Source organism: Rhodospirillales bacterium (genome assembly GCA_018666775.1).
Taxonomy (GTDB): Bacteria; Pseudomonadota; Alphaproteobacteria; order SMXQ01; family SMXQ01; genus JABIXC01.
Window position 1 is genome coordinate 1 of the sequence record JABIXC010000015.1, and the last position, 55,385, is coordinate 55,385.

Annotated in this window: 54 protein-coding genes, 2 tRNA genes and 1 pseudogene; 28 read left to right on the top strand and 29 right to left on the bottom strand. The window is 53.6% G+C overall.

Translation table 11 applies throughout. The features are described from left to right. Positions 1 to 10 precede the first annotated feature (10 nt). From HOJ08_07325 to pip, 4 genes are all read right to left on the bottom strand, one after another. A complete protein-coding gene (locus HOJ08_07325) occupies positions 11 to 910 on the bottom strand; it encodes a site-specific integrase (GenBank protein MBT5673244.1) in 900 nt (299 codons plus the stop codon). Between the two features lie 103 nt (positions 911 to 1,013). Beyond that, positions 1,014 to 1,090: transfer RNA gene (locus tag HOJ08_07330), tRNA-Arg, on the bottom strand. A 50-nt stretch (positions 1,091 to 1,140) separates the two neighbouring features. Next, entirely contained in the window at positions 1,141 to 1,623 is a 483-nt protein-coding gene (locus HOJ08_07335; GenBank protein MBT5673245.1) for an acyloxyacyl hydrolase, read from the bottom strand. Positions 1,624 to 1,715: 92 nt separating this feature from the next. After that, positions 1,716 to 2,750 carry a prolyl aminopeptidase gene (pip, locus tag HOJ08_07340; GenBank protein MBT5673246.1) on the bottom strand — a complete coding sequence of 345 codons (1,035 nt, stop codon included), beginning with the start codon at positions 2,748 to 2,750 and terminating at the stop codon, positions 1,716 to 1,718. A gap of 138 nt (positions 2,751 to 2,888) precedes the next feature. On the opposite strand from pip, the gene HOJ08_07345 reads away from it, so the two are divergent. Both HOJ08_07345 and HOJ08_07350 read left to right on the top strand, forming a co-directional pair. Then, positions 2,889 to 3,698, top strand: coding sequence for a thermonuclease family protein (locus HOJ08_07345; GenBank protein ID MBT5673247.1), 810 nt, complete (start codon positions 2,889 to 2,891; stop codon positions 3,696 to 3,698). Beyond that, positions 3,695 to 5,221, top strand: coding sequence for a M48 family metalloprotease (locus HOJ08_07350; protein MBT5673248.1), 1,527 nt, complete (start codon positions 3,695 to 3,697; stop codon positions 5,219 to 5,221). Before HOJ08_07345 ends, HOJ08_07350 begins: the two co-directional genes overlap by 4 nt. A 119-nt stretch (positions 5,222 to 5,340) precedes the next feature. On the opposite strand, the gene HOJ08_07355 is transcribed toward HOJ08_07350, so the two are convergent. From HOJ08_07355 to acnA, 10 genes are all read right to left on the bottom strand, one after another. Further along, complete coding sequence (locus tag HOJ08_07355) at positions 5,341 to 6,297, bottom strand: histone H1-like repetitive region-containing protein (GenBank protein ID MBT5673249.1); 957 nt, start codon at positions 6,295 to 6,297, stop codon at positions 5,341 to 5,343. Between the two features lie 267 nt (positions 6,298 to 6,564). Next, positions 6,565 to 6,909, bottom strand: coding sequence for a ferredoxin family protein (locus HOJ08_07360; GenBank protein ID MBT5673250.1), 345 nt, complete (start codon positions 6,907 to 6,909; stop codon positions 6,565 to 6,567). A gap of 68 nt (positions 6,910 to 6,977) precedes the next feature. Beyond that, the gene (locus HOJ08_07365; GenBank protein MBT5673251.1) at positions 6,978 to 7,394 is read right to left on the bottom strand and encodes an RNA-binding S4 domain-containing protein; all 417 of its coding nucleotides are present in this window, start codon (positions 7,392 to 7,394) and stop codon (positions 6,978 to 6,980) included. Continuing rightward, positions 7,394 to 10,078 (bottom strand): disulfide oxidoreductase, encoded by a 2,685-nt coding sequence (locus HOJ08_07370; GenBank protein MBT5673252.1) that lies wholly within the window; start codon positions 10,076 to 10,078, stop codon positions 7,394 to 7,396. Before HOJ08_07370 ends, HOJ08_07365 begins: the two co-directional genes overlap by 1 nt. 29 nt (positions 10,079 to 10,107) lie before the next feature. Further along, the gene (locus tag HOJ08_07375) at positions 10,108 to 10,443 is read right to left on the bottom strand and encodes a ribosome-associated translation inhibitor RaiA (GenBank protein MBT5673253.1); all 336 of its coding nucleotides are present in this window, start codon (positions 10,441 to 10,443) and stop codon (positions 10,108 to 10,110) included. 85 nt (positions 10,444 to 10,528) lie between these two features. Further along, positions 10,529 to 10,915, bottom strand: a complete 387-nt coding sequence (locus HOJ08_07380; protein MBT5673254.1) for a response regulator — start codon at positions 10,913 to 10,915, stop codon at positions 10,529 to 10,531. 42 nt (positions 10,916 to 10,957) lie between these two features. After that, on the bottom strand, positions 10,958 to 11,713 hold the full coding sequence (locus HOJ08_07385) for a DUF1223 domain-containing protein (GenBank protein MBT5673255.1): 756 nt from the start codon (positions 11,711 to 11,713) through the stop codon (positions 10,958 to 10,960). Positions 11,714 to 11,809: 96 nt separating this feature from the next. Then, positions 11,810 to 13,753, bottom strand: a complete 1,944-nt coding sequence (locus HOJ08_07390; protein ID MBT5673256.1) for a hypothetical protein — start codon at positions 13,751 to 13,753, stop codon at positions 11,810 to 11,812. 84 nt (positions 13,754 to 13,837) lie between these two features. Then, on the bottom strand, positions 13,838 to 14,842 hold the full coding sequence (locus tag HOJ08_07395; GenBank protein ID MBT5673257.1) for a hypothetical protein: 1,005 nt from the start codon (positions 14,840 to 14,842) through the stop codon (positions 13,838 to 13,840). Positions 14,843 to 14,856: 14 nt separating this feature from the next. Then, entirely contained in the window at positions 14,857 to 17,535 is a 2,679-nt protein-coding gene (gene acnA / locus HOJ08_07400; GenBank protein ID MBT5673258.1) for an aconitate hydratase AcnA, read from the bottom strand. 386 nt (positions 17,536 to 17,921) lie between these two features. Between acnA and ccmA the strand changes: the two genes are divergently transcribed. The 9 genes from ccmA to ccmI are packed head-to-tail and all read left to right on the top strand — an operon-like array spanning position 17,922 to position 24,659. Further along, positions 17,922 to 18,641 carry a heme ABC exporter ATP-binding protein CcmA gene (gene ccmA / locus HOJ08_07405; GenBank protein ID MBT5673259.1) on the top strand — a complete coding sequence of 240 codons (720 nt, stop codon included), beginning with the start codon at positions 17,922 to 17,924 and terminating at the stop codon, positions 18,639 to 18,641. After that, positions 18,638 to 19,303 (top strand): heme exporter protein CcmB, encoded by a 666-nt coding sequence (gene ccmB, locus HOJ08_07410; protein MBT5673260.1) that lies wholly within the window; start codon positions 18,638 to 18,640, stop codon positions 19,301 to 19,303. Before ccmA ends, ccmB begins: the two co-directional genes overlap by 4 nt. 20 nt (positions 19,304 to 19,323) lie before the next feature. Beyond that, positions 19,324 to 20,058 carry a heme ABC transporter permease gene (locus HOJ08_07415; GenBank protein MBT5673261.1) on the top strand — a complete coding sequence of 245 codons (735 nt, stop codon included), beginning with the start codon at positions 19,324 to 19,326 and terminating at the stop codon, positions 20,056 to 20,058. Between the two features lie 7 nt (positions 20,059 to 20,065). Further along, the gene (ccmD, locus tag HOJ08_07420) at positions 20,066 to 20,263 is read left to right on the top strand and encodes a heme exporter protein CcmD (protein MBT5673262.1); all 198 of its coding nucleotides are present in this window, start codon (positions 20,066 to 20,068) and stop codon (positions 20,261 to 20,263) included. A gap of 44 nt (positions 20,264 to 20,307) precedes the next feature. After that, positions 20,308 to 20,793 carry a cytochrome c maturation protein CcmE gene (ccmE, locus tag HOJ08_07425; GenBank protein MBT5673263.1) on the top strand — a complete coding sequence of 162 codons (486 nt, stop codon included), beginning with the start codon at positions 20,308 to 20,310 and terminating at the stop codon, positions 20,791 to 20,793. Then, positions 20,793 to 22,769, top strand: coding sequence for a heme lyase CcmF/NrfE family subunit (locus tag HOJ08_07430; protein ID MBT5673264.1), 1,977 nt, complete (start codon positions 20,793 to 20,795; stop codon positions 22,767 to 22,769). The genes ccmE and HOJ08_07430 overlap by 1 nt, the downstream gene beginning before the upstream one ends. Next, a complete protein-coding gene (locus tag HOJ08_07435) occupies positions 22,769 to 23,296 on the top strand; it encodes a DsbE family thiol:disulfide interchange protein (GenBank protein MBT5673265.1) in 528 nt (175 codons plus the stop codon). Before HOJ08_07430 ends, HOJ08_07435 begins: the two co-directional genes overlap by 1 nt. Before the next feature lie 8 nt (positions 23,297 to 23,304). Beyond that, entirely contained in the window at positions 23,305 to 23,772 is a 468-nt protein-coding gene (locus HOJ08_07440) for a cytochrome c-type biogenesis protein CcmH (GenBank protein MBT5673266.1), read from the top strand. Beyond that, a complete protein-coding gene (gene ccmI / locus HOJ08_07445; GenBank protein MBT5673267.1) occupies positions 23,769 to 24,659 on the top strand; it encodes a c-type cytochrome biogenesis protein CcmI in 891 nt (296 codons plus the stop codon). The genes HOJ08_07440 and ccmI overlap by 4 nt, the downstream gene beginning before the upstream one ends. 47 nt (positions 24,660 to 24,706) lie before the next feature. Here the strand turns inward: ccmI and HOJ08_07450 are convergent, their stop codons facing one another. The 3 genes from HOJ08_07450 to HOJ08_07460 form a co-directional block, all read right to left on the bottom strand. Further along, positions 24,707 to 26,296 carry a hypothetical protein gene (locus HOJ08_07450; GenBank protein ID MBT5673268.1) on the bottom strand — a complete coding sequence of 530 codons (1,590 nt, stop codon included), beginning with the start codon at positions 26,294 to 26,296 and terminating at the stop codon, positions 24,707 to 24,709. Between the two features lie 85 nt (positions 26,297 to 26,381). Continuing rightward, a complete protein-coding gene (locus HOJ08_07455; protein ID MBT5673269.1) occupies positions 26,382 to 27,047 on the bottom strand; it encodes a hypothetical protein in 666 nt (221 codons plus the stop codon). Between the two features lie 536 nt (positions 27,048 to 27,583). After that, a tRNA-Ala gene (locus HOJ08_07460) sits at positions 27,584 to 27,659 on the bottom strand. A 235-nt stretch (positions 27,660 to 27,894) separates the two neighbouring features. Between HOJ08_07460 and HOJ08_07465 the strand changes: the two genes are divergently transcribed. The 5 genes from HOJ08_07465 to HOJ08_07485 all read left to right on the top strand — a co-directional run bounded on the left by HOJ08_07465 (position 27,895) and on the right by HOJ08_07485 (position 30,407). Continuing rightward, entirely contained in the window at positions 27,895 to 28,173 is a 279-nt protein-coding gene (locus tag HOJ08_07465) for a YggT family protein (protein ID MBT5673270.1), read from the top strand. Beyond that, positions 28,157 to 28,510 (top strand): DUF167 domain-containing protein, encoded by a 354-nt coding sequence (locus tag HOJ08_07470; protein MBT5673271.1) that lies wholly within the window; start codon positions 28,157 to 28,159, stop codon positions 28,508 to 28,510. The genes HOJ08_07465 and HOJ08_07470 overlap by 17 nt, the downstream gene beginning before the upstream one ends. Next, positions 28,507 to 29,406, top strand: coding sequence for a bifunctional methylenetetrahydrofolate dehydrogenase/methenyltetrahydrofolate cyclohydrolase FolD (gene folD, locus HOJ08_07475; protein ID MBT5673272.1), 900 nt, complete (start codon positions 28,507 to 28,509; stop codon positions 29,404 to 29,406). The genes HOJ08_07470 and folD overlap by 4 nt, the downstream gene beginning before the upstream one ends. Before the next feature lie 68 nt (positions 29,407 to 29,474). Further along, positions 29,475 to 29,684 carry a hypothetical protein gene (locus HOJ08_07480; protein MBT5673273.1) on the top strand — a complete coding sequence of 70 codons (210 nt, stop codon included), beginning with the start codon at positions 29,475 to 29,477 and terminating at the stop codon, positions 29,682 to 29,684. A 15-nt stretch (positions 29,685 to 29,699) separates the two neighbouring features. Further along, positions 29,700 to 30,407 (top strand): NnrU family protein, encoded by a 708-nt coding sequence (locus tag HOJ08_07485; GenBank protein ID MBT5673274.1) that lies wholly within the window; start codon positions 29,700 to 29,702, stop codon positions 30,405 to 30,407. Here HOJ08_07485 and HOJ08_07490 read toward each other — a convergent pair. From HOJ08_07490 to HOJ08_07505, 4 genes are all read right to left on the bottom strand, one after another. Then, positions 30,404 to 31,612, bottom strand: a complete 1,209-nt coding sequence (locus tag HOJ08_07490; protein MBT5673275.1) for an argininosuccinate synthase — start codon at positions 31,610 to 31,612, stop codon at positions 30,404 to 30,406. The two genes, HOJ08_07485 and HOJ08_07490, sit on opposite strands and share 4 nt — an antisense overlap. Before the next feature lie 109 nt (positions 31,613 to 31,721). Beyond that, entirely contained in the window at positions 31,722 to 32,849 is a 1,128-nt protein-coding gene (rlmN, locus tag HOJ08_07495) for a 23S rRNA (adenine(2503)-C(2))-methyltransferase RlmN (GenBank protein ID MBT5673276.1), read from the bottom strand. 36 nt (positions 32,850 to 32,885) lie between these two features. Beyond that, a complete protein-coding gene (locus HOJ08_07500; protein ID MBT5673277.1) occupies positions 32,886 to 33,410 on the bottom strand; it encodes a hypothetical protein in 525 nt (174 codons plus the stop codon). 22 nt (positions 33,411 to 33,432) lie between these two features. Continuing rightward, on the bottom strand, positions 33,433 to 33,975 hold the full coding sequence (locus HOJ08_07505) for an RNA methyltransferase (protein MBT5673278.1): 543 nt from the start codon (positions 33,973 to 33,975) through the stop codon (positions 33,433 to 33,435). 146 nt (positions 33,976 to 34,121) lie between these two features. Here HOJ08_07505 and HOJ08_07510 point away from each other — a divergent pair, with 146 nt between their 5' ends. The 3 genes from HOJ08_07510 to HOJ08_07520 all read left to right on the top strand — a co-directional run bounded on the left by HOJ08_07510 (position 34,122) and on the right by HOJ08_07520 (position 39,151). Further along, a complete protein-coding gene (locus HOJ08_07510; protein ID MBT5673279.1) occupies positions 34,122 to 35,048 on the top strand; it encodes a DMT family transporter in 927 nt (308 codons plus the stop codon). 221 nt (positions 35,049 to 35,269) lie between these two features. Next, a complete protein-coding gene (locus HOJ08_07515; protein ID MBT5673280.1) occupies positions 35,270 to 37,723 on the top strand; it encodes an AAA family ATPase in 2,454 nt (817 codons plus the stop codon). A 21-nt stretch (positions 37,724 to 37,744) separates the two neighbouring features. Beyond that, entirely contained in the window at positions 37,745 to 39,151 is a 1,407-nt protein-coding gene (locus HOJ08_07520; protein MBT5673281.1) for a Na+/proline symporter, read from the top strand. Here HOJ08_07520 and HOJ08_07525 read toward each other — a convergent pair. Then, a complete protein-coding gene (locus HOJ08_07525; protein ID MBT5673282.1) occupies positions 39,148 to 40,146 on the bottom strand; it encodes a hypothetical protein in 999 nt (332 codons plus the stop codon). The genes HOJ08_07520 and HOJ08_07525 overlap by 4 nt on opposite strands. 144 nt (positions 40,147 to 40,290) lie before the next feature. Between HOJ08_07525 and nadA the strand changes: the two genes are divergently transcribed. The 3 genes from nadA (at position 40,291) to HOJ08_07540 (ending at position 43,465) form a co-directional block, all read left to right on the top strand. Further along, the gene (nadA, locus tag HOJ08_07530) at positions 40,291 to 41,280 is read left to right on the top strand and encodes a quinolinate synthase NadA (GenBank protein MBT5673283.1); all 990 of its coding nucleotides are present in this window, start codon (positions 40,291 to 40,293) and stop codon (positions 41,278 to 41,280) included. 2 nt (positions 41,281 to 41,282) lie between these two features. After that, positions 41,283 to 42,914 carry an L-aspartate oxidase gene (locus tag HOJ08_07535; GenBank protein MBT5673284.1) on the top strand — a complete coding sequence of 544 codons (1,632 nt, stop codon included), beginning with the start codon at positions 41,283 to 41,285 and terminating at the stop codon, positions 42,912 to 42,914. Between the two features lie 65 nt (positions 42,915 to 42,979). Next, the gene (locus HOJ08_07540) at positions 42,980 to 43,465 is read left to right on the top strand and encodes a low molecular weight phosphotyrosine protein phosphatase (GenBank protein MBT5673285.1); all 486 of its coding nucleotides are present in this window, start codon (positions 42,980 to 42,982) and stop codon (positions 43,463 to 43,465) included. On the opposite strand, the gene HOJ08_07545 is transcribed toward HOJ08_07540, so the two are convergent. Next, a complete protein-coding gene (locus tag HOJ08_07545; protein ID MBT5673286.1) occupies positions 43,452 to 44,117 on the bottom strand; it encodes an arylesterase in 666 nt (221 codons plus the stop codon). The genes HOJ08_07540 and HOJ08_07545 overlap by 14 nt on opposite strands. Before the next feature lie 133 nt (positions 44,118 to 44,250). Here HOJ08_07545 and HOJ08_07550 point away from each other — a divergent pair, with 133 nt between their 5' ends. The 3 genes from HOJ08_07550 (at position 44,251) to HOJ08_07560 (ending at position 48,337) form a co-directional block, all read left to right on the top strand. Next, positions 44,251 to 44,928 (top strand): ABC transporter ATP-binding protein, encoded by a 678-nt coding sequence (locus HOJ08_07550; GenBank protein MBT5673287.1) that lies wholly within the window; start codon positions 44,251 to 44,253, stop codon positions 44,926 to 44,928. Further along, on the top strand, positions 44,925 to 47,519 hold the full coding sequence (locus HOJ08_07555; protein ID MBT5673288.1) for an ABC transporter permease: 2,595 nt from the start codon (positions 44,925 to 44,927) through the stop codon (positions 47,517 to 47,519). Before HOJ08_07550 ends, HOJ08_07555 begins: the two co-directional genes overlap by 4 nt. A 128-nt stretch (positions 47,520 to 47,647) precedes the next feature. Continuing rightward, a complete protein-coding gene (locus HOJ08_07560) occupies positions 47,648 to 48,337 on the top strand; it encodes a Bax inhibitor-1/YccA family protein (protein MBT5673289.1) in 690 nt (229 codons plus the stop codon). 32 nt (positions 48,338 to 48,369) lie between these two features. On the opposite strand, the gene HOJ08_07565 is transcribed toward HOJ08_07560, so the two are convergent. From HOJ08_07565 to HOJ08_07580, 4 genes are all read right to left on the bottom strand, one after another. Next, a complete protein-coding gene (locus tag HOJ08_07565) occupies positions 48,370 to 48,882 on the bottom strand; it encodes a copper chaperone PCu(A)C (protein MBT5673290.1) in 513 nt (170 codons plus the stop codon). A 25-nt stretch (positions 48,883 to 48,907) separates the two neighbouring features. Continuing rightward, the gene (locus tag HOJ08_07570) at positions 48,908 to 49,534 is read right to left on the bottom strand and encodes an SCO family protein (protein ID MBT5673291.1); all 627 of its coding nucleotides are present in this window, start codon (positions 49,532 to 49,534) and stop codon (positions 48,908 to 48,910) included. A gap of 61 nt (positions 49,535 to 49,595) precedes the next feature. After that, entirely contained in the window at positions 49,596 to 50,234 is a 639-nt protein-coding gene (locus HOJ08_07575) for a cation transporter (GenBank protein ID MBT5673292.1), read from the bottom strand. Beyond that, the gene (locus HOJ08_07580) at positions 50,231 to 50,551 is read right to left on the bottom strand and encodes a winged helix-turn-helix transcriptional regulator (protein MBT5673293.1); all 321 of its coding nucleotides are present in this window, start codon (positions 50,549 to 50,551) and stop codon (positions 50,231 to 50,233) included. The genes HOJ08_07575 and HOJ08_07580 overlap by 4 nt, the downstream gene beginning before the upstream one ends. 177 nt (positions 50,552 to 50,728) lie before the next feature. On the opposite strand from HOJ08_07580, the gene HOJ08_07585 reads away from it, so the two are divergent. Beyond that, positions 50,729 to 51,601 (top strand): alpha/beta hydrolase, encoded by an 873-nt coding sequence (locus HOJ08_07585; GenBank protein MBT5673294.1) that lies wholly within the window; start codon positions 50,729 to 50,731, stop codon positions 51,599 to 51,601. A 107-nt stretch (positions 51,602 to 51,708) separates the two neighbouring features. Further along, positions 51,709 to 52,491: a class II aldolase/adducin family protein gene (locus HOJ08_07590; protein MBT5673295.1), complete on the top strand. Its 783-nt coding sequence runs from the start codon at positions 51,709 to 51,711 to the stop codon at positions 52,489 to 52,491. Between the two features lie 29 nt (positions 52,492 to 52,520). Here HOJ08_07590 and HOJ08_07595 read toward each other — a convergent pair whose 3' ends face one another. Further along, complete coding sequence (locus HOJ08_07595) at positions 52,521 to 53,801, bottom strand: EAL domain-containing protein (GenBank protein ID MBT5673296.1); 1,281 nt, start codon at positions 53,799 to 53,801, stop codon at positions 52,521 to 52,523. A 162-nt stretch (positions 53,802 to 53,963) separates the two neighbouring features. Between HOJ08_07595 and HOJ08_07600 the strand changes: the two genes are divergently transcribed. Next, positions 53,964 to 54,911 (top strand): TIGR00730 family Rossman fold protein, encoded by a 948-nt coding sequence (locus HOJ08_07600; protein ID MBT5673297.1) that lies wholly within the window; start codon positions 53,964 to 53,966, stop codon positions 54,909 to 54,911. A gap of 170 nt (positions 54,912 to 55,081) precedes the next feature. On the opposite strand, the pseudogene HOJ08_07605 reads toward HOJ08_07600, so the two are convergent. Next, positions 55,082 to 55,385, bottom strand: a pseudogene (locus HOJ08_07605) (hypothetical protein).

Genomic DNA, 55,385 nt, shown 5'->3' on the forward strand with positions numbered 1-55,385 from the left:
AGGGAAAGGATCAAACGGAAAACCATGGAAACCCGGCGCTTGCAATACCGCAAATACGCCGCTTAATATGATCAACCAGATGGGCCAGACCCTCTCTTAGATCAGGCCGCCAGATGTTCCATTTTATATGACGACGGACAGCTGTTGTTGCGAACACCCTCTCTCCATTCGTACTTGGTAGCTCTTTAAGAATTTCAACGGCGCGGCGACTGAGGGGCACAGTGCGGGGCCACCCATTCTTTGTATGGCGTAAAAGTGCGAGGCTTTTGTCCACATTGATGTCTTCCCACCTGAGGCTTAGGAGCTCCCCCAGGCGCATACCTGTCTCTATGGCGAAAAGGATCATGGGTTTGAGATTTGGGTTTCTGGATTGTTGGGTTGCGGCCATAAGGAGGGTAAGTTCATGGGGCTCTAGGCGGCGGTCCCTTGCCTTGCCTGGTGGTGGCTTCTCTACGCTAGTAAGAGGGTTCTGATGCAATTGCAGGCCCCACTCCCTCATTGCCACATTCAAAACACGTTGAAAAAGAACCAGCTCTTTTCGGGCTGTCTGCGGCAACACATGCTTAATACGTCGGTCTCGGTAATCGCTAAATAAGCTCGGGGCCAAAGCCTTAACAGAATGAGATGCAATGGGGTCACGAAGGAGCATATTTATTTTGTAATGCTGTTCTGGGCCACTCTTCATATTGATTATGACGTTATCGCGGTACCTAGATAAGAGATCACCAAGGGTCGCATTACGATCAACTTGGCCCTTTGTACAGATGATCCCTTTGTCTAAATCAGTTTCAACCTGTCGCGCCCATTTGAGTGCATCAGACTTTTCAAAGAAGGTTTTACTCAATGCTGAGGACCCATGACGGCGAACTTGAGCCTGCCATTTACGCCCGCGTTTGCGAATTGAAGCCATAAACTGCCTCCCCGTTGTGACGGATTTGTGACAGCTTGATCTTTTGGGCTTTGGAAGGTGAGGGACCCGTTTCTCTAAGTCCTTGTGCAGCAAGGTTTAGAGATGGTGACCCCGAGAGGATTCGAACCTCTGACCCCCAGATTAGGAATCTGGTGCTCTATCCTACTGAGCTACGGGGCCCCATAAGCCCTATATAGCATGGTGAGGGAAACCGGCCAGAGCTCTTAATTCTAGCGGGTAAAGGGCACCGAATAGGTCAGCATCAACTGATTGGCCCCGGGATTGCGTTCATCAAGGCCCGCATTGGACAAATGGAACAGATCAAGGCCTAGGCGTGAACGGTTATCGAAACGATAGGCGAATTTAAGGGATGATCGAAATTCCACCACATGGCCCAAATCCTTGCCATCGCCCTGAAGATAAAGCCCCGGGGCAAAACTGGGGGTCAGGACATAGCGGCGGCCAAAAAACAAATCAACCGCAACCCCTGCATACGCATGAACGGAGCCATCGATGCTCGCCATGATCCCGGTCATGGGCTGCAACGCCCATAACCAGCGGCGGTCATCGGTATATTCAATTGAAATTACAGCGGAATTATCATTGGCCGAGATGTCGAACATGCCCGCACCAAACGTTAGAAATTCGGGATCGCCTGCACTTTTGCTTGCCGGTTCTCCGGCCCATGCGGTCGAGGCAAACAATGCCGCCATGAAAAAAGCAGCGATTACGTGTATTTTTGCTTTTGCACCCACTGTATTTGCCCCCGGTTTATGACTCATACTCCCATCTTAGGAAGCACGCGTCATCCCTGCAAGGCTTTGAACTGTTCTGTGGCTGCCATTAATGCGGCCCTGGTCCCCGGTTCTGAAGCCGCATGGCCGGCATCGGGAATAATGTGATATTCCGGTACACAAGTAGGCGATATGGCCGAGGCTTCAGCTGTCCAGGCCCGGACCAGTTCATCGGCGGTGTGAATTGGGCAGACCATGTCATAACGGCCCTGGATGATTACCGCAGGAATCCCCGCCAATTGCCCTATGTTTTCCAACAGGGCATTTTCTGGTGTGAACATATCATTGACGAAATAATGCGCCTCTATGCGGGAAATCCCGAAGGCCATGACATCCCCGCCAGATTTTATGCCCGTTTCAGCCTTGGGTTCAGATTTGGGTTTCTCGTCAGGGGCCGCCTCTGAAGGGGGGGTGTGGCGCAAGGATGAACACGCCCCTTCATAGGCGCTCCATGATCTGGCGGCCGGCATATGAACGGACGCATCAGGATCGACCAGACGGCGATGATAGGCCGCCAACAGATCTCCCCGTTCTTCAACTGGCAAAAATTCAGAAAACCTGCGCCAGGCTTCGGGAAAAATGCCGCCCATGCCGTAGAGAAACCAATCAATTTCAGATTTACGACAGAGAAAAATGCCCCGCAAAATAAAGCCCAGGCAATGCTTTGGATGGGCCTCGCCATACGCAAGGGCCAAGGTTGATCCCCAGGAACCGCCAAACAACACCCAGCGTTCCACCCCCAGATGGTCACGCAAGGCTTCCATATCGGCAACCAGATGCCCGGTGGTATTATCAATCAGGCCACCCAGAGGCGTCGAGCGCCCGGCACCGCGTTGGTCGAAAACGATGATCCGGTAATGTTTGGGACTGAAATAACGCCGATGATGGGAATGGCTGCCCGCCCCGGGGCCACCATGAACAAAAATAACGGGCTGACCATCAGGGTTGCCTGAAGTTTCCCAATACATTTGGTGCCCGCCACCAAGATCAAGCATGCCCGAGGCATAGGGTTCAAGTGAGGGATAAAGCGCCGTGCGCCGAGAAATTTGCATGTGGTCCTTATTTATCCGCGTTTTTTCCATCTTAAGTCGCCAACCCTTATGGGTCAAAAGACGATATGGTTTCCTCTCTTTCCACGCCTTCTTTTCCCTATCCGCCCGGATTTAAAAGGCTAAAATCATTCCATGGGCTATTTGCTTCTTATCCTTTTTCTGATTTTTACAGTGCCGGCTTCTGCCAGACCTGCCGATCCTTTGCCACAATTGCCAACCGTCCTTAAACAACAGGGAAAAGCGGGCACCGTTGAGCGGGTGGTTGATGGCGATACCCTGGTACTTGCCCCATCGGGGCGGGAAATACGCCTTGTGGGCATTCAGGCTCCCAAATTACCCCTGGGCAGGGCTGGCTTTAAGATATGGCCGCTCGCCCACGAAGCAAGGCGTGCCCTGATCGGACTAACCATGGGTAAAAAACTCAACGTTTATTTTGGGGGTGCCCGCCGTGATCGCCATGGCCGGGTTCTGGGGCATCTGGCACGCGTGCGCGATGGTCTCTGGATACAAGGCGCCCTTTTGCGCCACGGCTGGGCGCGGGTATACAGTTTTGCAGACAATCAAACCGCCGTTTCTGAAATGCTGGCCCTTGAGCGTGCGGCACGGCAAGAAAAATTGGGCATTTGGGGAATGCGGTTTTACCAAATTGTTCCCGCATCAAAGGCCGGACGATTTATTGGCAGCTTTCAACTGGTTGAAGGACAGGTTACAAAAACCGCTGTCATCCGACGCTGGGCCTATATCAATTTTGGTGCAAATTGGCGCAAGGATTTTACAATTTCAATCCCCCGCAAACGATTGCGCGGATTCCGAAAGCGTTTTGGGCGCAACCTCAGGCAACTGGAAGGAAAACACATTCGCGTTCGGGGCTGGCTTCGTGCCTTTAATGGCCCCATGATAAAAGCAACCCATATGGAACAGATTGAGGTTATCACCCCATGACGACGGACAGTAGGCAGCCCCACCAATATGCACAGGACCGAACTGGTCGCCGAATAGCTTATGGTGCCATACTCACACTGGCTTTCGGCCTTATCCTGACCAGCGTGCAGGGATGTTCCACGAACCCTGCCACCGGGAACAAGATGTTTTCAGTCTTGTCTGAAAAAGAAGAAATCAGTCTTGGACAGACGGAGCACCCCAAACTGGTGAAATCTTTTGGTGGCATTGTCCCCGACCCGGCACTGGAAAAATACGTCAGTTCCGTTGGCCAACTTCTTGCCCGTACATCCGAACTTCCCAATCTAAAATTCACCTTCACGCTTTTAAATTCCAGCGTCGTGAACGCTTTTGCCTTGCCCGGGGGGTATGTCTATATTTCGCGTGGGCTTTTGGCGATCGCCAATTCCGAAGCCGAATTGGCTGGCGTGCTCGCCCATGAAATTGGCCACATCACCGCGCGCCACACCGCACAGCGCTATAGCCAAGGTGTTTTTACAAATCTGGGTGTCAATGTAATTGGTATTCTGACCGGCAGCCGGGGCTTGGCTCAATTGGTTGGCACGGGCGCCGGATTGTATCTGCGCAGCTATTCCAGGACCCATGAATTTGAAGCAGATACCTTAGGGATTCGATACCTGAAACGCGCGGGCTTCAAACCCGAAGCCATGTCTTCTTTCCTGAAAAGTTTGCGCGCGCATTCCAAGCTTTCAGCAAAGCTGAAAAATTTAGCCCCGGGGAAAATTGATGAATTTGATATCCTGTCCACCCACCCCCGAACCATAGAGCGGGTAACCCGGGCGGCCAAAAATGCTGGTGGCGCGCCTGCATCAAACCCCATCATTGGCCGCGAGGTCTTCTTGAAAAAGATATCCGGCATGATTTATGGCGATTCGCCTGATCAAGGATTCGTTCGCGGGCGGGAATTTTTTCACCCCGATCTCCGCGTTCGATTCAAAGCCCCCGAAGGCTTTCATCTAGCCAACAGCCCAACCCAGGTTATGGGGCGTGGGCCGGACGGTGCGGTTCTTACTTTTGATCAGGCCAGCAAGCCAGGCAGACGCGAACCTTATGATTACCTGATTAATGTTTGGGCTAAAAATACCTGGCTCGCTGATAGAAAAAAACTGACTATCAATGGCATGAAAGCAGCGATGGGTTCAGGGAAAATTTCTACCAAGCAGGGGCAACGCAGTGTCCGGCTGGTGGTGGTCCGCATGGACCGGCGCAATCTATTTAGAATGATGTTTCTCACCAAGCCCAAGGCCATGAAACGCCAAGACCCCGCTTTCATTGAATCGGCGAAGTCTTTCGCCCAAGCAAGCCTTGACGAAGCATCAAAGTGGAAGCCCCTGCGCATCAAGCTATACAAAGTAAAAGCCGGCGACACGGTCAAAACGCTGGCGGGGAAAATGGCGCTTGAAAAAGAAAAGGAAGACCATTTCCGCGTCATAAACGGGTTAGGTCCAAAGGATAAACTCACCGTTGGAAAAAGGATCAAGCTGGTGACCATCGGGGGGCATTAAGCCCCCCATATTTACGGTCGGGGCATTAAGCCCCCCATATTTACGGTCGGGGCATTAAGCCCCCCATATTTACGGTCGGGGCATTAAGCCCCCCAAATATGATGTCCGAGTGAGCTGCCCTATTTTTCTGTTTCTGTTTCTGTTTCTTTTTCTTCTTCTTCTCTTTTCAGAATTTTCTCAATCCTGAGGATCGCCGATTCGTGATCCAGCTTTTCCACTGCACCAACTTCCCGTGCAAACCGTTCCAGTGCCGCTTCATAGATTTGGCGTTCAGAATAGGACTGATCTGGCTGTCCCGCATTGCGATGAAGGTCACGGACCACTTCGGCAATGGCAATGGGATCGCCACAATTAATTTTTGCCTCATATTCCTGGGCACGCCGACTCCACATCGCCCGACTGACACGGGAACGCCCACGCAGGGTTTCTAATGCACCGCCCATTTCGGATCGTGTTGCAAGCTTGCGCAATCCCGTTTCCTTGGCTTTGTTCACCGGAATGGAAAGGGTCATTTTTTCTTTTTCAAAATGAATGACGAACAAACGCAGGATATGGCCGGCAACTTTCTGATCATCAATGGCCGTGATTTGACCAACACCATGGGTCGGATAAACCACATAATCACCGCTCGCAAAATCGCCGATCTTTTTGGGCAACGGCGTTTTCGGTGGCGGCGGCATAATAATAATTGCCTTTTGCTCTGGCGCATTGGCATTGCGTCTTTGATGCGTCTGCCTCTGGTGGGCCATTTGGCGCTGAGGACTATGTTGCGCAGGCGCCGGTACGACAACTGGAGCGGCGGCGGCCTTGGGCGCTGGTTTCGCAGCAGCCTTAGCGACAGCCTTTTTCGCTGCTGGCTTTTTCGCTGCTGGCTTTTTCGCTATAGCCTTTTTCGCTGCCGGCTTTTTCGCTGCGGGCTTTTTGGCCACAGTTTTTTTAGCGATTGGCTTCTTCGCCACAAGTTTCTTGGCGACGGGCTTTTTAGCCACAGGCTTCTTGGCGACGGGCTTCTTCGCTGCTGGTTTTTTAGCTGCTGTCTTTTTAACTGCAGGCTTTTTTATCGTCTTTTTTACCATCTTGGTCTCGATCTTGTCGGAAACATAAAAAATCCGAGGCGGTTGGAATTACGAGATACGGGAAAAGTATTTTGCTTCGCACCCCATCATTTGCTGTGCGTGATGCTCAGTGAGTGACACAAAGCAAAAGCTGGCCTTAATCCACGGGCCAGCCCCCATGCGTCTTAGAATGTATGCATATCCTTAAAAATAGGTCATTCTCGCCTGAAAATTTGGCCAACCTATATCACAATTTAGCGCCGAGTTCCAGAGCAGCCAAATATCGCCTTAATCGGCATTTCCCTTGCCAGGGTTGGGGCTGAAATGGGCATCAAACTTGTTTTTGACGTCCTTCCAGTCATCGGCATCTGCAGGCGGTTTGCCCATGCGTGTGATATTGGGCCAAATTGCAGCATATTTCTGGTTAATTTCCACCCATTTTTCAAGACCGCCTTCGCTGTCCGGCAGGATTGCTTCGGCCGGGCATTCTGGCTCGCACACGCCACAATCAATGCATTCATCGGGATTAATCACCAAAAAGTTCTCGCCCTCATAGAAGCAATCCACAGGGCAAACTTCGATGCAATCCATGTATTTGCATTTGATGCAGGCATCAACAACGACATATGTCATAGGCTTTTTATCCTTTAAACCAATTCAGGCGCTTGGGTATCACAGGCCGCGCTCACCTGCAAGCCCGCTCAAGAGTCCGTTGAACCTCTCCTGGAAATCCTTTTCCAGACATCTTTGAGACGGTCTATGGCCCGGCGATCCGCCTTGGTTGGCCGGCCCGCACCCCGATCGCGACGACCGGCCCCATTGAGGGCGTCGGTTTTGCTTTTTTTATCCATTGGCGGGGACAAATCTTCATACAGTGCCTGGGCTTCGGGTGCTGGGCCACGCCGCGTGCTGATCGCAATAATGCGAACAACCCTGATATGGGGGCCTTGGGGAAAGGTCAAAACATCGTCCAAACGCACCAAGACACGGGCCTTTCCGACCCGTTCGCCATTCAATCGCAATTTGCCATCATTACAAAGCCCGGCCGCCTTTGAACGGCTTTTGAAAAAGCGCCCATGCCACAGCCATTTGTCGACCCGCTGTGTATCAGCAGCCACTATTTAGGCCCTTTTTGGGGGAATTTGATTTCCCGTAGCTTGGCAAAGGGTGAATGTTCATCCACTGCTGGCACGCTTCCCTTATGGGCCTTATGGCGTTGTGCACTTGTTTTGCTTCGCCTTTTTGCGCCCGCGTTGGATCGATTCTCAGGCTTGGCTCGCCTAGCTCGCTGTGGCGACACAAACCCAAGGCCATCGGGGCTTTCTTCGCTCTGAAAGCCAAGGGCCAACAAAACACCGACCAGATCATCCCCGTCACCGCCCACCAAACGACCCAGTTCCAGGGTCGGTGAAAACACACCTTGGCGAGCCAGTTTCCGGGCGGTGGATGCCAGAATTTCTGTCCGGGGACACGATAACAGGCGGGGGCCGAGCAAGACGTAGCCACACGCGAGGCAAAATGCGTCTTCCCAAACAGGGTCTTGGGCGGCAAGGGCTATGGTTGGTCCGGATCGGATCAATGTTCTAATGCGTTTGCTGATCTCTGATCTGGCATCACCAAAGGTCGGTTTATGATGATTGGCCCACAAAAGACCCCGAAGCCTGACCCCATGGCCTTTGTCCATGGCATCAATGAACACCGTTTTTGTCCCCATTCGCACCCCGGCCGCAGCAAGGGCCTTGCGACCTTTGGGGTCAAGAGAGCGAACAAGGGCTTCAACGTCCCCGCGCGCCACCGCGCCCAAGCCTTCGGCAAGCTGGAAAAAAATGCCTCTGGCGGGGCCTGAAATGGCGTCATTCGAGGCCCCCGCCCGGGCGCGCATCAAAGGACCAAGATTTCGCTCCAGATGGGCTGACAACCACGCGGTAAGCTTGCCCCCCAAGACTGCCGTATCTTTTGCAGACAACAGCTCACTTGATACAGGGCTAACAACGGGTGACAGAATGTCACGCCCCGGAGCAAGGGTGGCAATGCCGCGTCCTTGCCAAAGAATAAAGCCATCATCGGCAAGGCGAAAATCGCCTGATGGTGCATCAAGAATTTTCAAAAGCCTGGCCGCAATGACAGGTTTGAGCGCCGCTTGTGCAGCACCGCGAACTGCCTTGCGGGCCAGATCACCATCGGACAATCCATAGGTCATGTCTTCCCTGAACCGCAAGCCATCAAGACGCCCAACAAAATGTCCTTCGACCTTTACACGACCATCCTCTTCAATGCTGGTCACAAGCTCTTCTTGGGACTTCATGCCCTTCACAAGCGCCGTGGTGCGCCGATCCACAAAGCGTTGGGTCAATCGGTCATGCAGAGCATCGGACAATCTATCTTCAATGGCACGGGTCCTATCCCGCCAATCAACCGCATCGCGCATCCAATCTGTGCGCTGCGAGATATAGGTCCAGGTCCGAATTTGATCGATCCGCCCGGTCAGGGTTTCAATGTCACCATCTGTGCGATCCATCCGGTCCACATTGCGTGCAATCCAGTCATCGGAAAGCACGCCGCCGGCACCAATGGCGCGATATACCGAACTCAGAAAATTGACATGCTGGCCACCGGATCGACCCCGGAAATCAGGAATTTGACAGACTTCCCATAGCAATCGGACACGATCGGCATTTGTGGCCGTGGCCCTGATTTCGGGTTCTGCAGCCAAGGTTTTAAGGGCCAGATGATCCGGCCCAAGCCGCATCCCCAAAAGGCCCGGTGCCGGGGGCGGTCTGCTCAATGCCCTTAGCAAGGCCTGGGGTGAGCCGAAGTTCAATTCGCTGTTTCGCCAATAGATCGCTCGAATTTTTTCAAAATTGTGACCCTCAATTGCTTCCACCATTTCGGCGGTAAACTGACCGGTTTCTGAGGTAGTGCCAAAGGTGCCATCATTCATGTGCCGCCCTGCACGACCCGCGATTTGACCAAATTCAGCCCCTGTCAACATCCTGCGTTTGCGGCCATCAAATTTGTGCAACTGCCCAAAGGCAACATGGGTGACATCCATGTTAAGGCCCATGCCAATGGCATCGGTAGCCACCAGATAATCCACCTCACCCGATTGAAACATTGCGACCTGGGCATTGCGTGTGCGCGGGCTCAGCGCGCCCATCACCACCGCAGCACCACCACGGGTTCTGCGCAACAGCTCTGCAATGCCGTAAACCTCTGCCGCAGAAAAAGCCACCACGGCACTGCGCGGGGGCAATCTGGTAATTTTGTCGGAACCAACAAAGGAAAGGCGTGAAAACCGGGGTCTCGATATAAATTCACATCCCGGCACCAATTGGCGGATCATGGGTGCCATGGTGTCGGACCCCAAAAACATGGTCTCCCCATAGCCGCGTGCATGGAGAATGCGATCGGTAAAGATATGACCCCGTTCCGGATCACCGGCCAATTGCACTTCATCAATGGCCAAAAAGGCCACTTTACGATCAAGGGGCATGGATTCTACGGTACACAGGAAATAAGACGCATTAGGCGGAATGATTTTTTCCTCACCCGTGACAAGCGCCACCTTGTCCGCGCCCTTGATGGCCACAACGCGTTCGTAATTTTCCCGTGCCAAAAGCCGAAGCGGGAATCCCATCATCCCTGAGACATGCCCCATCATCCGATCAATGGCGAGATAGGTCTTGCCCGTATTGGTGGGGCCCAGCACGGCCGTAACCCGCGGTTCCCCTGATGCGCCAAATCTGGCGCGAACATCACTTTGAACCTGATTGTTCAGGGGGTTGTTTTCAGGTTCAAACATCAAATATTAGCCACTGCCAAATCTATCGATCAGGTGCTCAATTTGTCAAAATGATCCCGTGTGCGCCGTTCCAAACTTTTGAACGCATCGCGAAGCGCAACATAGACGTCTTCGTGAGAATGATCGGCACCATGACCATCGCCTTGGCGAACCACAATTTCGCCCTTGGGCACAACAAATTCCAGCGTGAACTGATAGAGCCTGCCCTTATTTGCACTGTGATGGGGGGCGGAAAGGGTCACATGCAAGCTGGTTGCCCGTTCACCAAATTTTTTCTCCAGCCTTTCAGCATGTTCCCGGATACGGTCATCAACAGCATCACTGTGATCGATATCACGAAATGTAATTTGCACGGACATGGTCATGGGCACCTCCAGATTTAAGCAGCTTTAACCCCTGAGGGAAGTCTAGCACCCCCTGAACAGCCCGCAACAAGTGATGGATTTTTTCTTATAACTGGGGGAGCAACAGAGACCGATATTCCTCGCTTTTGAATGGTTTTCCCAGCACGGCCCGAATATTCAAGCCCAGCATTTCTCCAAAAGGCCGAATTTGTTTCAACATTTTTTCATCATGGGAACTGGCGACAATAATGTCGCCGCCATAATTCTCTTCATCCATAAACCGCATCAATTCCAACCCATCGCAATCGGGCATGGCAAGGTCCATCGTCACAAGATCGGGGGTGTGTTCATTGAATGCGGCCCTGAAGCCCCGGCCATCATTTGCAGAAGCAACATCAAAACCTGCTTCTTCGGCGATCAAGCACATGAGATCGCAGATATCCACATCGTCATCAACGATCAGCAAACGGATTTTTTGAGCAGTTTCTATCATCGAATATTACTTTCGCTACCCCCCGGTTTTCAGAAACATTTCTTAACGGGATTTAGCCATAGCAAGGGTTGCAGCCCCGAGAATTTCCCCAGACCCCTTTGCCTGAACCAACAGGGCACAATTATCATACCCCATCTTCCGTTCCCGGGTGAGATCGATGTTCACGGTCATGGGTTTGCCCGCCCACGTCCCCACAGGCCGGAGGCTGCGCACGACGTTGGTATAGGTGATCACCTGCCCGGCATTTTCCCCGGAACCAATGTTGGCCTTATGGCGATTATCAAAGGTGATGAACCAAAGGGTCGCAGGGGTGGAAACTTTCCCGGCACCAATACTGACCGATACAGAATGGGGCCCGGCCATGACAAGGCGCGGGTGGACATTAATGGAACGGGTTTTTCTGGCCTGTTTAATCAGGGCCAATATCTGGGCACGGTTTGATCCAACCGCATGGGCGTGGCCATTGATGATGGCCTGGGGGGTTGAAACATATCGATTGCCCAACGCATTTGCATATGCGCGCTGGCGTTTTGTTATTTTTGGTTTTGACCAGGGATCACGCCACCCCAGCGCATTCCAATAATCGACATGCATGGAAAGGGGCAAAACCCCGGGGATGCCCTTAAGCTCGCCCAATAATTTATCGGCCGGTGGACACGAACTGCACGATTGGGATGTAAACAATTCCACCACGACTGGGGACGCGCCCGAAGCTGGGCTGGATGCAACGCCGGGGCGTGCAAACACAAGTGCCGCCACAAGAAAAACTGAACATAACCGAACAACAAAATAAGCCATAACCCCAACCTAATGCTGGCCTGTCAATTCTGCCAATCAATTGGGTTCACACTTTGGTGAACATCCTGTGGTGAACACTGAATCAGATGTGACCCGCTAGAACCCGAATGCGTGATCGAGGCTGAAAGCGCCGCCATTTTGGATATCGCCCCGGATCAGGCCATGATAGCCAAACAAGCGGCACGTGGTGTCCCGGATAACCACATAACCCCCACCCGCCGCATTGGCAATATCGGCATCAAACATTTCGCTCATTCGCCATAGAGAACTCCCACCACACGGGATGTTGATCTCCTTTGAGCCCAGTTCTTTGCCATCGCTTGAGAAGGCGGTCAGTTGGGTTGCAGAAACCGGGCGCCATGGCAGGGAGGCGGGATAAATCAGGTGGCAAAGCGTGTCCATACTCGAAGGTGCCAGGCGCAAGAACAACCGCGTCGTCAATCCCGGCGGGCGTTTGGTGTAGCTTTGAGGTTCATCCCGATACACCGTGGGCGTGTTGTAAATATGGGCCCCAAAGGTTGTTTCTGCCCGGTGTCCGCCGTTGCGCGCCTGAAACCGCACCAGCGCATGCAGCCACCCATCGGCCATCCCCCCATCAGAAAAATCATAGTGCAATTCCATATGGCCATAGCCCGCAGAAAGGGGTTTTTGTGCCCCTTTCAAAAAGGCATCCATATCAATGGATTTGCTGGTACGCCGTGGGATGCAGCCCAGAAATTCACGGGCAATCTCTGTGCCATCGGCATCATAGACAGCCAGGGCAATGGGCAGTTCAGATTGTGCCGTGGTCATGGGGGTGGGCAACAGTTCGGTGAAAAAATCGGCGACAGGTAAAACCGGCATGGGCAGGATATAGCCCTTGCCCATGATTTTCCCTAGTTTTGGAATGTTTTCATCCGCAACCAGATCCGTGCGTTCCACATTCATATGCCCGAAGCGGATGCGCCCGGATTTATCGGTGGCGGTGTAGCGGGGGCGCACAAAAAAGCGCCCCGCCTTGACCTCAATCTGGTCTGGCCAGGCCGCATCGGGCAGAAATTTTTCGATATCAACCGAATAAGTTCCAAAGGCTGGCACAACATCTTTGATCAAATGCACATCCTGGGACCCCATAAGGCCAAGCCCGATTTCACCGCCGGGAATATCAACGGGATGGCTGTTCTGGATCAGCAACGTCACCTGTTCCCCGGCATCGGGTGCGGGCAGGCCAGCATAAAAATCGGCCGGCCAGGCATTGGCATCATGGGTGCCGGACAAATGGGTGTCGTCATCGCTGTAGGTGTCCACCACGTATTTCATGACATCGTGGCCCTTGATACGGATGGCATGCATAAACAGCGAACCTGTAAAATCGCCGAGCCCAAAACGATCCCTGATTTCCACAGAATCAAGGGTGTAAACCGCGCCGGGGCCGGGCAAGGGTTCAATCCATTGCGCAAGTTGTTTGCCATCTTCATCAAACAACGAAAGCCAAAGTGCTGGATCGGTGGCGCCGTAAGTCCCCCAATAGTTGGCCGATGAAATTTGCGTGTGATGGCCATCGCCTTCCATGAGCACGCCAAAATTCGTCGCGAAATTCAACGGGTCCAGATAATTTTTGGACACGCTTAACATGTCATCTGGCAGGCGAAAATTATCGAAACTGACAACCTCAACACCCGCTGGCACCAGATCAGCGATGTTGGCCGCGATCACATCAGCGTCAAAGGCACAAATCATTACAACCCGGCATTGCGCATCAATGAGCTCAGTCACCGGGCGGGCGGTGATCCCCAAAATTTCAGTGTCCACATCATCCAGATTTTGGACAAACACACCGGCGATATCACAGGCGCCCAAATTATAAAAGCTGTTGAAATGTTCGGCTTGTCCCAAGGGGTCGTAGATCGCAATCGCGCCCATCGCCGACAGGCCCACCAGAAATTTCCGCGCCAGATCTGCTGTCAGCGGATGGCCATAGGCCTTGAACAAGGTGCTCCCACCAGCATTGTTGCCGGGCCGCCAGCCCTTATTGGTGAAAGTTTCAATATTCAGCGCCATGCTCAGGCCCCCATGAGAGGCCCAATTTGGGCCCTCGTATTATTTCTCCGCTTATTACTTGTATCAAGTCAGGGGGGCGCTCGGCTAGTCCCGTGATGCCAGAAACCGGGATGCGATTTCATCGGCCATCCGGGGCGTTTCCAAAAGGGGGGCCGGGTGCCATTTTGGATCAAGGATGCCTTCAAATATCCGGGTGTGGCCTTTTTCCCGCATTTCATGGTGAAACGCATCGATGCGATCAGACCCATCGCCCATCATGGCCACATAAACCGGCTTTGCCGATGCTGCCGCTTCACAGGCCATGTTGACGGAATCGCACGTCACCACCAGATATTCCGCAAGGCCCAAAATGCCCGGATATGGATTGTCATCCACCCCGCCCCAAATTGATGCGCCGGTGCCTTCAAGCGCGCCCTTCAAGGCGGCCAGATTTTTAGCCCCCGTGCGCCGCGATGGCACCACAGCAAGGCCAAACCCATGAGCCACCACAAGGGCTTTCAAACGTTCGCCCAAACGTTCCATGTCTTTAAGTCCCCAATCATAGGCACGGGTTGGGCCGCCGATCATTGCCACCACAAGAGGGCGGGCAAGATCAGCAAAGCGCGGTGCCACATCAACCCCGCGCGCAGACAGTATTTCCGGGTTCAAACCGTGGATGGACCCCAGACAATTAATAACGTTTTCGCCCGAAAGCCTGTCATGGGCCGGGGCGATCACCAGATCAAATTTTGCCGGATCAACCTTTGGATTCTGAATATGGATGGTGAAAGTTTTTACGCCCCCACCCTTTTGGCTTTCACGGGCAATAGCCAGTGCCACAGGCACACTGCGCCGCCCACAGGTGATCAGAATTTCGGGCCAGGGTGGGGTTAGGGAATCCGCATTCTGGGGCAAATATTGCAGTGGGGATGGCCATAAGGGTGCTGGCAAAAAACCCCAAAAGGGTGCCGGGACGCGCTTCGTTTCCACATCCAAACCCAGCGCTTCGGCCAAAGCGCGGGCCTGAATTTCCATGCCGATATGGCCTTCTGTCAAGGCCCAGGCACGGATGCCTTTAAGGGGGGACCCTTTAGGGGATTCAGTGGTCATGGCCAGTGATGGCCCTAATCATCCAGCAACGACCGCAGCACATACTGCAAGATGCCGCCATGACGGTAATAATCCACTTCATCCAAGGTATCGATGCGGCATTTCAGCGGCACGGTTTCAGTTGTGCCATCGGCGCGATGAATGGTCAACGGCAGCTCCATGCCCGGTGTGATGTCTTCTTCGATACCAATAAGGTCAAAGGTTTCCGTGCCATCAATGCCCAGACTTTTCCGCGTCACCCCTTCGGGGAACAGCAGTGGTAACAGGCCCATGCCCACCAGATTGGACCGATGGATGCGCTCAAACGATTCAACAATCACCGCGCGCACGCCCAACAGCATGGTGCCCTTGGCCGCCCAGTCCCGGGATGACCCGGTGCCATATTCCTGCCCGGCCATAATAATCAGCGGTGTGCCTTCATCAGCATATTTTGAGGCTGCATCAAAAATCGACATCTGTTCACCATCCGGCATATGCCGGGTGATGCCGCCTTCGGTGCCCGGCGCCAATTCATTGCGCAACCGGATATTGGCGAAGGTGCCCCGCATCATGACTTCATGATTGCCGCGACGCGCACCGTATGAATTGAAATCATGTTCGCCGATTTGGTGGCGGGTCAGATAGTGACCGCCCGGACCATCGGCCTTGATGGACCCTGCCGGGGAAATGTGATCGGTGGTAATTGAATCGCCCAACAACGCCAAAACCCGGGCACCCCGGACATCAGAAACCGGGGCCGGTTCGTGGGGCATATCGGCAAAATACGGAGGAAGACGGCAATAGGTGGATTCTTCACCCCATTGATAGGTAAGGCCTTCGGTGGTTTTGACGCCCTTCCAGGCAGCATCGCCTTCAAACACATTATCGTAGCGTGCCAGAAACATTTCTGGCGACATGGCGGCTTCGATGGCATCACTAATTTCTGCATTGGTGGGCCAAATATCTTTCAGATACACATCATTGCCGTCTTTATCCTTACCCAGCGAATCGGTGACCAGATTGCCCTTGAGCGACCCCAAAAGGGCGTACGCCACAACCAGCGGCGGTGAGGCCAGATAGTTGGCTTTGACGTGTGGATGCACCCGGCCTTCGAAATTGCGGTTCGATGACACCACGGCGGTGGCTACCAGATTGCCTTCATCAATGGCCTTTGAAACGGCTTCGTCCAACGGTCCGGAATTGCCGATACACGTCATGCAACCGAAGCCCACGATGTTAAACCCAAGCGCATCAAGATCATCCTGCAAGCCGGCTTTTACCAGATAATCCGCCACCACCTGAGACCCCGGTGCCAGAGATGTTTTAACCCAAGGCTTGCGGGTGAGGCCCTTGGCCACGGCCTTGCGGGCCAAAAGACCCGCACCAATCATCACGGCCGGATTTGACGTATTGGTACAGCTGGTGATGCCCGCCAGAACCACATCGCCATGGGTCAGATCATGTTCCATGCCCTCTATGGCAACGGACGCATTGGCATTGGCATCGCCCAGAAGATCAGGCAGGGCTTTGATGAAGGCTTGATCAGCTTCTGACAACAACACCCGGTCTTGGGGGCGTTTTGGCCCGGCAAGGGAGGGTTCAACCGTAGAAATATCCAGCGACATAGAATCAGTGAACACGGGGTCGGGGGCGCCTGGAACCCGCCACAGGCCCTGGGCCTTGGCATAGGCTTCGGTCAGGGCAATGGCGTCTTCATCACGGCCCGTGAAGCGCATATAGCGAAGGGTTTCATCATCTACTGGGAAGAAGCCACAGGTGGCCCCATATTCCGGCGCCATATTGGCAATGGTGGCACGATCGGCAAGCGCCAAATTGTCCAGACCGTCGCCATAAAATTCGACAAATTTTCCGACCACGCCTTTTTTGCGGAGCATTTCAACCACGGTCAGAACCAAATCTGTCGCCGTGTTGCCTTCTTTCATGGCCCCGGTCAGCTCGAACCCAACCACTTCGGGGATCAGCATGCTCATGGGCTGGCCCAACATGGCTGCTTCGGCTTCGATGCCACCAACCCCCCAGCCCAGCACTGCCAGACCATTGATCATGGTGGTGTGAGAATCGGTCCCCACCAGCGTATCGGGATAGGCAACGCCGTCTTCATCGGTCCAAACCACTTTGGCCAGATATTCCAGATTGACCTGATGGCAGATGCCCGCCCCCGGTGGCACCACCCGGAAATTATCAAAGGCCTTTTGGCCCCAGCGCAAGAAGGAATAGCGTTCCTGATTGCGTTCATATTCACGTTTGGTGTTGGCCTTGAAGGCATCATTCGTGCCGTAATTATCAACCATGACAGAATGATCAATGACCAAATCCACCGGCGACAACGGATTGATGCGATTGGCATCCCCACCAAGATCCAGCATCGCCTGGCGCATGGCGGCCAAATCCACCACGGCGGGCACGCCGGTCAGGTCCTGCATCAGAACCCGGGCCGGGCGATATGCAATTTCATGGTCTGAGCGTTTATTCTTCTGCCAATCGGCAATCGCTTGCACGTCTTCTTTGGTGACGCTGCGCCCGTCTTCGAACCGCAACATGTTTTCCAGCAATATCTTCAGCGACACCGGCAGACGGGAAACGTCCCCAAGGCCACCCTCAGCGGCTTCGGGCAGACCGAAATAGGTGTATGTTTTACCCCCTACTTCAAGGCTGCGTTTGGATTTGAAACTATCAACTGAATTGCTGGCCACGATTGGTCTCCTGAAATACCCAAGGGTGTAAAACCGGCAACCACGTTGCCGTCACGCCCTAATGTAACATTAAAAATCCTATGAAACCTGCGTGTTAACGGAGATTCTTCCCTTCGTCAAATTTCCTGTGCCCTAACCGGACACCCCCCATATGCCCCCAAACGTAAAAAACCACATTTCCGCCATCTTCAGGGCCTGCTTAGACCATATTTCAAAGCCCATATGATTGTGCTGGAAGTTCGCAGGATTTATCCCCTCCCCCTCAGGTGTGTGAAATTCCAGCAAAGCCTCCGCACCGGCCATTTACCCCCCGGCCGGATGCGAGAACGGCCACCGGCCCCCACCGGTGGCCGTTTTTTTACTGATTTTTATGGTATATGGAACCCATGACTGACCTGAATACAGCGACAAACGTGGAATCTTCGAACGCGCATGGCTATTTCTGCAAAGACTTGGCCTGTGTCAGGGGCGGACGGTTGCTGTTCAGCGATTTGGCATTTCGCCTGAAACCCGGCAGCGTTCTTTTTCTGACCGGCCCAAATGGCGTTGGTAAATCCAGCCTTTTGCGTGTTTTGGCCGGGTTTTTACCATCAGAACGCGGCCAATGCGGGTTTGAGTCGCCCGATTATTGGGGGACGGCCATCACGTATCTTGGCCATCATGACGGGTTAAAGCCACTTTTGACGGTTTCTGAAACGCTCAATTTCTGGATCACCCTTTCCGGGCATCTAGACCTGGATGCCCCCGATGCAACGCGCCAACGGGTCCTGGAAGATTTTGGGCTGGCGCCCATCGCCGATTTGCCGTGCCGTTATCTGTCCGCCGGACAACGGCGCAGGGTAGCACTGGCACGGACCGGGTGCGCCGCCAGCACGCAGAGCGCCTTATGGCTTCTGGATGAACCCACCACCTCCCTTGATCGCGCCAGTATCCATGCCTTTGAAGCGGTGCTGGCGCGCCACCGCGAAAAAGGCGGCATGGCCATTATCGCCACCCATTCAGAAATCAGGGCCGACGACAGTGACACCCTTGAAATCGCCCGATTTAAAACCGCCCCGGAACACGATCCCTTTTATCGTGGCCAAGACCTGGACATGGAAGCATGAACCGGTTTGTTGCGCTTACCGCCCATGATGTGCGGCTTTCCCTTCGCCATGGTGCCGACAGCCTGATGGTGATCGGGTTTTTTGTCCTGACGGTGACGCTGTTTCCCTTCGCCATCGGAAACAATCCAGCCCTTTTGACCCAAATCGCCCCGGGACTGGTCTGGGTGACGGCATTATTGGCCGCCATGCTGGCGCTGGACCGGTTGTTTCTGGCTGATTTTGAAGATGGCAGTCTGGATTTATTGGTCCTGACCGACATGCCCCTTGAACTTATTGTTCTGGCCAAGGCATTGGCTCACTGGCTGGTAACGGGGCTGCCTTTGATTATTTGCGCACCTTTGCTGGCCTTTATCCTCAACATGGAGGCGGCAGGCTTTGGGGCATTGGTCATGGCTTTGGCGTTGGGCACGCCGACGCTTACCCTGATCGGGACCATTGGTGCGGCACTCGCCCTTGGGGCGCGACGCGCGGGCGTTCTCGTTTCGCTTTTGGTACTTCCCCTTTATATTCCAGTTCTGATCTTTGGGGTGGCCATGGTCGATGCGGCAATTTCAGGGTTTGATATTATTGCGCATGCCAGCGCACTTGGTGGTTTCTTTCTGGCGGCATTGGCGCTGGCACCCATTGGTGCAGCGGCGGCATTGCGCCAGGCAACACGGTAAGGGTTGGACAACAATTCATGATTCATTTTCTTGCCAATCCCGCGCGGTTTTTGCGCATCGGTGCCATTGCCCTGCCCTGGATATGGACTGTCACTGCGGCCAGTTTTGGCGTCGGCCTTTGGCTTGCGCTGGTAACATCCCCTGCCGATTACCAACAAGGTGAAAGTGTCCGGATCATGTACATCCATGTGCCCGCGGCCTGGATGGCCTTAATGGTCTACACCCTGATCGCCGTTGCCTCTGCCATGGCGCTGGTATGGAAACACCCATTGGCCCATCTCATTGCCCGGGCAGCCGCACCCCTTGGGGCTGGCTTCACCCTTGCCTGCCTGATAACCGGCGCATTGTGGGGCCAGACCAGCTGGGGGTCGTGGTGGGTCTGGGATGCCAGACTAACCTCCGTGTTGGTGTTGTTTTTTCTTTATCTTGGGCACATGGCGCTCAGCAACGCTTTTGATGACCCCGATCGAGGCAACCGGGCAGCGGCACTGCTGGCACTGGTAGGGTTCGTCAACGTGCCGATCATAAAATTTTCCGTTGAATGGTGGGCAACCCTGCATCAACCTGCATCGGTGCTGCGCAGTGGCGGACCGGCCATTGATCCATCCATGCTGTGGCCGCTTCTGTTGATGGCCATTGCATTTGCAGGATATTTTTTCGCACTTTTGATCCTTCGGGTTCGGGCTGAAATAGCCGGGCGCAAGGTTGAAACCCTGATGGCCATGCGTGGCGATGAAGCAGGAATGGGTGGCTGATATGGAAATGATTAAAAGTATCTTTCATCTATCGGGCTATGGCATTTATGTTTGGCCTGCGTTCGCCGTCACCTTTTTGGTGCTGGTCTGGATGGGGGTCTCGACGCTCAGGCGGCTGAGGAAAAACGAAGCAAACCTTGCCCGGCTCCAGAAAATTCGTGCAGAAATTCTTGCCAACCAAGCCGAAAGTGATCCCCCTCAGTGAGCGCCACGTTAGATCAGAACCCGCAGAAGAAACGCCGCCCGCCCCTGACGGCCAAACGCCGCAGATTGTATTTATTGATTGCAGCGGCCATCATCCTTGGGCTTTCCGTGACACTTATTCTTAATGCGTTTCGCGACAGCCTTGTTTTTTTCTACACCCCAAGCGACATCGTCGGCGCAACAAAGAAGCCCGTGCCCCAAGACCGGATGATCCGCATCGGCGGTCTGGTGGAAGAGGGCAGCGTTAAAAAAACCAAAAATGCCGGCGTCAGTTTTGCCATCACCGATCTTTCAAACCGCATCGACGTTCGCTATCAGGGCATACTTCCCGACCTGTTTCGAGAAGGCCAAGGCGTGGTAACCCAGGGGAAATTTGGGCCAGATCAGGGGGGCAATAAAATGTTTATCGCCCACGAAGTCCTGGCCAAACATGATGAAACCTACATGCCCAAAGAAGTATCCGATGCCATAAAAAAATCCGGGAAATGGCAAGAAGGCGGCAAACGCGCAACGCCTAAGGTCAGTAAATAATGATTGTTGAAATTGGCCATTACGCGCTGATCCTTGCTTTCGGGCTCGCCCTTGTTCAGGCCAGCGCGCCCTTGATTGGCGCGCAAAAAAACAATGCGGTCTTAATGGACATGGGGCGCATGGCCGCCATGGCCCAGTTCTTGTTTGTCGCATTAGCGTTTGCTGCCCTGACCCACGCCTTTGTCGTGTCCGATTTTTCTGTGGCCATCGTGGTCGCCAATTCCCATTCTGCAAAACCATGGCTTTATAAATTGACCGGGGTTTGGGGAAACCACGAAGGGTCTATGGTTTTATGGGTTTTCATTCTGTCGCTGTTCGGCGCCTGCGTCGGCACCTTCGGGACCAACCTGCCACCAACCTTGCGCGCCCGCGTACTGGCCGTCCAGGGCATGATCGGGGTTGGGTTTCTGTTGTTTATCCTGACCACATCAAACCCGTTTTTGCGCCTTGATCCCGTGCCCGCAGATGGCCGGGGGCTTAACCCCATTTTACAGGATCCCGGGCTCGCCTTTCATCCGCCGTTTCTCTATCTCGGCTATGTCGGGTTTTCCGTTGCCTTTTCCTTTGCCATCGCTGCCCTGATCGAAGGCCGGGTTGATGCGGCGTGGGCGCGGTGGGTCCGGCCATGGACTTTGGCCGCATGGTGCGCACTGACCCTTGGGGTGGCGCTGGGCAGTTGGTGGGCATATTACGAATTGGGCTGGGGTGGGTTCTGGTTTTGGGACCCGGTGGAAAATGCATCCGTCATGCCGTGGCTTGCAGGAACGGCGTTGCTGCATTCAGCCATCGTTGTGGAAAAACGCAACGCCCTAAAAAGCTGGACCATCCTTTTGGCCGTCCTCACCTTTGTCCTGTCGTTGCTGGGCACCTTTATTGTGCGTTCCGGTGTTTTGACGTCCGTCCATTCCTTCGCCAATGATCCTGAACGCGGGTTGTTTATTCTGGTTCTTTTGATGATCGCTGCCGGGGGCGGCTTTGGGCTTTATGCATTACGTGCGCACAAATTAAAAAGCGAAGGCCTGTTCGCACCGATCTCTCGTGAAGGCGGGTTGGTGCTCAATAATTTGTTGCTAGGCGCTGCCTGTGCCACGGTTTTTATCGGCACCCTTTATCCGTTGTTGCTGGATGTTCTGGATGGGGGAAAGGTTTCTGTAGGACCACCCTTTTTTAACCTGACCTTCGCACCCCTTATGGCACCTCTGGTGGCCGTTATGGGTGTTGGGCCCATGTTGGCATGGAAGCGTGGCGATCTTGCCAGCGCCCTTTCACGACTGTGGATTGCTGCCGTGATTGCCGCGGTTGGTGGCATTGCCATCCTGTTCATCCATGGCGGGCCGGTCTATGCCGTTATTGGGATTGCCTTGTCGCTGTGGCTGATTGCCGGGGCGATAACGGAATTGGCAACGCGCATCCGACTGTTCAAAATTTCCGTTACCGCCAGCGCTCGCCGCCTGCGCAACCTGCCCCTTTCTGCCATCGGCATGACCATTGCCCACGGGGCAGTGGGGATTATGATCCTTGGCATCACGGCCTCCAGCGCATGGAAAATTGAACGCATTCTGGTCATGAACAAGGGCGATCAGGTCACCGTTGCCGGATATACCATCAAAATGGGGGGGGTCAATAATGTGCCCGGCCCCAATTATCTGGCGCAACGCGCAACCCTAACGGTGACCCGTTCAGAGCGCCCGGTAACGACCATGTTCCCGGAAAAACGGCGCTTTAAAAATCCGGTTCAGACAACCACAGAAGCCGCCATTTACACCACCGGGTTTGCCGATCTTTACATTGCACTCGGCGATCAACAGGTACCAAAAGCTGGCTCAACTGCCAAGGCAGGGTGGGTCGTTCGCGTCTATTATAATCCGCTGGTCCCCTGGATTTGGATTGGGGCAATCTTCATGATGCTGGGCGGGTTGGTGTCTCTTGCAGATCGCCGCCACCGGGTTGGCGCGCCCACACGGGCGGCATCGTAATGAACCGCTTTATTTATATTTTACCGGTCTTTTTTGTTAGCTTGCTGGCCGCCGTCTTTTGGCAAGGCCTGAAGCATGACCCGTCTAAAATTCCAACGCCAATGATTGACAAACCCGTGCCAAAATTTCGCGCACCCACCCTGTATGGCAAAGGTGAAATAAGCAACGCTGTCCTTAAGGGTCAGGTCACGGTGTTTAACGTGTTCGCATCGTGGTGCATTCCGTGTCGTGCAGAACACCCCATTCTTATGACCATCGCCAAATCGGGCAAGGCACGGGTGATTGGGTTGAATTACAAAAACAAACCGGCAGAGGCAAAAAGCTGGCTCAAGCAACTGGGCAATCCCTATGAAAAGATCGCCACCGATGCCAAGGGCCGCATTGCCATCGACTGGGGTGTATACGGGGTGCCGGAAACCTTCATCATCGATAAACTGGGGCGCATCCGGTACAAGCATGTTGGACCGATCATGCCCTTCCAGTATGAAAAAACCATCAAACCCCTGCTTGATCGGCTGGCGCGATGAAACAGAAAATTATCTGCCTTGTGTTGGGCCTATTTACATTGATGGCCAGTGCCACGATCCAACCCACATTTGCCGTGACCCCCGATGAAGTTTTATCCAACCCGGCATTAGAGGCCCGCGCGCGCGCGCTTTCGAAAAATTTGCGGTGTCTGGTCTGCCAGAACCAATCCATTGATGACAGCGATGCCGATCTGGCCCGCGACCTGCGCATTCTTGTCCGCGAACGGTTGGCCAATGGCGACACCGATCAACAGGTTCTGAATTTTTTGACCGCACGCTATGGCGATTTCGTCTTGCTAAAACCCCCGGTTAAACCCGCAACCTGGGCCTTGTGGTTTGGGCCCTTATTGGTCTTGGGTATAGCCATCCTTGGTATTGTCATCCGCTTGCGCCGAAAGGCCCGTGTTGATGCCCCCGCCCTTTCGCCTGAGGAACAGGCCGCTTTGAAACGCCTTATGGATAAGGGGCCATCATGAGCATCATTTTATTTCTTGCCCTTTGCGCCATGGCATTGATCGCTGGCGGTTTTGTCCTCGCCCCCCTGTTCAAGCGCCTGCCGCCGGTTGGTAAACGGGCCGCCTATGACCAGATGGTCTTCCGCGATCAATTGGCAGAACTGGAACATGATCTGGACCGGGGCGTGATCAATGCTGCTCAGGGTGAAGCGGCACAGGCGGAAATCGGGCGCAGGCTTCTTGCCGCATCCAAAGAGGCGGAACACCTGGAATCCGAACGCCATGAATCTAAACCAGCATCAGGGCGTGCGCTAACATTTGGTTTTGCATCACTGGCCATCGTGGTGCCAATTTTATGCGGTGTTTTCTATCTGTTTATTGGCAGCCCTAACCAACCGGGGCTGCCCTTCGCGGAACGCAGGGCAGAAAATACCGGCCCGGAAATGACCCTGGAGAAATTTGCAAAAATTATCTCCATGGTGGCGCGCGGCGTGGAAATGAAACCCAATGAAATTGCCGGGTGGAAAATTCTCTCAACCGGCTACCTGCGATTGGGGCGCGATGGGGATGCAGAAAAGGCATTAAGCCGCGCCCTGGAGCTCGCCAAAGGCAACGCAGTCGAGGCCGCCACCATTGCTGCCAATTTCGGCGAAGCCTTGGTTGCACGCGAAAATGGCCAGATCACCCCACGAGCCCAGCGCGCGTTTGAACGCGCCCAGGGGCTTTCTCCAAAATTGCCAAAGCCACGTTATTATTTAGGCTTGGCCCTGTTACAAAGTGGCGATGCTAAAAGCGCGCTAGCACTTTGGACCCAGCTTGCCGCCGAAGCCCCCCCCAATGCCCCCTGGCTGGGCATTTTGAAAAAACGCATTGAGCGCATCAAGAAAGAAAGACCCCAAACGCCATAAAACCGGTGATGTGCTGTTTATGTTTTCCGGGCAAGGGCCCGCAATCCTCAAAGCCCCTGCAATATCTGGGTCCGTTTTGTGGCGGCTTCTTTCTTGGTAATCAGGCCTTTTTGAAGCATTGCTTTCAAACGCTTAAGCCGCACCTCCATTGTTTGTTTTGATGCCGGGTTTGGCTGGCGTTTTACAGGCAAATTGGGCGCTGTGTCAGGGGCCATTTTTTTAGGCCTGAATGAACGCCCGCGCATAACCGGTTTGGCCAGCGATAACATAAGCGGCTGGTCAACCCCGGGCCGCCCCGGAATTTTAGCCATGCGCCGATAGGCCATGATGGCATCGCGGGTTTTATTGACCATCTTTCCATTGGCGGCGCCTGGCTTATAACCCCGGTTTTTCAGGGCATTTTGCGCCATTCGGATAAGGGATGCTTTGGCATATTTCGAGCCCCGCCCCACGGCACGGAATAAAATCTTGATGCCTTTTTTCCGGTTCTGGCGCAGCCCGGTGCCATAGTAAAACGCCCGGCCAATCGCAACCTCGGCATTGAGATTTCCCGCCGCCGCCGATTTAGCGTAAAGAAGTACTGCAAGCTTTCGATTGCGCTTAATTCCCCCCCGACCATTATGATAGATGTAGCCAACATATAATTGGGCCTTAGCACGAATGGGCGTGAGTCCTGTGCGCACAAGAGGTGCCAAATATTTCAAAGCCAAACGGTAATTCCGCGCACCATATGCACGATGGCCCAGATTAGAAAAATCTTTGGGTGATGCCTTTACAAGGCGGGCAAAGTTAGCGCGCGCAACCGATGCCTTGGTCCGAAGTTTTCTTATAATCCCGTGAGGAACAACCCATCCAAGAACCGGAGAATAATAAAATTTTGATTTTTGAACATTGGGCTTGGGCTTGATGTTTTTGCGTGCCTTAGGTTCTGGATAGGTTTTTCTTTTGGTTTTTTTTATGCGGTAAATATAACCCGAAGCCTGTGGCCAACGTTTGGCAAGCCCCTTGAATTTTGCTGCATCCCAGCGCGCCACAACTTCCCAAGTCACGAGCCAGCGGGTGATGGAAGCCGTGCGTCGGGGTTCTTGCCTTTTTTTACTCTTATAAATGCTGCCTTGTTTTCGCGTATAGGCAATAACCATCTTGTTGCCGAGTTTTAAGGGAAATAATTTTCCCTGCACCTCATCAATGCTGGTGATCCGGCTGGCGGTAGAATGAGAGCTTTCATACTTCCCCGCATAATATGTTGTGGCTGCCCCCCGCCGGGCAAAGACGATCCCGGCTTTATAGATTTCTTGGTAGGTTGTCTTCCCCGTCCAGGCCCCAGGGGTGCCAGAAAATTCTTTATAACGATATGTGATGAAGGGGCCCTTGGGTTCGAAACGATCTCGGATTTTGGTCACACCGCCTCTTCCCACGCCCTTTTTTGGTTTCCAATTTTTTCTGGTCCTCACATATGTGACGGCAACATCAGGCCAGTTTTGAAATGCCGGATGGTTTTGGACGGCGCGCACCACCGGTGCGGGAACACCAAAGGCTTTTTTCGTGCCCTCCAATGCATAAGCCGGTCCGGTGAAAAATCCCGCCAGCAATGAAAATGCGAAAGCCGCAAGGTCGATCATCTTAATATTTTTCATGCGCGTATCTGGCCCCTCAATGCTTGCTGCAATTAAAGGTCGTGCCATTAAAATTTGACGCGTGATGGGGCCAGGTGCAGGCCCCCTAGGTCACGTGTTTCCCGGTAAGGGCCGGGGGGCCGCCATGCCCATTGATGGGCGCGCGACCATTGGCGGTGGCAGAAATGGCGCCCTTATATTCTGTGCAAGGCCCAATGCAGAAGGTGATCTCGATTTTTTCATTACAACTGTTCATCAACCAATCGGCAATGGTATCCCCGCGCTTGAAAGAAACGCACCGGGTTAAATCTTCTACTTTTTTTTCAGGCTTTGCGGGCTGGAAATCATGGCGGCTGATATAATTGCTAGACCCGTCTGACCCGTCTGAGCCGCCTGAGCCGCCTGAGCCGCCTGAGCCTATAGAGCCGCTGTAATTATTGAGCCCTTGGCCATTGGTCGCCCATTTTTCAAGGTTGTTGGTGATGGCCGTGACCCGGCGGTTGGAAAGTGCCGGGGTCTTTTGGATGCCCCGGCGCGCCGCCAGTGAGGGTTTATGCCCATGGCGTCTACACTTCGTATCGTATCCGCCGCCTCGTGAGGGCGAAAAATTGGCACGCCCCCGGGCCTGCCTTTTAAAATAGGCATCACATTTAGCTTTGCCCAAATATTTGGATTTTGAACCTGGCCTGCGTGAATTGCTTGACCTGCGTGAATTTCGCGAATTGCGCGATGATGTGGAACGACCGCTCTTGGGGCGCCGGTTTTTACTCATGAGGTAATCCGTGTGTTTACTGACAAGGTCTGTCAATGCATCACCCACACCACACATGCAGGCACGCCATTTTTCATGTCCCCGGCCAATTTGGCTTTGGCCACGGCCTCTCTCGCATATTTTCCCCACCTTATTGAGCTCAGCGGCAAATTTCTTGTGGGTGAAGGTCGCCACGTCATGGGCCGATAATATTCTTTGATACCAGCGCCGGTACACCGAAGGATGTTGGGATTTCCATTTTTGACAACTGGGACTTATAGCGGCAGCGGGGCCAGCACTTGTCGCGACCAAAAAAGTCCCTAGCAGACAAAGCAAAAATCCGGTTTTAAAAACGCGTCGCTGCATTTTATCCCTCCCGAAAGACACTTTAGCCATCTTTGCCAAATGGCACGACGGACCCTTGATGCGCACTTGAAATCGAAAAATACTAGGCTTTCTGGGTCAATCAGACAAGTTTGGGCCTGAAATGAAGGGGTTAGCCAGCCGCCCCAGCGTGCGAACGGTAAAACCCGCTTACCCGCAAGGCATTGAAAAGATGGTGGAGCCGAGCGGGATCGAACCGCCGACCTATACGTTGCGAACGTATCGCTCTCCCAACTGAGCTACGGCCCCACAAAAGTTGGCGGATAATGTGTCTGAGAGATGCCCCTGTCAAGTATGGCAAACCATCGGATGGGCAATCGGGGCGGCAATATCTTGCCAGAATGCCCAACCAGACAACAAAGGGCCGCAGCGGTGCTTGATTCCCGTTCTTATCGCCGCTAGGTTTCCCCCCATCACGCACCGTCCATAATATGTGCGGTGAGCCGTCAAAAATTATGAAACCCCAAATGGAGACACGGACCCGATGCAATCGCTTTTGATTCTGATTGATACAATTCTGGGCATCTATACGTGGCTTTTGTTCATTTGGGTGATGATGAGCTGGCTGGTGTCTTTCGATATCATCAACACCCATAACCGCTTTGTTTATCTGGTCATGGATTTTCTGCATCGCATTACCGCCCCCCTGATCCGCCCCATTCAGCGCATGGTGCCAAGCATCAGCGGCATCGATGTTTCCCCCATTATCCTTATTCTGGGCATCTGGTTCATTCGTAATCTGATGCATGAATATCTCTGGTAAAGACATCGAAGTTACCCCTGTGATCCCTGTATCCATTTCCAAGACAGGTGATGGGGTTGTCATTCCAGTTCGGGTAACCCCGGGGGCGCGGCGCAACCAGATCATGGGCACCAGGGATGATCCCAATGGCACCACGCGGCTTCGGGTCAGTGTCAGTGCCATACCGGAAAATGGCAAAGCCAACACCGCCCTGATTTTGCTATTGTCAAATGCATGGCGGCTGCCTAAATCCAGTTTTTCCATATCATCTGGGGCTGGCTCTAAACAGAAAACTGTGCAAATTTCAGGGGATCCTGATCACCTTCTTGAACGCATCCATCATGGGGAAGACAAGTGAACGATAAAGGCAGCGCAAGCATCATAGACGGCAAAGGTTTTGCAGCGGACTTAAGGGCCAGAATTGGTGCCGCCGTCAGCCAGATCAAAGACAGCCATAACATCACCCCCGGCCTTGCCGTTGTTCTGGTCGGCGAAGACCCCGCCTCTCAGGTCTATGTCCGTAACAAGGGCCGCGCCACCGAGGGTGCGGGCATGGCTTCTTTCACCCATCAGTTATCCAAAGATATCAGCGAAGATGAATTGCTGGGCTTGATTGCCAAACTGAACAACGACGATGCTGTTGATGGCATTCTTGTGCAGTTGCCCCTGCCCAGCCACATTAATTCCGAAACCGTGATTGAAGCCATTGATCCGACAAAAGACGTGGATGGCTTTCACCTGATTAATGTCGGAAAACTGGCGGCGGGCATGAAAAATGCTTTTGTGCCCTGCACCCCGCAGGGCTGCATCATGATGCTGCGCGACGCGCTGGGGTCTCTTGAAGGGATGCATGCCGTGGTGCTGGGACGGTCCAATATTGTTGGCAAACCCATGGCCAGTCTTTTGCTTGCCGAAAATTGCACCGTCACAATTGCCCATTCCAAAACCAGAAACATTGCGGCTGAGGCCGCGCGTGCAGACATTTTGATCGCCGCCGTTGGCAGGCCCCAGATGATCAAGGGAAGCTGGATAAAGCCTGGCGCTTGCGTCATTGACGTTGGCATCAACCGGGTTGAAGGGGACAATGGCAAAAAGCGACTGGTCGGCGATGTGGATTTTGATGAGGCCGTCAAGGTAGCGGGCTTCATCACGCCGGTTCCAGGCGGCGTTGGCCCCATGACCATTGCCTGCCTTCTGCGCAACACCGTGATTGCAGCATGCCTCCGCGCAGGCATTGATGCCCCTGAAATTTAAGCAATTAAGTGGCACAAATGATGGTCTTTCGCTAAGCTGTTTGACAGCAACATCAGGAAGAGGCCGCAATGGATAACAAACGCGCCGTCCCCATCGCCCTTGTGGTCATTGGGTTGTTCGCCGTTAATTTCTTTTATCTATCAGACCTGATCATCGTCCACACGTCAGAACCCGGCATCGTCATTGGCTGGCGTTCTGCTGTTGCCATTGGGGCTGCCAACATCATTTCCATCGTTGGCATTCTGGCTGCCATGAATGGCGGCAATGATGATTCCTGAACAACAGAGCGCATCATGAGCGCAAGCTTCACCCCCCTGATATCTGCCACCCTTTGTTTTGTCTTGGGGCATTTCATTTTATCCGCACGGCCCATCCGGGATTACCTGATAGAGACCCTGAGGCGAAATGGGTTTCTTGGGGTGTATTCAATTTTTGCCGCAACCAGCTTCATCTGGATGAACCTGGCTTATGCCCGCGCCCCCTTTGAAGACCTTTGGGGTGACCCGACCTGGATCCGGTGGCTGGGAATTATTGCCATGCCATTGGCCACTGTGTTGCTGGCGACCGGCGCCATGACGGCAAACCCGGCAGCCCTTGGATTTGGGGATCTTTTGGAACAGGGCCGCAAACCCACCGGTGTTCAGAAAATCACCCGCCACCCGGTTCAATGGGCCATTGCCATTTGGGCGGGCATTCATTTTCTCGCCAATGGCGATATGGCTTCGGCAATTTTCTTTGGCGGATTTCTAACGCTTAGCATTTTGGGCATGGTGCATATGGAATGCAGAAAACGGGCTGAAAATGACGCGTTGTGGACCCGGTTTACAGATCAGTCTTCGTTTTTTCCATTCGGGGCCATCATGGCCGGGCGCGTAAAAACCAGCCTGAAAGAAATAGGGCCGAACCGCATCGCTGTCGGGATTATACTTTACCTTGTGCTGTTGTTTGGCCACCGCATCGCCATCGATGTGCCGCTGTTGCCACAGTTTTCAGGAATTTAACCGTTCCGTTCTTTAAGCAACCGAAGCCGCAGGGCATTCAGCTTGATGAAGCCCGCCGCATCCCGTTGATCATAGACCGTGTCATGTTCAAACGTGGCGTGTTCTTCATCATACAGGCTTTTGTCAGACTTGCGCCCCACCACCATGGCAGAACCCTTGTACAACTTAACCCGAACCAAACCCGAAACATGGGTCTGGCTGGCATCGACCGCGGCTTGAATCATTTCGCGTTCGGGTGAAAACCAAAAGCCGTTGTAAACCAGTTCCGCATACCGCGGCATCAGTTCATCTTTCAGGTGCGCCGCACCCCGATCAAGGGTAAGGCTTTCCATCCCGCGTCTGGCTGCCATCAACACCGTGCCGCCGGGGGTTTCGTAAACGCCCCGGGACTTCATGCCAACAAACCTGTTTTCCACCAGATCAATCCGGCCAATCCCGTTGGCCCCGCCCAAATCATTCAACCGCGTCAGCAATTCAGCAGGGCTCAACGGTTCGCCATCAATGGCAATCGGGTCGCCTGCTTTGAATTCAATTTCCACATAGGTTGCTTTATCGGGGGCATCTTCGGGTGCCACAGAACGGGTATACATGGTGTCATCGGGTTCAACCCAGGGGTCTTCCAATGCCTTGCCTTCATAGGAAATGTGCAACAAGTTTGCATCGGTCGAATAGGGGGCCTCGCCCCGCTTGTCCCGGGCGATGGGGATCTGGTGATTTTCGGCATATTCAATCAATTTAGACCGTGACGTCAGGTCCCATTCCCGCCAGGGTGCGATGACCTGAATATCAGGCTTCAACGCATAATAACCCAGCTCAAACCGGATTTGGTCGTTGCCCTTTCCCGTGGCGCCATGGGAAACCGCATCGGCTCCGGTCAGCTCGGCAATTTCGATCTGGCGTTTGGCAATCAATGGCCGGGCAATGGATGTGCCCAACAGATAAATGCCTTCGTAAAGCGCATTGGCCCTGAACATGGGAAAAACATAGTCCGCAACAAAGGTTTCGCGCAGGTCTTCGACATAGATTTCCTTGATCCCCATGTCTTCGGCTTTTTTGCGCGCGGGCTCTACTTCTTCGCCCTGTCCTAGATCGGCCGTGAAGGTTACCACCTCGCAGTCATAGGTTTCCTGTAACCAGCGCAGGATCACGGATGTATCCAACCCGCCGGAATAGGCCAGCACCACTTTGTTGATTTTGTCGCTCACGTTCTTATCCGATGTTCTCAGTGTTTAATTTCGGCGGACAATACGCACAAACAGGCCTTCCCTGCAACCACAGCAAACCAAAGGCAAAAAACCGTCTGATGCATTAGGTTCAGGCTGGGGCCGAATCTTTTGCCTGCTGCTGGCTTTTGCGCAACCGTTCGCTTTTGGTTTTAAGCTGGCCACAGGCAGCCAGAATATCGCGCCCCCGGGGGTTTCGAATGGGGGCCGATAAACCTGCGTCATTAACAATTTCTGCAAATCGGTTGATGGCACCCCGGGTCGAACATTCATACGCAACGCCGGGCCATGGATTAAAGGGGATCAGGTTGGTCTTGGCTGGAATATCTTTCAGCAACTGCACCAGCGCCCGGGCATCGGCTGGGGAATCATTGATCCCCTTCAACATCACATATTCAAATGTAATGCGTCGTGCATTATGGGTGCCCGGATAATCGCGGCATGCCGCCAACAGTTCTGCCAATGGATATTTTCGATTGATGGGCACCAGAACATCCCGCAATTCATCAGTAACAGCATGCAGCGACACCGCCAGATTAACGTCGAGTTCTTCGCCGCATCGCGCCATCATGGGCACAACACCGGCAGTCGACAGGGTGATGCGCCGCTTTGAAATGGACAGGCCTTCGTGGTCCATGATGATGCGCAACGCCTTTGCGACATTGTCGAAATTATAAAGCGGCTCTCCCATCCCCATCATGACAATGTTGGTGATCAGCCGTTCATACGATGGCAATCCCCATTCGTTGATGGCGTCTCTGGCGGCCATTAATTGGCCAACAATTTCTCTGGCTTCCAGATTGCGGACCAGGCGCTGCGTGCCGGTATGACAAAAAGCACAGTTGAGCGTGCAGCCAACCTGAGAGGAAATGCAAAGAGAACCCCGTTCCGCCGCCGGGATATAAACCGTTTCCGCCAATTGGCCGTCTTCGAATTGAAACACCCATTTGCGGGTCGCATCTTCGGATATTTGGTCTTCCGTCGGTTTGGGTCGCTCAAGGGAAAACCGTTCCCCAAGACTGGCGCGAAATGATTTTGCCAGCGTTGTCATGTCTTCAAAATTGCGCGTGCCACGGTGATACACCCAATGCCACAACTGGTTTGCGCGAAATGGCTTTTCCCCGCATTGGGCCATCAGGGCCGCAAATTCATCGCGATCAAGACCCACAAGGGATGTGAGCGCGCCCTCATTTGAACCTGATGCGGCTTCATCTGTCATGTTTTATCCTGTTCGGTTTGCCCAAATGAGTGAGCGCTATTTAAGGCCACAGGCCCGATTAATTTTCTTAATCGCCCGGGTAAAGCCCTTCAGGGAATATGTGTCGGTCGTCGTCACACCACTTTTTGATCTGCCAACGACTTTCATTGCATTGCCCTTTTTCATGGCGGCGATCAAAACTTTGTCGCTGGCAACATTCTTTGACCATGCCGCGTCTTTGTCTGTGACCAGGGAAAATTTCTTATCCTTGATGGAAACGGTGACGGTGCTTTTTAATTTAAAGGTATAGCCCGCCTGAAAATTGACAACGTCACGGTCCTTTTCTTTTGGGCGATGGGTTACAAAAACCACCACGTCACCGCGCTTGCGAAATTTGCCGCGCGATCGTCTCGGCTTGCTGACGATATAGCAGCTACGCTGTCCATCCTCGATCAATTTATAGGCATACCAGACACCATGCTGGCCAAGAAATGTCTGGCGGTCCGCAGCAGCAGCGCCTGCTGTTGCCGAAACAATTATCGCCAATGTCAACGAAATACATTTCAGAAAATTATTCATCATCGACCCTTCCATATTCTTCAATTCATCTGGCAGTGCGAATTATGGGCCCGCCAGAGACATGGTGGGGCAGTGGCACCGGGTCGCCCCCTTCCATAACCGGACGTGCGGCAAACCGGCCCAGATTAATCAGCCTGTCATACATGACAACCGCGCCTGCGGTCGCCACATTAATACAAAATTTGGTCGGTATTTTGACCGTAAAATCACATCGTTCCAACAATTCCGGCGACAGGCTGCCGCGTTCGGGGCCCAGCACATAGGCCGCTTGGCGGGGATGGCGAAAACTTGGCAATTCTTCTGCACCATCAACTAATTCAATGCCAACCAGACGGCACGCCGCCGGCAACCCAAGATCACCCACCGTTTCAAATTCATAAAGTGGCACTTCTCCGGGGGTATTTGAGGTGTCGACGTTGCGGACTTTTCCTCTGGCATTTTCGCGATTGTAAAGCGCATCAATGGTGAAAATGAAGCTCGCCCCGAACCCGTGGGCCGAGCGAAACAGGTTTCCTGCGTTCATGGGCTTGGACAGGCCCTCTACGCCAATGCCGAAATAACCGCGCATGGATGAGAGGTTTACCGGATGGAGCGCGAATGACAAGCCTTTCAAAGGCTTTATTTTGGTATCAAAACGAAAAATCGCCAGAATGCCTTAAAAAAACCAGCACGGGAACACTGGCCCCACACGGGCATCGGGGTTAAGTTGCTGCGATGTCTGCCCCTGAACCCCCCTTACAGGCCTTTAAAACCCGCTGGAACGCGCTTTCCGCCAATTTACGGGGTGCTGTGTGGATTATGGTTGCCGCATTGCTGCTGACCGCCATGGGGGGCCTGGTGAAGCAGATCGGCACCGGCCTTGAAACCGTCCAGGTGGTGTTTTTTCGCAGCCTGATCGGGGCCGTTCTGTTGCTGCCCTTCATGCTGCGGTCCGGCCTTAAGGGGTTCAAGACCAAACGACCGTTCATGCACAGCGCCAGAACCATCGTTGGCGTGACTGGCATGTTCTGTGTGTTTTATGCCTTTGCCCACCTGCCTTTGGCAGAAACCGTCGCCATTGTATTCTCGCGGCCCCTTTTTGCGGTGGCCCTTGCCGTGCCGTTTCTGGGCGAGGTTGTCGGCTGGCGTCGGGTCACGGCTGCCATCGTCGGATTTATTGGCGTCTTGATCATGGTTCGCCCCGGCACTGCCGCTTTTGATCCGGCATCGCTTTATGCTGTCACGGCGGCCTTCACTGCCGGCACCATTGCCATCTTGATCAAAAAACTATCGGCAACTGAGGCCGGCACCGCCATCGTCATGTGGTTTTCTGTTGGTAGCGCCGTCATCACCTTTGTCCCCACCCTGATGGTCTGGATATGGCCGACCCCATTGCAATGGGGTCTTTTAGCATTGATCGGCGTCATTGGGGTTATTGGACAGACCGCGATGACCTGGGGATTTTCGACCGGGGAAACGTCTTTCGTGGCGCCGTTTGATTATTCCCGCCTGATTTTTGCGGCCATCATTGGCTTGTTTGTCTTTAGTGAAATCCCCGACACATGGGCCATAATAGGCGCGATGATTATTGTCAGCAGCGGCTATTACATCGCGCGCCGCGAAATTGCGCTCTCTCGTGCGCGCAAGCGCGCGGATCAGTGAGGGGGCTCGTGCGCGCAAGCGCGCAGATCAGTGAGGGGGCTCGTGCGCGCAAGCGCGCAGATCAGTGAGGGGGCTCGTGCGCGCAAGCGCGCGGATCAGTGAGAGGCGCTTAAATTAGCATTGTAAAATAATTGTGATGATCTGGCGCTGGACAGGGATGGGCGTCCTATGGTGATTAAAACAAACACTTTTGACTCCCGCCAAACACAAGGCCAGCAAACATGACAAAAAAAACCAAAAAAACTGTGCCTTCCGTGAAAACGGTCCGCCGTCTTTCCGCCGCTCAATTATGCTTCATCTGTGATCCAAAAAGCCTTGGCTTTAAATCCACCAATGATCTGGAAAGCCCATCTGAGATTATTGGCCAGGACCGGGCCGTTGCCGCCATCCAGTTTGGTGTGGGCATCGACAAAGAAGGCTACAACATGTTTGCCCTTGGTCCATCGGGGGCGGGTAAACACAGCGTCATCCGGCAATTTCTGGATGGCCGCGCAGGCGACATGCCAACGCCGCCTGATACCTGTTACGTCAATAATTTTATCCAATCTTATAAGCCGGTCCTGATCCAACTGCCTGCAGGACGGGGCGCTGGCTTGCGCCAAGACATGGCCCAATTGGTCGAAATGGTAAACGTTGCCATCCCCCGTGCCTTTGAAGGGGATGAATACCGGAACCGACGGCAAAAGCTGGAAGCCCACTTCAAAGAAGCCCAGGAAGCCCTGTTCGAAGGCGTCCACAAAGAAGCCCATGACAATGCCATCAATGTTCGACGCACATCGGGCGGGCTTGTCATGTCACCCATGAAAGATGGCGAACCCATTGAGCCGGAAGTGTTTCAAAAATTACCCGAAGCCGAACAAAAACGCGTCCACGACATTATCGAAATGCTTGAGGAAAAACTGCGTAACGCTTTGGCGGAAATGCCGGCCCTTGAACGCCAATTTCGCGAAGACATTCAGGAAATAAATCAGGGCATCACTGTGTTCGCGATCGGCCACCTGATCGACGACCTGAAGAATCGCTATGGGGATGTGGCCAATGTTCAGGCCTATCTGGATGCCGTGCGAAAAGACATGGTGGCGCACGCCGAAAATTTTCTGCCCCCTTCCCCCACGCCAGATCCCGCCGGGGGAACAGGTCAATCTGCAGAAGAAAGAGACCCAAATTTTTTGGTTCGCTATCAGGTTAATCTTCTGGTGGACCACAGCGCCGATGATGGTGCGCCCGTGGTCTACGAAGATCTGCCAAACCTGCAAAGCCTGATTGGGCGCATTGAACATATTGCCCAGTACGGCGCGCTCAGCACCAACTTCACCCTGATCCAGCCTGGTGCCCTGCATCGCGCCAATGGGGGCTACCTGATTTTGGATGCCCGCAAAATATTGACCGCACCCTTTGCCTGGGATGAATTAAAACGGGTTCTGAAATCCCGGGAAATTCGCATCGAAAGTCCGGAACGGCTGATGTCTGTTGCGACCACCGTCACACTGGAACCCGCCCCCACCCCTCTTGATGTCAAAGTGGTGCTTCTGGGCGAACGCGGGCTCTATTACACCCTGACCCAGTCTGATCCTGAATTTAACGAACTGTTCAAGGTCGAGGTCGATTTCGAAGAGACCTGGGACAGGACGCCAGAAAACATGCAGCTTTTCAGCCGCTTTCTGGCCTCGGTCATTCGCAAACAAAACCTGAAGCCCTTCAGCGCACCCGCCGTTGCGCGGGTCATCGAACATGCCGCCCGCCTGGCCGGCCACATTGACCAAATGACCACCCATTCCAGAACCATCTCTGATCTATTGGATGAAGCCGATTATTGTGCCGGGACAAATGGCAAAAAAATTGTTGGCCCAAAGGATGTCCAACAAGCACTGGATGCCAAGGTTGAACGCGCCGATCGCATTCGCGACATCACCTATCAAAGCATCAGCCAAAAGACCGTCCTTATGGACACGAAGGGAGCGGTCACGGGACAGCTCAATGCTTTGGCTGTCCTGCAGCTTGGAAAGTTTCCCTTTGGCCGACCCTCGCGCATTACGGCCAGGGTGCGCCTTGGGCGCGGCCAGGTGGTAGACATTGAACGCGAGGTTGAACTGGGTGGGCCCCTTCATGCCAAGGGGGTGTTGATCCTGTCTGCCGTTCTCGGCGCACGCTATTGTCCAGACCTGCCGTTATCACTATCGGCCAGCTTGGTCTTTGAACAATCTTATTCCGGCATTGATGGGGATTCTGCATCCTCTACTGAACTTTACGCGCTGTTATCGGCACTGGCAGATGTCCCTATTAAACAATGTTTTGCCGTGACCGGATCGGTTAATCAATTTGGCGAGGTTCAGGCCATCGGTGGGGCCAATGAAAAAATCGAAGGGTTTTTCGATGTCTGTCAAATGGATGGACTGACCGGAGAGCAAGGCGTTTTAATTCCACAATCCAATGTCCAGCATCTGATGCTGCGCCACGATGTTATCGATGCCGTTCGTAAAAACAAATTCCACATCTATCCCATTGCCCATATCGACGAAGGCATCACCGTGTTAACCGGGGTCAACGCAGGGGCGCGCGACAAGCATGGCAATTTTCCAACCGGCACCATCAATGCAAAAGTAGAGGCAAGGCTTCAGGCCTTTGCCGCAGCGGCCGCCAAAGCCGCCGGACACACCGACAAGAAACAGGATTAAATTCCGATGTCTTTTGAAACCATGGTCCCATGGCTCGTCCTTAGCGTTTACTGCATCATTATTCTGCGCATGACGCCAAAAAGTGTCAGCCCAAAACAGTTCTTTGGCGGCGCTGCCAAAGATGGTGGTGAACCCAGCCTGTGGCTTTTGGTGGCGTCGGCCGCCATCACCTGGATCTTTGCAAAGTCCATCGCCAATGCAGCCAATTTGGCCGGCGCCTTCGGCATCGCTGGCGGAATAGGCTATGCGTTTTATTACCTGAGCTTTCTGGTCGCAGGCGGGGCCATATACCTGATCCGGGTCAAGGGGGGACACACATCCCTCGCCGGGTTTTTAACCAGCAAATATGGCGCAACCTGCGCCCGGTTGTTCCTGATTGCCATCGCCATTCGATTGTTCAACGAAGTATGGTCCAACACAAAAGTCGCCTCCCTTTATTTTGGCGCCGAAGGCAGCACGCCCTACTGGACAGGGGTGGCACTGGTCACAGCTTTCACGGTTTATTATTCATGGCGCGGGGGGTTGCGGTCTTCCATCCTGACCGATGGCGCCCAAATGATCTTGGCCGCCATTCTTTTGGTGATGATCCTGGCCGTCATCTGGCCGGAACTGGGGGCGCGTGGCTTGCCTGAAATGCCGGTTGAAGCCCATTTGGCCGGGCTTACCTTTTGTGGATTGGCGCTGGTCCAGGTGCTGAGCTATCCCTTCCATGACCCCGTTCTGACCGATCGTGGCTTCATCACCAACCCCCGCACCATGTTGAAAGGGTTTGTTCTTGCCGGATTGATCGCCGGCGGATTTATCTTGTTGTTCTCTACCATCGGCCTGTATGGGCGCGCCATGGGGCTGTCTGGCAACATGACGGTTGGGGTACCTGCGCTGTTTGGATTGCCGGTGCTGTTAATTTTCAATGCCATCATGTTAACCAGTGCCGGTTCCACCCTTGATTCCACCTTTGCGTCCACTGCAAAACTGGCGGGCAGGGACTGGCGGGGAAGCGCAGAACACCCCACCAAAAATGATACCAAAATTGGCCGCAAAATTATGGTGGGGATCGCCATTGTCGGGAACGTGCCATTGCTCAGCATTTATTTTGGCGATGCGGTTGGGCCCGCCATCATTGCCGCCACCACCATTTCAGGAACCATGGTCATGGGGTTGGCCCCTATTTTTCTGCTGGCCTTTCTGCCCCATGCGGGCAGGGAAAGTTTTCATCTGGCCTTCTGGCCGGGGCTGGTGCTTGGGGTTTTGGTCACCCTTGAACATGCGCTTCGCGTAGAAATATTTCCGGCATGGATTGATATCGGACATGGCAAATACGCCGATGATTTTGGCATCAATCTTTGGGGGCTGGCGTTGTGCACGTTTGGTTACATTCTGGGAACTGTGATTGCGCGCATGCGGCGGCCCAACGCCTCTTTAGCCTAAGTGCCCCGCAACATCGGCCGCGATAAACCCACGGTCAATTTCTCGCCCAGAACTTCTCTTCGGAACCGAAACAGCTCGGCGGGGCGGCCACGTGAATGGGCCTGATTTCGACCGACCGATTCCACAAGATCGGCATTGATGACCAGACGACGGAAATTCTGTTTGTGTAATTCTGCACCGCTTAATGCCTCTGCAACGCGCTGCAATTGCAAAAGGGTGAATTCCCCCGGCAGCAATTCAAACACAACGGGCCGGTAAGCAAGTTTGCCCCGCAACCGGCCAAGGGCCGTTGCCAGAATGCGGCGATAGTCGGATGCCAATGGCAGGCCCAATTCAAATCGTGGTTGCTGGATGAATTCTTGATCCACTGCTGGGTTCGCTGCACGATAATCCCGACTGGCCTCTGCCACCAAGCCTGCCTCATACAGCAATTCATAGCGTTCCGGGCATAACACGCTATCCATTTCTGCCCCACCCGTTTGGCCAAAAGTGACATTTACCCGTTCCTCGCGCTGCTGGCGGCTGCCAGCCTTTTGGGAATCGCGCACCCAGCGGCTCAGGGCAGGTTCAATGTGTTCGGTGATGATTGCGGGCTGGCCCATGCGCCAGTCTTCCCATGGCAAAAAATCGTACCAATCATGCCATGTGGCATTGGGCCGCTTTACGGCGTCCTCATGGGTCAGGGCGATATAGGCAACGGACACGACCCTTGGGCCGCCTTCAATCTCGCGCAGGTCGCGGTGACGATTGCCAAAGCTGTAGAGCTGCTCAACATAATACAAATCCAGACCCGTCTGCGCCTCGACCAGCGAACGCAAGCCGCTTTCCAGGCTTTCGTGCATTTCTGGATCAAATGGGCCATTGGGCAATGACATCTGGGCCAATGATGTGCCCGCGTTATCGGCCTCAACAAGCAAAACCCTGGGTTCATCATTGGTGACGGCAACGATGGCAACCGTCAAATTAATGATCGTATGTGGCGGATTTTGGGGCATTGGCGCCTTTTTGATAAACATAGCGGAGGCTCAAATGGCTTGACTCACTATATACTCTCTGTGAGTATAAACAATATACTCATAGAGAGCATATAGATTAATTCAAGCCCCCGTCCCCTTGGGGCCCGCAAGAACAGGTGCTGCATGTCATCTAACGCCCCCGATGGTGCTTATGAACGGGTTAAAACCGTGATCCCGGAGATAGAATGGCCCCTGCACGCGCCCTATGTGGCCGCGATTAACGACCTGAAGAAATCGCGCAACGCAGTGATCCTCGCCCATAATTATCAAACCCCGGAAATTTATCACTGCGTCGCAGACATCACCGGTGATTCACTCGCCCTTGCCAGACAGGCAGCCGACACCGATGCCGACGTGATCGTGTTGGCCGGCGTCCATTTCATGGCAGAGACGGCCAAGCTTCTGAGCCCGGATAAGGTCGTTCTCATTCCCGACATTGATGCGGGATGTTCGCTGGCCGAATCCATTACCGCCGACGACATTCGCCAACTGCGCCTGAAATACCCCGGTGTGCCTGTGGTCACTTACGTCAACACCTCTGCCGAGGTGAAAGCCGAGACCGATATTTGCTGCACGTCGGGGAATGCGGTCGAGGTTGTGGAATCCCTTGGGGTTGACCGGGTGTTGTTTTTGCCAGATGAATATTTGGCGGCCTATGTCAACGATCAAACGGATGTTGAAATCATTCCATGGCAGGGCCATTGCGAAGTGCATGAACGATTCACGGCCAATGAACTGGACGAATACCGCAAAAATTTTGATGATCTGACAATTATCGCACACCCCGAATGCCCCCCCGATGTGCTTGGGGCGGCCGACTATGTCGGGTCAACGGCACAGATGCAAAACTACGTCCAAACCAAACGGCCCAAACGGGTCTTGATGGTTACCGAATGCTCCATGAGCGACAATGTCGCTGCCATGGTTCCTGATGTCGACTTTATCCGGCCCTGTAATTTATGCCCGCATATGAAACGGATTACGCTCGCCAATATCCAGCAAGCCCTTGAAACATTGACGCCGCGCGTGGAAATAGATCCGGCCATCGCCACCCGTGCGCGCCGCGCGGTAGAGCGCATGCTGGAAATTGCCGGCAAGCCAACCACCACGTGACCATGATCCCAAAAATGCAAAAACGCGACGATGCCGTCATCGTTGTTGGTTCCGGTATGGCCGGGCTGGTGTGCGCCCTGTCCCTTGCGCCCAGACCTGTGACACTGATAACCAAAACACCTGAACTGGCCGGGGGGTCAAGCCTGTGGGCACAAGGTGGGATTGCCGCCGCCATTGGCCCGAAAGATTCGCCGAAAATGCATGCCGCCGATACCTTGTCCGCCGGGGCCGGGTTAAGCGATCCGGAATGCGTGCGACAATTGACAGAAGAATCCGTCGAAGCCCTGCACTGGCTGACAAAACAAGGCGTTGCCTTTGATCGAACGATAAATGGCACCCTGGCGCTGGCACAAGAAGCAGCCCATTGCACGCCGCGCGTCGTCCATGCTGGCGGGGATGCCACCGGATTGGTTCTCATGGGATCGCTGATTAAACGTGTCGCCGACACACCATCGATTACCGTGCTCAGCAATACATTTGCCCATGATTTGGTGGTCCATGACGGGCACGTTCAGGGCCTTGTGACCTATAATCCAACCAATGGATGGGTGACCCATCAAACAGCCTGCGTTGTTTTGGCCACCGGTGGCATTGGCACCATCTGGTGGCACACAACCAATCCCATTGAAGCCACCGGCGATGGGCTTGCTATAGCAGCGCGGGCCGGGGCGGCATTATCAGATTTGGAATTCGTGCAATTTCATCCAACTGCGCTCGCCATTAAAAAATCAAATGGGGACAGCACCAGTGGTGCGAGTTTGCCGCTGTTAACCGAAGCATTGCGCGGGGCGGGGGCCAGATTGATCGATGATGCGGGCGACCGGATAATGTTAGACGAACACCCATTGGGCGAAATGGCACCGCGCGATGTCATTGCGCGCGCCATTCATAAGCAGACGCATAAAGGACAATCTGTCTATCTGGATTTACGGCCCGTGCTGGCAGGGGGCCTTGGGCCATCCTTTCCCCAGGCAATGGAAATCGCCCAAAAAGCGGGCTTTAACCCCCATATCGAACCCTTGCCGGTGACCCCTGCGGCCCATTACCACATGGGCGGCATCCAAACAGACAGCCGGGGACGGACGTCAATTGATGGGTTGTGGGCCGGGGGCGAGGTTGCCACAACCGGCATTCATGGGGCCAATCGTTTGGCCAGCAATTCATTACTTGAAGCACTGGCATACGCGCGGCGCGTGGCAACAGACATTCGAACGGCACCTGCCCAAGAGCCACAAAAGATGCCCCTACCAACCATTCCGGATATGCCGACACAGTCAGATGTTGCTCAGTTGCGAGCAATCGAAGATGCAACCAGAAGGCTGATGTCAGAACACGTTGGCATCCTGCGAACCGGCCCGGCGCTCGATACGGCGCACGATCAATTGATCGCATTGGAAACCCAATTGACTGATTTGAACACCCATACATCTGCGTCAGGTGGCTTGGTGCGGACATGGGGGGAAACCCGCAATCGTTTGCTTATTGCGCGGTTAATCACGCTGGCGGCATCGCTGCGCGAAGAAAGCCGGGGGGCGCATCACCGTGATGATTTCCCAATACCGCTTTTGAATTGGCAACGCCACCAAACAATGACGGTCGAAGCATTGCAAAACACCCATCAAAAAATTGCCTGAATGATCTTAGGGGATGCGCCGGGCTTGATTGCGTGTTTTCATAAGAAACCATGACCAAACCAGCGCTGATTAAAATTCTTTTCGTATGCATGGGGAACATCTGTCGTTCCCCTACCGCGCAAGGCATCTTTGAGGCCAAGCTTCGCGATGAGGGTTTTGATGACAGGGTCATTGTCGATTCCGCAGGCACCCACAGCTATCACGTCGGTGCACCCCCGGACCCCCGATCCATTGCGGCCGCCCTTAAACGCGGCATAGACCTTTCCGCCTTGCGGGCACGCCAGGTCCACCCCGATGATTTTTATGAATTTGATCTGGTGTTAGCCATGGACCGAGCGAACTTGGGCATTCTGGAGCGCATATCGCCCAGAGACAAACGCAACCGGCTGGAAATGTTTCTGGAATTTGCCCCGGGCCTTGGCATCGATGAAGTCCCCGATCCCTACAACGGAATTGGTAATGGATTTGAACGCGTGCTTGATATCGTAGAGGCCGGGTCTGATGGCTTGCTGGCCCAGCTTCATACCCGGTATGATCTTAATTCTGGCTGATTGATGCCGCCTTCATTTGCTTCAGCAATGTTTCGACCATAGGTAAAATGCCCCGGACAATGTGCGCCACGCCCGATGCGTTTGGATGAATGCCATCTTTCTGGTTCAGTGCCGGCACCAAGGCAACGCCTTCCAGAAAAAAGGGATAAAACACCACCCCGTATTCTTTTGCCAATGAAGGATACAAGCGATCAAATTCCTGCACGTATGATTTTCCCATATTACGCGGCGCTTTCATGCCCACCACCATTGCTGGTGTTTTCCGGGATCGAAGCCTGTCCAAAATAGCAGAAATATTTTTCCGGATGGTCCGGGGTTTCATACCCCGAAAGCCATCATTGGCACCGAGCTCCACAATGACCCCATGGGGATTTTCCATCATGGTCCAATCAAGCCGCGCAAGGCCACCGGCACTGGTGTCCCCAGAAACACCCCCATTAATAACCCGCAGCTTATGTCCGCGTGCGCGAAGCACCGCCTCCAATTGATTAGGAAAAGACTGCGCTGCGGGCAATCCATGGCCTGACGTCAAGCTGTCACCCAAAACCAAAAGGCGCAAAGTCCCTGTTCGGGTTTCCGCCAAAGCGTTTCCCGGCAAAATCAGGCAGATCAGGCAGATCAGGATGACACACCGATTGACAAAACGACCCATTCCCACACATCCCCATAACACATTCCATTGCCGCCAATGGTAGGGTTTATTGAGGCCAGAGATTTTGGACAGAGTCATTTTACGGCTTATCCCTTATGGTTGGCGTGAACAACGAAACAAGGCACTGCCCACGATGATCCATCTTGAAGATGTTCGCCTGGAACTGCAATCACGCGCTGGCCCCGTCGAAATTTTACGCGGCGCAAACCTTGATGTCGGGGATGGCGAGGCGGTGGCCATTCTGGGGCCATCGGGGTCCGGCAAATCAACGCTCTTGATGGTCATTGCCGGATTAGAGCAGCCCAATGCCGGGCGCGTTGAGGTTCATGACCAAGACCTTATCGCCATGGGCGAAGATGATCTGGCAGGGTTCCGCCGCGATCACGTGGGCATTGTGTTTCAATCGTTTCATCTGGTGGCCGCCATGACCGCCCTTGAAAATGTCGCCGTTCCCCTGGAACTCGGGGGGGTGGACAATGCATTTGAACGGGCCCGCGCCGCATTGGTTGCCGTCGGGCTGGAGGCACGGCTTGAACATTATCCGGCCCAACTATCGGGTGGCGAACAGCAACGGGTTGCCATTGCGCGCGCCTTTGCCAACCGTCCGAAATTGATCCTTGCCGATGAACCCACGGGCAATCTTGATCGTGACACCGGCAAGGTTGTCATTGAATTGCTGTTCAAGATGCAACAAGAAACCGGGGCAACCCTATTGCTGATTACCCATGATCCGGCGTTGGCCAAACGATGCGGGCGCACCCTTTACATGGTTGATGGCGGCATTCGGCCTGATGAAAGCCCAAAAACGTGATCCAGAAAAGGGCATTGATCCGCACAATTTTAGCCTTTGCCTTTCGCGATCTTCGCGGTGGCTTTCAGGGGTTCAGGGTCATGGCGCTGTGCCTTGCCCTTGGGGTTGGGTCAATTGCCGCCATTGGGTCTTTCACTGCCGCTGTGCGCGATGGCATTGCCCGCGATGCCCGCATCCTTTTGGGGGGTGATCTGGACCTGCGCCTGATCCACCGGGTTGCCAGCAAAGAGCAAAAGACATGGCTGTCATCACGGGCCAATATTTCCGCCGCCACCCGCATGCGGGTTATGGCTGAGCGCATCACAACAGGGGATGCGACCCTGAATACAGAACGCAAACTGCCAGAACGCAAACTCGTTGAATTAAAAGCCGTCGATGCGGCGTATCCGTTGTTCGGCAACGTCCGTCTGGCCCCTGCGGGAGACCTGCACCGGGCCATTGCGCAAAACCCCGATGGCAGTTTTGGGGCAGTGGCTGTATCGGAGCTGACAGCGCGCCTTGGCATTAAGCCCGGCGACCGGTTTCGCATTGGTAAGGCCATCTTTGTGCTGAAAGCACAATTATTGCTGGAACCCGACCGGGGGTCCGGGCTGTTTCGATTTGGCCCAAGGGTGATGGTATCCCAAGCCGCCATGGCCGCCACCGGGCTGGTCCAGCCGGGGAGCCTGATCCGCTATCACACCCGGGTAAAATACACCCCCGGCACCGATGGGCAGGCCTTTGAGAGCGCATTGCTGAAAGCCTTTCCCGATGCCGGTTGGCGGCTTCGCAATACCACCAATGCAGCACCCAGAATCCAGCGGTTTTTGGATCGGGCGGCTTTGTTTTTTACCCTCATAAGCTTAACCGCCCTTTTGGTGGGCGGCATTGGCGTCGCCTGTGCCGTCACCGGTTATCTGGGGGGGAAACGCCACACCATTGCCACCTTTAAATGTTTAGGTGCCACGGGTGATTTTATTTTTGCAGTCTTTGCCACGGAAATTGCCATCGTTGCCCTCGCCGGAATTTTAATCGGGCTGGTCGCAGGCGCAATGCTTCCCATCCTCACCTTGCCCTATCTTGCAGGGCTTTTGCCTGTGACCCCGGTCTCTGGCATTTTTCCTCCAGCGCTAATCACCGCCGCGATCTACGGCGTTGCGGTCACCATTTTGTTTTCGCTCTGGCCATTGGCCCGGGCACGAACCACAAGTGCGGCCAGCCTGCTTCGCGGGCTGGTCTCCGATGATCGATTTAGGCCAGACCCCAAAACCCTGATCTGGCTTTTCGGTGCGGCGATGGTGATCGCCGGGTTGGCCTATACGACCGCCATACGCCCGCGCTTTGCCGTGTGGTTCATTCTGGGCACCCTTATTGTCTTTCCATTGTTTCATGGGATGGGATTGCTTTTACAATCAGGCGCGCGCCTTGCAGCACGCCGGTTGGCACGATGTACCAGGCCTTGGCCCCGGCTTAATCTTGCGCTTGCCAATGTCCATCGGCCGGGTGCGCCAACACCCACAATCGTTTTGGCGTTTGGCGTTGGGCTGACCCTGTTTGTGACCCTGATCATGGTTGAAGGCAATTTGCGCAATCAGATCAACCACCGTCTGCCTACCAAAGCCCCGGCATATTTCTTTATCGATATTCAGCCGGGTCAGGTGGCAGCCTTTGAAAAAACCGTTCGGGCCATCGAAGGCACCGGGGCCATTCAGCGCATGCCGACCCTCAGGGGGCGCATCATTGCCATAAATGATGCACCCATCACCCTGTCAAAGGTGCGGCCCGGAACGCGCTGGGTGGTGCGCGGCGATCGTGGCCTGACCTATACCGATGCCATGCCTGAAGGCACAGAAATCGTTACTGGGAAATGGTGGCCAAAAAATTACAAAGGGCCAGCCCTCATGTCCATTGCGCACCAGTCCGCCCGGGGGCTGGGCATCGGCATTGGCGATACCGTGACGTTAAACATCCTTGGCCGCAAGGTGACCGCGCGCATCCAAAACACACGGCGCGTGGATTGGGCACGGTTGGGGCTTAACTTCACAATGATTATGTCGCCGGGCATTCTGGATGGTGCACCCCACACCCATGTCGCCATCGTCAATGCCACCCCAAAAAGCGAAACCGCACTGGTTCGCGCCATAAGCGGCCAGTTTGACAACATCACCGCCATTGGCGTGCGCGAGGCATTACAAATGGCCGCAGGCATGCTGGACCATCTGGCAGGGGCGGCACGGGCCACCAATGTGTTGACCTTGATGGTTGGCATGCTGGTGCTGGCAGGTGCCATCGGGGCGGGACGCCGGGAACGGGTACGCGATGCGGTCATCCTCAAGGTTGCCGGCGCAAAACGCCGCGATCTTGGTATTGCCTACATAATCGAGTATGGCATTGCCGGTGGGGCTGCGGCCCTGTTAGCGGCCATTCTGGGCACGGGTGGGGGGTATTTCATCCTGACCCGGATTATGGATCAGGGCTGGATATTTCTAGGCCCAGAGATCGCTTTGACCGTTATTGGGGCCGCTTGTGCGATCACAATCCTTGGATTCATTGGAACCTGGCGGGCATTGGCCCAAAAACCTGCGGTCATTTTGCGCGATGATCGTTTTTAATTATAACAAATGCCCCTTGAAAGCTTTCAATTCAATGACATATTGTTGTCTTAATCGGGCGCAAAAATGTAGCCCTGAACACTTTCAACCAATTGAGGTTTTCTATGCTTGGTTCTGACAGACGCACGATGACCCGCGCCGAAGCTGAAGCCGCCCAGATCGATGTCGGTCTGCGCCAACACATGCTTCAGGTATACAACTACATGGCATCAGGCGTTGCCCTGACGGGGATCGTCGCCTATGCCGCATCCCACACCCCTGCCCTGATGCAGGCTATCTTTGGCACCCCCCTTCAATGGGTCGTCATGCTGGCGCCACTGGCTTTTGTGATGGTGTTAAGCTTTGGCATTAATCGCTTGTCCCTGTTTACAAGCCAATTGCTGTTCTGGCTTTTTGCCGGGGTCATGGGATTGTCCCTATCGAGCATTTTTCTGATCTACACGGGAGAATCTATCGCCCGGGTTTTTTTTATCACCGCCGCATCCTTCAGCGCCCTTAGCCTGTATGGCTACACCACCAAAAGAGACCTTGGCCCCATGCGTTCATTTTTGGTCATGGGCTTGATCGGCATCATCATCGCCTCAGTTGTGAACATGTTCATGCAAAGCTCTGCCATGCAGTTTGTCATTTCGGTGGTTGGGGTTTTGGTGTTTGCCGGGCTGACTGCCTATGACACCCAGCGCATTAAGTTGATGTACATGGAAAGCGATAGCCATGAGACCACTGGCAAAAAAGCCATCATGGGTGCGTTGACGCTTTATCTGGATTTCATCAACCTGATGATTATGTTGCTGCATCTTTTCGGCAACCGCCGATAACAAAACCCAAATATTTAACTACCAAATTTCAATTAATGGGCTGGGGCCATTCCCCGGCCCATTTTTTTATGCACGTCAGATGAAGGTGCTGGCACATGACGAAGGGACCGAACATGAACGGTGACAGGTTTTTTTCCGGCGTGTTCAAAATTAACGATCAGGGGAAAATGCGCCCCCGCCTTTAACGGTGCTGCCAACCCCATTAGCATGGCGTGATGGCCGCCTGGCTGAAACGTAAATTGCACGCCGGGTTTCAGTGCGATGCCGCCTTTAATCTCGCGCATACGCATGACGCCACCCGTCATTGTGTGGGAATGAATTTCTGCCCGTTTGGCGATCGGCGTTGAAATGCCAATCAATTTATCTGCGCGGTGGCCATTTTGAATTGAAAAATATGCAGCGCCATTGTGGGCCATCCCCGCACTGGCACGGGCCCATGCATTGCTGACGGTTACCATTTCCGCACCATCAGAACGCGACCGAAAGAGTGTCAAAATGATGATGGTTAGAACGATGGTAACAATGAACATTAGAATATTTTTCAAGATCAGATTCCTTTAAAGATGGTCGCTAAAGACGGGCGGCAATTTCACGGGCCAGAATTTCAGGTTTAATGCCCGCGCGAAACAGGGCCCGCAACTGGCCATCGGGCCCCATAAGATACATAAACGATGTGTGATCCATCAAATATTCCTTGCTGTCCTTCCCGGAGCCCGGGGCCTTGCGGGCAGAGACCTTGTAGGCTTTGGCAATGGCGGAAATTTCTTTCTGGCTTCCAGTCATTCCCACAAGCCTGGGATGAAAGGCAGCAACATACGGTGCCAGTTGGGTGGGCGTATCACGGGCGGGATCAATGGTGATGAAGACGGGCACCAGATTTGATGCTTTTTTACCAAGAATATCCACTGCCCGGGCAATGATCTGGAGTTCTGTTGGGCAAACATCAGGACAAAACGTATAGCCGAAAAACACCAACATATTTCGCCCGTGAAAATCCGTGTCCCGGACACGCTTGCCAGTATGATCGGTCAGGGTAAAAGCGCCGCCAAATTTAACATCCCCTGTGTTCACCACCCCGGATTGGGATTTTGACGTTGTGCTCGGGGGGGCCACCCGTACAAGAGACACCAATCCCCAAGCCACCAAAACACAGGCGACAATTCCAATGACAAAGATTGATGCAGTTCGGAAACGCATAATGGCCAACTTTATAACGGGTCAAGTGATCGGTGTTCTAGCGGATTTTTAAAAATTAATCTCAGGTGATTGTGCTGCCCTGATCATTCGTTTGACGCCATTCTTGTCTTGCATGACGGATGACCTGAAATGACGCAAACAATGCCAAGCCCGCCATGATGATGGCCACCAAAAGATCGGGCCAGTTTTGGCCTGTATAGAAAACGCCGCTGGCCGCAATCATGACCGCAATGTTGCTGATGGCATCATTGCGTGAACACAGCCAAACGGAGCGCATGTTCGCATCGCCTTCGCGAAAGCGATAAAGCAGAAATGCCGAAAAAACATTCGCGATAAGCGCCAACATCCCAATTGATCCCATAATCACGGCAGACGGTTTTCCCGTTACAATAAAGGACCATATCGTGGCACCCACCACCCAAAGGCCAAACAAGCCCATAGAGACACCCTTGACCATGGCGGCACCCGTGCGCCACTTCATGGCAAGGCTTAGGACAAACAATGAAATTGCATAACTTGCGGAATCACCCAGAAAATCAAGAGCGTCCGCCTGTAGGGCGACAGAAAAAGCCGTGATCCCGGCGCTGCCTTCGATCACAAACATGGAAAGATTGACCACCAACACCGTCCACAAAACCCGCCGGTATGCGGGTGTTGTTGCCACCACGTCCCCGCAGCAATTATCCGGCGCGTCGTTCATCCCATGTCCTCTTCTTCCATGGGGCCTTCATCCATGGGTTCCCCAACGTGGTCCATCATATCGGCCACCACGGTTCGGATATGCGCATCCGCCGCCGTATAAAACATATGCCGCCCCTGACGGGTTGCCCGCAGAATCCGGGCCGCACGCAACAAACGCAGATGATGGGAAACCAGCGATTGAGACGCGCCGGTAATTTTGGTCAATTCCCCCACCGAAACCGGGCCATCCAGACAGCTGATCAGAATGTTGAGCCGGGTCGGGTCCCCCATAAGACGGAACATTTCCGCCATTTCTATTCGTTGGTCGCTGGTCAGAGCCATTCAACACCTATAATATATGAACACGTATTCATATATTATAGGTGTTGAGGCTGCAAACCCTATTTATCGGACCAAGGATTGTTTAAAATCAGGCTGACTTGACTTCCCCCCGGAGGCTGGCCACACATATAGAGATAGAACAGACAGAAAAACAAAGGACATAAGGAAATCATGAAGCCGGTATTTCTAAATTACGATCTGCCCAGTCTGGAACTTGAATATTCCGGGTCCGAACGCGAACGACATCTAGACCCTGCCAAAGCAAAACGCGAAGCCCGGATCAATGCCCAGAATGCCACGATTATTGAAAACCGGCCCCGGTTGCTGGATTTCGTGTATGGCACCCATCCCCGCCAACGCATTGATTATTTCCCGACCGAAGATCCCTTTGCCCCCCTGTTTGTGTTCATCCATGGCGGATACTGGAAGACCCGGAACAAAAACCTGTTTTCCTATCTGGCCCCTGCCTTTATCGACAACGGCGTCAATTTTGCCGCCATTGGCTATCCCCTAGCACCTGAAGTTCGCATGACAAAAATCGTTGAAAGCTGCCAGCGCGCCATTCACTGGCTTCTTAATTATCCAAGCGGTTTGCGCTTTGACCCAACCCGGCTTCATGTCGGGGGCCATTCCGCAGGCGGCCATCTTGCAGCCATGATGGCCGCCACCGATTGGCGCCATTATGGCCTGCCAGAAAACACCATTAAAAGTGCGACCTGCATTTCTGGCCTTTATGACCTGCGGCCACTGGCGCTCTGCCGACAGCACCGTGATCTTGGCCTTGATGATGCAGAAGTGCGCGCCCTTTCACCCCTTAACCTTGCCCCACCACACCCCATACCGCTCATTTCTGCTGTCGGCAGCAAAGAGGGAGATGAGTTTTTGCGCAACGAACAAGCGCTCGCCCGCACCTGGAAGGGCCGGGGACTACGGGTTTCAAGGCCCAAGGCACCGGGTTTTTACCATTTTAATGTTTTGGATGAACTGGCGAGGCGCAAAAGTCCTCTGATGAAAGCCGTCATGGGCATGATTGCCCGAAAATAACGGCCAATTGACGCACCGGGTTTGATCAGCATAGAGTCTTCCAAAGGCTTTCTAATAAGGCCAATAAATAACACGGGGTCACCTTTGGCCCCATAAGGGAGAACGTTATGTGCGCAAGTCCAGTTTTCAAACAAGTTGTGCCCGCCGACAACACCATGTCAGAAGCTGAATGGGCAACAAGGGTTGACCTTGCGGCCTGTTACCGGCTGGTTGCCCATTTCGATATGGATGATCTTTTCGCCACCCATGTTTCGCTTCGGGTGCCGGGTGCCGAAGAACATTTCCTGCTCAACCCCTATGGCGTGTTGTTCAGTGAAATTACCGCATCAGATCTGGTCAAGGTGGACATTAATGGCACCATCGTTCAGGAAACCGATCACGTGATCAATCCCGCTGGCTTTGTCATTCATTCGGCAATCCATGCATCACGCCCCGATGCCAAATGCGTACTGCACACCCACACCGTGGCAGGCATGGCCGTATCAACGCTGATCAATGGGCTGGAGCCCATCACCCAAAAGGCAACCCGTTATCACAAACGTGTCGCGTATCATGATTTTGAAGGCAAGGCCCAGGATCTGGATGAACGGGAACGTCTGGTGCGAGACCTTGGCCAGCTCAATTATCTGGTGCTTCGCAACCACGGGCTTTTGGTCTGTGCGCCAACCATTGGCCGGGCCTTCAAGGAAATCTATGCCATGGAAAAAGCCTGCAAAACGCAACTGGCTATTCAGGCGACCGGGGAAAAAATAACCTCCATGAGCGATAATCTGCTGGAATTTACGGCTGAACAATTTGCCAATGATGCCGTGCCCAGCAAGGAACGCCCCGATGGGTTTCCGTCATTGAAGGCCATGTTGGATCGGATCAATCCTGGATACGACGCCTAACGCCTGTTAGGCACACCGGTTAACGCCTGTTAGGCGATCCCGATTGGGGTCACCTTGTTTTTGGCCTCACCCAGTTCTTCGATGCGAGAAAGAATTTCGGTGTCGACAACCGGTTTTGAGAAGAAAAATCCCTGACCGTATTCGCACTGCACATCACGAAGCAGGGTCACCTGTTCGGGCTGTTCAATGCCTTCGGCAACAATATCCAGGCCCAAGTTGTGGGCAAGGCCCGCAATGGCGCGAACAATTTCCATGGACCCCTTATTCATGGTGGCCGTTGACACGAATGAACGGTCAATTTTCAAGGTATCAATATGGAACCGATGCAAATAGCTGAGAGATGAATACCCGGTACCAAAATCATCAATGGCAATTTCAAGGCCCAACGCCTTAACACCGTTAAGGGTCACCGCGGCGCGCGATGGGTTATCCATCAAGAGGCTTTCCGTAATTTCAAGCTTGATCTGTTCTGGGTTAACCCCTGTGTCATCGATGATGTTCGAAATATTGCGCACCAGATCAATGTCTGAAAACTGCCTGGACGACAGATTGATAGACATAAACAACAAGGGCGCATTCGGATCGACCGCGTTTAATTTTTTCTGAAAGGAAAGAAGTGCCTTGCATGATTCTTCCAAAACCCACAAGCCCATGGGAATAATCAAGCCGGTTTCTTCAGAAAACCCGATGAAATCGTTTGGATATAAAAGGCCGCGCTCTGGATGATCCCAGCGCAAAAGGGCTTCAAGCCCGGCCATGGCACCCGTCCGAAGATCGAGAATTGGCTGGTAATGAATAATGTTTTCTTCGTTTATCAACGCCTTGTTGATTTCATTCTCGAATTTAAGTTTTCGCATGGCCCGTTCGCGGTGACGCGGCAAGGAAACATCCTTCTCAAGCACAGATCCGACAACGTTAGAATCATCTGCTTCCCTGCTATGGCCAAGAAGTCGGCTTTGGGAATCCCTGAAACGCTCCAGAATATTTCTTGTAAAGAAGGTAATAAGCGGATCGGCCTGTTCCAGTTTTTCACGCAGTTGATCCAGACTGATCACAACGACCACGGTTTCTTCGGTGGTCATGGCAGACGCGCTACGCAATTCACTGTCCACCAGAGCCATTTCCCCGAACAGGTCACCTTCGCCAAGACTTGAAATGGCGATTTTTCTGCCCTGATGCAGGGTTGATATCTCAACCGCACCCCGCTCAATCACATAGGCGCAACTGCCGGGCTCACCTTCTCGAAAAACGTGAGAGCCAGACGGGTATTCCTCTCTGTAGACCGATTCTTTAAGCATGGGGGCACGCATCTGATTTTTATCCTGCTTGGATGTATTTGCCTGATTTTCCCTCAGGAATCTGAATATTTGGTTACTGAGCCCCTAACCAAGTATCATCAGGGTGCAATTCTCTGGTTTCTGCTCTGGTTTTTATTGTTTGAATTTTGCGATCTGAAAAAGGAAGTAAGAAAAATGGCAACTCGAAAAGCTAGTGCCGGCCCGAAAGTCGGAAACAAAACCCGCAAAAAAAGCGCCACAGAACAAATAACCAGGCAAAAAACCAGGCAGAAGGCCCTAAAGCAAAAACCGAATAATGAACTTTCATTTCTCGATCAATCCTTTCTAACCAGCCCTGATGCCCGTGCATTGCGCATTCTTGCTGAATATCTGGAACCAGAAGCAAGATTCAAGGCCGCCGGCATTCAAGATACCATCGTATTTTTCGGCTCAGCCCGTATACAGGAGCGCAAAAAGGCGGAAAGGGCATTGAAATCAGCTCTGAATAAAAAAATCGGGGTCGCCGCCGCACGCCAGCGTCTGCGAACGTCGCGCTATTATGAAGAAGCCCGTGAATTATCCCGACGTCTGACGGAATGGTCAAAAAGCTTAGAAAAAGGTCAGCGCTATGTTGTCTGCACCGGGGGAGGGCCTGGCATCATGGAAGCCGCCAATCGGGGCGCCCATGATGCAAAGGGAATTAACATTGGCCTCAATATCGCCCTACCGTTTGAGCAAGCCCCAAATCGGTATATCACTCCGGAACTGTCCCTTATGTTCCATTACTTTTTTATGAGAAAATTCTGGTTTGCCTATTTTGCCAAAGCCATGGTGTTCATGCCGGGCGGGTTTGGCACGCTGGACGAAGTGATGGAGGTTTTAACGCTCTGCCAGACCCTCAAGCTGAAGAAACGCATGCCCATCGTACTTTACGGTCAGGATTTCTGGCGTAAAGCCCTGGATCTGAACAGCATGGTAGGGGCGGGCACCATTGCCCGAAAAGACCTGGACCTGATCCAGAGGGTAGACAGTGTGGATGAGGCCTTCGATTTCATTACCAAAGATTTATCTAAAAATACGGCCGGCAAGCCAGGGGGAACCCTGGAACATTGGCACGATATTGTTTCCCCCATTAAAACATAAAGAAAAGCGGCAGCCCCTTAGGACTGCCGCTTTCAAAATAAAACCTCGCTTAACTTAAAGCAAAGCTGTTAGGCAGCCCGGCGCACCTTACGACGATTCTTCGCGGGACCTTTACGCATAATCTTACTTGAAGAAACCTGCTTGCGCAGCTTACTAAGCTGTTTATGAACAGGGTTCGAAGCCTTCTTCGCTGCAGTTTTTCGAGCAGGCTTTTTCTTCTTTGCTGCAGGCTTTTTCTTCTTAGCTGCAACTTTTTTCTTGGCTGCGGGCCGCTTCTTCGCTGCAACCTTCTTCTTGGCTGCTGGCTTTTTCTTCTTAGCTGCAACTTTTTTCTTCGCTGCTGGCTTTTTCTTCTTAGCCGCAACTTTTTTCTTCGCTGCGGGCCGCTTCTTGGCTGCAACTTTCTTCTTCGCTGCTGGCTTTTTCTTCTTAGCCGCAACTTTTTTCTTCGCTGCGGGCCGCTTCTTGGCTGCA

Bases quoted from the DNA above. Each gene is read 5' to 3' on its own strand.
- HOJ08_07325 (MBT5673244.1), bottom strand. From the start codon at position 910: ATGGCTTCAATTCGCAAACGCGGGCGTAAATGGCAGGCTCAAGTTCGC.
- HOJ08_07335 (MBT5673245.1), bottom strand. From the start codon at position 1,623: ATGGCGGCATTGTTTGCCTCGACCGCATGGGCCGGAGAACCGGCAAGC.
- HOJ08_07345 (MBT5673247.1), top strand. From the start codon at position 2,889: ATGGGCTATTTGCTTCTTATCCTTTTTCTGATTTTTACAGTGCCGGCT.
- HOJ08_07350 (MBT5673248.1), top strand. From the start codon at position 3,695: ATGACGACGGACAGTAGGCAGCCCCACCAATATGCACAGGACCGAACT.
- HOJ08_07355 (MBT5673249.1), bottom strand. From the start codon at position 6,297: ATGGTAAAAAAGACGATAAAAAAGCCTGCAGTTAAAAAGACAGCAGCT.
- HOJ08_07360 (MBT5673250.1), bottom strand. From the start codon at position 6,909: ATGACATATGTCGTTGTTGATGCCTGCATCAAATGCAAATACATGGAT.
- HOJ08_07370 (MBT5673252.1), bottom strand. From the start codon at position 10,078: ATGTTTGAACCTGAAAACAACCCCCTGAACAATCAGGTTCAAAGTGAT.
- HOJ08_07375 (MBT5673253.1), bottom strand. From the start codon at position 10,443: ATGACCATGTCCGTGCAAATTACATTTCGTGATATCGATCACAGTGAT.
- HOJ08_07380 (MBT5673254.1), bottom strand. From the start codon at position 10,915: ATGATAGAAACTGCTCAAAAAATCCGTTTGCTGATCGTTGATGACGAT.
- HOJ08_07385 (MBT5673255.1), bottom strand. From the start codon at position 11,713: ATGGCTTATTTTGTTGTTCGGTTATGTTCAGTTTTTCTTGTGGCGGCA.
- HOJ08_07390 (MBT5673256.1), bottom strand. From the start codon at position 13,753: ATGGCGCTGAATATTGAAACTTTCACCAATAAGGGCTGGCGGCCCGGC.
- HOJ08_07395 (MBT5673257.1), bottom strand. From the start codon at position 14,842: ATGACCACTGAATCCCCTAAAGGGTCCCCCCTTAAAGGCATCCGTGCC.
- ccmA (MBT5673259.1), top strand. From the start codon at position 17,922: ATGACTGACCTGAATACAGCGACAAACGTGGAATCTTCGAACGCGCAT.
- ccmB (MBT5673260.1), top strand. From the start codon at position 18,638: ATGAACCGGTTTGTTGCGCTTACCGCCCATGATGTGCGGCTTTCCCTT.
- ccmD (MBT5673262.1), top strand. From the start codon at position 20,066: ATGATTAAAAGTATCTTTCATCTATCGGGCTATGGCATTTATGTTTGG.
- HOJ08_07430 (MBT5673264.1), top strand. From the start codon at position 20,793: ATGATTGTTGAAATTGGCCATTACGCGCTGATCCTTGCTTTCGGGCTC.
- HOJ08_07435 (MBT5673265.1), top strand. From the start codon at position 22,769: ATGAACCGCTTTATTTATATTTTACCGGTCTTTTTTGTTAGCTTGCTG.
- ccmI (MBT5673267.1), top strand. From the start codon at position 23,769: ATGAGCATCATTTTATTTCTTGCCCTTTGCGCCATGGCATTGATCGCT.
- HOJ08_07450 (MBT5673268.1), bottom strand. From the start codon at position 26,296: ATGAAAAATATTAAGATGATCGACCTTGCGGCTTTCGCATTTTCATTG.
- HOJ08_07455 (MBT5673269.1), bottom strand. From the start codon at position 27,047: ATGAGTAAAAACCGGCGCCCCAAGAGCGGTCGTTCCACATCATCGCGC.
- HOJ08_07465 (MBT5673270.1), top strand. From the start codon at position 27,895: ATGCAATCGCTTTTGATTCTGATTGATACAATTCTGGGCATCTATACG.
- HOJ08_07470 (MBT5673271.1), top strand. From the start codon at position 28,157: ATGAATATCTCTGGTAAAGACATCGAAGTTACCCCTGTGATCCCTGTA.
- HOJ08_07480 (MBT5673273.1), top strand. From the start codon at position 29,475: ATGGATAACAAACGCGCCGTCCCCATCGCCCTTGTGGTCATTGGGTTG.
- HOJ08_07485 (MBT5673274.1), top strand. From the start codon at position 29,700: ATGAGCGCAAGCTTCACCCCCCTGATATCTGCCACCCTTTGTTTTGTC.
- rlmN (MBT5673276.1), bottom strand. From the start codon at position 32,849: ATGACAGATGAAGCCGCATCAGGTTCAAATGAGGGCGCGCTCACATCC.
- HOJ08_07500 (MBT5673277.1), bottom strand. From the start codon at position 33,410: ATGATGAATAATTTTCTGAAATGTATTTCGTTGACATTGGCGATAATT.
- HOJ08_07505 (MBT5673278.1), bottom strand. From the start codon at position 33,975: ATGCGCGGTTATTTCGGCATTGGCGTAGAGGGCCTGTCCAAGCCCATG.
- HOJ08_07510 (MBT5673279.1), top strand. From the start codon at position 34,122: ATGTCTGCCCCTGAACCCCCCTTACAGGCCTTTAAAACCCGCTGGAAC.
- HOJ08_07515 (MBT5673280.1), top strand. From the start codon at position 35,270: ATGACAAAAAAAACCAAAAAAACTGTGCCTTCCGTGAAAACGGTCCGC.
- HOJ08_07520 (MBT5673281.1), top strand. From the start codon at position 37,745: ATGGTCCCATGGCTCGTCCTTAGCGTTTACTGCATCATTATTCTGCGC.
- HOJ08_07525 (MBT5673282.1), bottom strand. From the start codon at position 40,146: ATGCCCCAAAATCCGCCACATACGATCATTAATTTGACGGTTGCCATC.
- nadA (MBT5673283.1), top strand. From the start codon at position 40,291: ATGTCATCTAACGCCCCCGATGGTGCTTATGAACGGGTTAAAACCGTG.
- HOJ08_07535 (MBT5673284.1), top strand. From the start codon at position 41,283: ATGATCCCAAAAATGCAAAAACGCGACGATGCCGTCATCGTTGTTGGT.
- HOJ08_07545 (MBT5673286.1), bottom strand. From the start codon at position 44,117: ATGGGTCGTTTTGTCAATCGGTGTGTCATCCTGATCTGCCTGATCTGC.
- HOJ08_07550 (MBT5673287.1), top strand. From the start codon at position 44,251: ATGATCCATCTTGAAGATGTTCGCCTGGAACTGCAATCACGCGCTGGC.
- HOJ08_07560 (MBT5673289.1), top strand. From the start codon at position 47,648: ATGACCCGCGCCGAAGCTGAAGCCGCCCAGATCGATGTCGGTCTGCGC.
- HOJ08_07570 (MBT5673291.1), bottom strand. From the start codon at position 49,534: ATGCGTTTCCGAACTGCATCAATCTTTGTCATTGGAATTGTCGCCTGT.
- HOJ08_07575 (MBT5673292.1), bottom strand. From the start codon at position 50,234: ATGAACGACGCGCCGGATAATTGCTGCGGGGACGTGGTGGCAACAACA.
- HOJ08_07585 (MBT5673294.1), top strand. From the start codon at position 50,729: ATGAAGCCGGTATTTCTAAATTACGATCTGCCCAGTCTGGAACTTGAA.
- HOJ08_07590 (MBT5673295.1), top strand. From the start codon at position 51,709: ATGTGCGCAAGTCCAGTTTTCAAACAAGTTGTGCCCGCCGACAACACC.
- HOJ08_07595 (MBT5673296.1), bottom strand. From the start codon at position 53,801: ATGCGTGCCCCCATGCTTAAAGAATCGGTCTACAGAGAGGAATACCCG.
- HOJ08_07600 (MBT5673297.1), top strand. From the start codon at position 53,964: ATGGCAACTCGAAAAGCTAGTGCCGGCCCGAAAGTCGGAAACAAAACC.